This is a genomic window from Streptomyces sp. NPDC027189 (genome assembly GCF_055566975.1).
The window spans coordinates 343,937-397,784 of record NZ_JBVHRI010000008.1; the positions used below are offsets into that span (position 1 = coordinate 343,937).

Here is a 53,848-nt window from a genome sequence, read left to right on the forward strand (position 1 = left end):
TGCACGACGAAGCCCGTGGTGCCCGGGCGCTCGTCGAGGATCCGGGCGAGGGTCACGGCCATCGCGTCGTACCCGCCCTCGCAGGGGCGGTGCAGCACGCGCAGGCCCAACTCCCGGGAGCGGGACCGGAGTCCGTCGAGGGTGCGCTCGGCGAAGCCGGTGTGGCGTTCGTAGACCGCGGGCGCCTCGCCGATGACAGCGATGTCACGGTGGCCGAGGATCGCCAGATGTTCGGCGCACAGGGCTCCCGTCGCGCCGAAGTCGAGGTCGACGCAGGTCAGCCCGGAGGTGTCGGCGGGCAGCCCGATGAGCACGGACGGCTGATCCGTCTCGCGCAGCAACGGCAGCCGCTCGTCGTCGAGTTCGACGTCCATCAGGATCATCGCGTCGGCGAGCCCGCTGCCGGTGACCCGGCGTACCGCGTCGGGACCCTCCTCGCCGGTGAGCAGCAGCACGTCGTACCCATGGGTGCGGGCGTTGGTCGCCACCGCGATGGCGATCTCCATCATCACGGGTACGTACATGTCGGTACGGAGCGGAATCATCAGCGCGATGATGTTGGACCGGCTGCTCGCCAGGGCCCGGGCGCCCGCGTTCGGGTGGTAGCCGAGCTCCTGGATGCTCCGCTCGACCCGCTGCCGGGTGCCCGCGGAGATGGACCGCTTGCCGCTGAGGACATAGCTCACCGTGCTCGCCGAGACTCCGGCGTGCTGGGCGACCTCGGCGAGGGTGACCATCCAGCTCTCCAAGCTTTGTGAAGCGCTTCGACAGTGCGCGTATTGCGGATAGGGCGAGTGAGGGTGGCTCGACAGTAGCTCGGTGAAGAAGGCGTGTCCATAGGTTGTCGAAGCGCTTCGACAACTAAATTCTTGAGTGCGTCATGACCATCGCCTGAGCCATGGCAACCCTTTGACCATGCGGCGGCCACTGAGGGGCGTACACAGACCGTTCCCCGGAAGGACCCCCGATGCAACACCGTCGACCGCGCCTGTCCAAGAAGGCGAAGGCGCTCCTCGCCAGCTCGGTGGCGCTCGCGGCCGCCGCCGGCGTCACTGTCGCCCAGGCGGGCGAGGAGAGCAAGAAGTGCGGTGCCTTCGACACCGTCACGATGGGCAAGTACTACGTCAACAACAACCTCTGGGGGCAGGACGACGGCACGGGTACCCAGTGCGTCTGGGACACCTCGCGCAGCGGCGACACCATCGGCTGGGGGACGAGCTACACCTGGACGAGCAAGGCCGGCAAGGAAAACGCCGTGAAGTCGTACGCCAGTACGGTGCTCGGCTGGCACTGGGGCTGGAAGGTGGACAGGGCGGCCACCGGGCTGCCCGTCCGGGTCGGCGACCGCAAGCCGGTCAGGACCAGCTGGCAGTTCTCGGTCAGTTCCGACCCCGGCACCATGAACGTCGCGTACGACCTGTGGCTGCACGCCAAGAACAACGCGGACTGGCAGGACCAGCCCACCGACGAAGTCATGGTCTGGCTCAACCGGCAGGGCGGCGCGGGGCCTCTCGGCACCAAGTACGGCAGCGTCAGCCTCGGCGGCGCCATGTGGGACATCTACCAGGGCGACATCGGCTGGAAGGTGTACTCCTTCGTCCGCCGCACGAACACCACCAAGGCCGATCTCGACCTCGACGACTTCACTCAGGCGCTGGTCCGTCGCAAACTATTGAGCAACGACAAGTACCTCTCCGGCATCGAGTCGGGCAGCGAGGTCTTCCGTGGCTCCGGGAGGCTCGACACGAAGTCGTACGCGGTTGACATCGGTTGACATCGGCTGACAGCCGGGGGGTGCGCAATGGGCCGAACACTGCGCGAGGACTGGTGGGCACACCCTGAATCGGGTACATACGATCGAGTAGCACCGGTCGGTAACGATCGCGCCGAAGAACGGTGTACGTGCCCAAGATCCCTATTCGCGGCGAGGTGAGCCTCATGTCCGCAACACCCCACAAGCCCACAGTCACCGAACGTGAGGCCCGACAGGTCGCCGAGGCCGCGCGCGAACAAGGCTGGCGCAAGCCCAGCTTCGCCAAGGAGCTGTTCCTCGGCCGCTTCCGGCTCGATCTGATCCACCCGCACCCCCTGCCCGCCGACGAGGACGCGCAGCGTGGCGAGGAGTTCCTGGCCAAGCTGCGTGACTTCTGCGAGACGAAGATCGACTCGGCCCGCATCGAGCGCGAGGCGCAGATCCCCGACGAGGTCATCGACGGCCTCAAGGAGATCGGCGCCCTCGGCATGAAGATCGACACCAAGTACGGCGGCCTCGGTCTCACCCAGGTGTACTACAACAAGGCGCTCGCTCTGGTCGGCTCCGCGAGCCCCGCGATCGGCGCGCTGCTCTCCGCGCATCAGTCGATTGGAGTACCGCAGCCGCTGAAACTTTTCGGCACCCAGGAGCAGAAGGACACCTTCCTGCCGCGCTGTGCCCGCACCGACATCACGGCCTTCCTGCTGACCGAGCCGGACGTCGGCTCCGACCCGGCCCGGCTCGCGACGACCGCGGTACCGGACGGCGAGGACTACATCCTCGACGGAGTGAAACTCTGGACGACCAACGGAGTCGTCGCGGACCTCCTGGTCGTCATGGCGCGCGTGCCGAAGTCCGAGGGCCGCAAGGGCGGCATCACGGCGTTCGTGGTGGAGGCCGGCTCCGAGGGCGTCACCGTCGAGAATCGCAACGCCTTCATGGGCCTGCGCGGCCTGGAGAACGGCGTCACGCGCTTCCACCAGGTCCGCGTCCCGGCCGCGAACCGGATCGGCCCGGAGGGTGCGGGCCTCAAGATCGCCCTGACCACCCTCAACACCGGCCGCCTCTCGCTGCCCGCCATGTGCGTGGGCGCGGGCAAGTGGTGTCTGAAGATCGCCCGCGAGTGGTCGGCGGCGCGCGAGCAGTGGGGCAAGCCGGTGGCCTTCCACGAGGCGGTCGGCGCGAAGATCTCCTTCATCGCGGCGACGACGTTCGCGCTGGAGGCCGTCCTCGACCTGTCCTCGCAGATGGCCGACGAGGACCGCAACGACATCCGCATCGAGGCCGCCCTCGCCAAGCTGTACGGCTCCGAGATGGCCTGGCTGATGGCCGACGAACTGGTCCAGATCCGCGGCGGCCGCGGCTTCGAGACCGCCGAGTCGCTCGCCGCGCGCGGGGAGCGGGCGGTTCCCGCCGAGCAGATCCTGCGCGACCTGCGCATCAACCGCATCTTCGAGGGCTCCACGGAGATCATGCATCTGCTGATCGCCCGTGAGGCCGTCGACGCCCACCTGTCTGTCGCGGGCGACCTGATCGACCCCGACAAGTCCCTCTCGGACAAGGCGAAGGCGGGCGCGAACGCAGGTGTCTTCTACGCCAAGTGGCTGCCGAAGCTGGTGGCTGGGGCCGGCCAGCTCCCGCGCTCGTACCACGAGTTCAACCAGCAGGTGGATCTGTCCCCGCACCTGCGGTACGTGGAACGCAGTGCGCGCAAGCTCGCCCGCTCCACCTTCTACGCCATGTCCCGCTGGCAGGGCCGCATGGAGACCAAGCAGGGCTTCCTGGGCCGGGTCGTCGACATCGGCGCCGAACTCTTCGCGATGAGCGCGGCCTGCGTCCGCGCCGAACTCCTGCGCACCACCGGGGAGCACGGCCGCGAGGCCTACCAACTCGCCGACGCCTTCTGCCGCCAGTCCCGCATCCGCGTCGAGGAACTCTTCGCCCGGCTGTGGACCAACACCGACGACCTCGACCGCAAGGTGGTCAAGGGCGTCCTGTCGGGCACGTACGAATGGCTGGAGCAGGGCATCATCGACCCCTCCGGTGAAGGTCCCTGGATCGCGGACGCGACACCGGGGCCGTCGAAGAAGGAGAACGTCCACCGCCCCATTCGCTGAACTCACCCGCCCATTCGGCAACCTTTTCCACAGGAATGCACACCAGCCCCGTTCGCCATTCCCCTGCTTGCCGCACCGAAGCTGTGCGTCAACAATGAAAGGAATGGCGAACGGGGACGGCAGATGCGCCAAGGAGTCGGGGAAGAATACAGTCACGGCATTTCCGTACAGCTGACGCGTGCCCGCGGAGAGGCGTGGCGGCAGCTGAATGAGATGGATCTCGTACGGGCATTGCGCACCGTGCGCAATGAGGTGCAGCCGCTGGCGCAGAAGCTGCGCGAAGCAGCGCCGGAGACCTTCGACGGGCACCGCGACGGGCTCGCGGTCCTCCTGAACGACTGCGCGCTGTCTCTGGTCGACGAAGTGCCGAGGCCGCCCGTGGCCTCCTTCGACGCCCTGCGGATCCGGAGAATCGACCTCCGCGACATCGACGGCCTGCTGGATTCCGGACGGCCGGGTGAACGGCCCGTCATTCAGCAGCTCTTCCGCGCCGCGCTCGACGTGGTCGAGGACGCCGTACTGCGCGAAGTGATCAAAGCGAATCAACAGGGCGTCCTCATTCTCCAGCGGGCCAATCGCTGGATACGGATGCTCGTGGACGCCGTTTAGTTGTGCTCAGTTCTGGGGGAATTTCCCATGGCAGGTAAAGGTCTGGACGCCATCACCGGCAGGATCATGCGCGCCGGCGAGGGCAGGATGCTGCGCCGGCTCGAGCGCATCGCCGAACAGGTGGGCTCCCTGGAGGAGGAGTTCACGTCGCTGACCGACGAGGAACTCCAGGCGCTCACCCCGGAGTTCAAGGAGCGGTACGCGGGCGGCGAGAGCCTGGACGACCTGCTGCCGGAGGCCTTCGCCGCGATGCGCGAGGCGGCCCGGCGCACCCTGGGCATGCGCCACTTCGACGTACAGATCATGGGCGGCGCGGCGCTGCACTCCGGCAACATCGCCGAGATGCAGACCGGCGAGGGAAAGACCCTGGTCGGCACGCTTCCGGTGTATCTGAACGCCCTGACCGGCAAGGGAGTTCACCTGGTCACGGTCAACGACTACCTGGCCGAGCGGGACGCCGAGTGGATGGGGCGCGCCTACCGGTTCATGGGGCTGACGGTCGGGGTGATCAAGACGCAGTCGACCCCTGCCGAGCGGCGCGCGCAGTACGCCTGCGACATCACCTACGGCACCAACACCGAGTTCGGCTTCGACTATCTGCGCGACAACATGGCGTGGTCCCAGGACGAACTGGTGCAGCGCGGCCACCACTTCGCGATCGTCGACGAGGCCGACTCGATCCTCATCGACGAGGCGCGCACCCCGCTGATCATCTCCGGTCCGGCCGATCAGCCCACGCACTGGTACGAGGCCTTCGCCGCGTTCGCACTGCGGATGAAGGGCGTCCTCGTGCAGGAGGAGCAGTTCACCACCCAGGCGGACAAGGACCGCCTCGCCGAGCTGCGGACCCAGTACGACTACGAGTACGACCCCAAGAAGCGCACGGTGGCGATCCTGGACTCCGGAGTGGAGTTCCTCCAGGACCAGCTCGGCATCGACAGCCTCTACGAGTCCGACCACACCCCGCTCATCGGGCACCTGAACAACGCGCTGAAGGCCAAGGAGCACTTCAAGCGGGACAAGGACTACGTCGTCGTGGACGGTGAGGTGCTCATCGTCGACGAGCACACCGGCCGGATCCTCGCGGGTCGCCGCTACAACGAAGGGCTGCACCAGGCCATCGAGGCGAAGGAAGACGTGACGATCAAGGACGAGAACCAGACGCTCGCCACGATCACCCTGCAGAACTTCTTCCGTCTCTACGAGAAGCTGGCCGGCATGACCGGCACCGCCATGACCGAGGCGGCCGAGTTCCACCAGATCTACAAGCTGCACGTCGTCCCGATCCCCACGAACCGGCCGATGGTCCGCCGTGACGACCCCGACCAGATCTACCGCACCGAGGAGGCGAAGTACGCCGCGATCCTCGCCGACATCGCCGAGAAGCACGAGCAGGGCCAGCCGATCCTGGTGGGCACCACCTCCGTCGAGAAGTCCGAGGTGCTGTCCGCGCGGCTCAGGAAGCAGGGCATCCGGCACGAGGTCCTCAACGCCAAGAACCACCAGCGCGAGGCCCAGATCGTCGCGCAGGCCGGGCGCAAGGGCGCGGTCACCGTGGCCACGAACATGGCGGGCCGCGGCACCGACATCATGCTCGGCGGCAACCCGGAGGCGATGGCGCTCGCCGAGGCCGGAGAGGACGCGGATCCCGAGGAGCGTCAGGAGGTGCTCGGCCGCATCACCTCCGCGGTCGCGGCCGAGCACGACGAGGTCAAGGAACTCGGCGGCCTCTACGTCCTCGGCACCGAGCGCCACGAGTCACGCCGCATCGACAACCAGCTGCGCGGCCGCTCCGGCCGCCAGGGCGACCCCGGCGCCTCCCGCTTCTACCTCTCGCTCCAGGACGACCTGATGCGACTGTTCCGCGCCAACGTGGTCGACCGGGTGATGTCCATGGCGAACGTCCCCGACGACGTACCCATAGAGAACAAGATGGTCACCCGGGCCATCGCCTCCGCCCAGGCCCAGCTGGAGCAGCAGCACTTCGAGTCCCGCAAGGACGTCCTGAAGTTCGACGAGGTCCTCAACAGGCAGCGCACCCTCATCTACGCCGAACGCCGCCGGGTCCTCGCGGGCGAGGACCTGCGCGAACAGATCCTGCACTTCATGGACGACACCGTCCGCGCGTACATCGAGCAGGAGACCAGTGAGGGTTTCGCCGAGGAATGGGACCTGGAGCGGCTGTGGGGCGCGCTCAAGCAGCTGTACCCCGTCGGGATCACGATCGAGGAGCTGGAGGAGGAGGCCGGTGACCGCGCGAACCTCACCGCGGGCGGCCTGATCGACGAGATGACGGGCGACATCCACGCCCGGTACGAGGAGCGCGAGGCCGAGCTCGGCGCCGAGGCGCTGCGCGACCTGGAACGCCTCGTCGTCCTCTCCGTCCTCGACCGCAAATGGCGCGAGCACCTCTACGAGATGGACTACCTCCGTGACGGCATCGGCCTGCGCTGGACCCTCGGCCGGGAGCCGATCGTCGAGTACGAGCGCGAGGGCTTCGACATGTACGGCGCGATGACCGACGCGATCAAGGAGGAGTCCGTCGGCTACGTCTTCAATCTCGACGCCGCGGCTCCGGGCGCCGGGACGGGGCGCGGGCCCACCGACGGCCTGCACTTCACCGCGCCGACGCTGGACACGGCGGAGGGTGTGGTCCAGGGCGAGTTCGCCCCGACCGACGCCACCCCGTCCGTGTCGCCCCCGGACCAGCCCGGGCTGGAGCCGCGCGAGGCTCCCGTGCCACCTCGCGCGCGCACCAGGACGCGCAAACAGCGTCGGCGTAAGCGTTAGCAGTACTTGTCGCTCGGGTCCCGCGTCGTCCACGGGCACGAGTCGACCTTGGAGCCGCTCGCCTTGGTGAGCGTGGCGGTGTCGCTGGTGTTGTTCCACACGTACGCGCCACGGTTCTGGTACTACTGCGGCGAGAAAAGGGGCGCCCTGTCCTGCCGGGGACGTGTTGCGGCCACAATGGAGGGATGAGCGACAGTCCAGCCCCCCTCGCTGATCCGCATCTTGTCTTCGACCCCGTGGACGGAGTCCGGGATGTCGTGATCCTCGGCTCCACCGGCTCGATCGGCACCCAGGCCATCGACCTCGTGCTGCGCAACCCCGACCGGTTCCGGGTCACCGGGCTCTCCGCCGCCGGCGGGAGGGTCGGACTGCTCGCGGAGCAGGCCCACCGGCTGCGCGTGCGGACGGTCGCCGTCGCACGCGAGGACGTCGTACCGGCGCTGCGCGAGGCGCTGACGGCGCAGTACGGAGCGGGGGAGCCACTCCCGGAGATCCGCGCGGGCGCGGACGCCGCCACTCAACTCGCCGCATCCGACTGCCACACCGTGCTCAACGGCATCACCGGCTCCATCGGCCTCGCCCCCACCCTCGCCGCCCTGGAGGCGGGCCGCACCCTCGCGCTCGCCAACAAGGAGTCGCTCATCGTCGGCGGCCCGCTGGTGAAGGCGCTGGCCAAGCCGGGCCAGATCATCCCGGTCGACTCCGAGCACGCGGCGCTGTTCCAGGCCCTCGCCTCGGGCACCCGTGCCGGCGTACGCAAACTCGTCGTGACCGCTTCCGGGGGCCCCTTCCGGGGACGTACGAAGGCCGAACTGGCTGACGTCACCCCCGAGGACGCCCTGGCCCACCCCACCTGGGCCATGGGCCCGGTCATCACCATCAACTCCGCGACCCTGGTCAACAAGGGACTCGAAGTCATCGAGGCGCACCTCCTCTATGACATTCCCTTCGATCGCATTGAGGTGGTCGTGCACCCGCAGTCGTATGTCCACTCGATGGTGGAATTCACGGACGGATCGACGATCGCCCAGGCGACGCCCCCCGACATGCGCGGGCCGATCGCCATCGGGCTCGGCTGGCCCGAGCGGGTGCCGGACGCCGCGCCCGCTTTCGACTGGACCAAGGCGTCGAGCTGGGAGTTCTTCCCGCTCGACACCGACGCGTTCCCGTCGGTCGGACTCGCCCGGCATGTCGGGCAGCTCGCGGGTACGGCCCCGGCGGTGTTCAATGCGGCCAACGAAGAGTGTGTGGACGCGTTCCTGAAGGGCACATTGCCGTTCAACGGGATCATGGAGACCGTCACACGGGTGGTCGAGGAACACGGCACACCGCGAACGGGAACTTCCCTGACCGTCGCGGACGTCCTCGAAGCGGAGACCTGGGCGCGCGCCCGGGCCCGTGAACTGACGGCACAGACGACAACCGCGGAGGCTCGTGCATGACGACCCTGATGATGATCCTCGGCATAGTCGTCTTCGTGGTCGGCCTGCTCATCTCGATCGCGTGGCACGAGCTGGGACATCTGTCGACGGCCAAGCTCTTCGGCATCCGCGTGCCGCAGTACATGGTCGGCTTCGGCCCGACCATCTGGTCGCGGAAGAAGGGCGACACCGAGTACGGGGTGAAGGCGGTCCCGCTCGGCGGCTACATCCGCATGATCGGGATGTTCCCGCCGGGGCCCGACGGCAAAATCGAGGCACGCTCGACCTCCCCCTTCCGCGGCATGATCGAGGACGCCAGGTCGGCCGCCTTCGAGGAGCTCAAGCCTGGTGACGAGACCCGCCTCTTCTACACGCGCAAGCCGTGGAAGCGCGTGATCGTGATGTTCGCGGGCCCCTTCATGAACCTCATCCTGGCCGTGGCGATCTTCCTCGGCGTGATGATGACGTTCGGTGTGCAGACCCAGACCACCACCGTCGGCAAGGTCTCGGACTGCGTCATCCAGCAGAGCGAGAACCGGACCAAGTGCGAGAGCGGCGACCAGGCCGCGCCCGCCAAGGCCGCCGGACTCAAGGGCGGCGACAAGATCATCGCCTTCAACGGCAAGGCGGTCGACAACTGGTCCACCCTCCAGTCCGACATCCGCGCCAACCCCGGCAAGGACGTCACGATCACGGTGGAGCGCAAGGGGCAGCAGGTCGCCCTGACCGCCCACCTGATCAAGAACCAGGTCAGCAAGACCGACGGCAACGGCGGCTATGTCGAGGGCAAGTACGTGTACGCCGGCTTCCTCGGCTTCACGCCCGCCTCCGGCATCGTCCAGCAGTCCTTCGGGCAGTCCGTGAACCGCATGGGCGACATGATGCAGAACGGTGTCGAGTCGCTGGTCTCGCTGCCCGGCAAGGTCCCCGACCTGTGGAACGCGGCCTTCGGTGACGGCCCGCGCAAGGCCGACTCCCCGATGGGCGTGGTCGGCGCGGCCCGGGTCGGCGGCGAGGTGTTCACCCTCGACATCCCGCCGTCCCAGCAGGTCGCGATGATGATGCTGCTGGTCGCCGGCTTCAACCTCTCCCTCTTCCTCTTCAACATGCTCCCGCTGCTCCCGCTCGACGGCGGGCACATCGCGGGGGCGCTGTGGGAGTCGCTGCGGCGCAACACGGCGAAGGTCCTGAGGCGGCCCGACCCGGGCCCGTTCGACGTGGCGAAGCTGATGCCCGTCGCGTATGTGGTGGCCGGAATCTTCGTCTGCTTCACGATTCTGGTGCTCATCGCGGACGTGGTTAACCCGGTGAAAATCTCCTAGTAAGGCGCTGTTTGTGGCGGCCGGACACCATGGGTGTCCGGCCGCCCTCGATTGGGTGGGTTCAGGGGCGTGATGTGCTCGGGCGTGCGCCCGTGCCGTAATCTCGAAGCCTGGAGCCCACGATTCCGGGACCTTGATCCACAACTTGGGGTTGCACAGCAGATGACTGCGATTTCTCTCGGCATGCCGTCCGTTCCGACCAAGCTGGCCGAGCGTCGGAAGAGCCGCCAGATCCAGGTCGGAACCGTGGCCGTGGGCGGAGACGCACCGGTGTCGGTGCAGTCGATGACGACGACGCGTACGTCGGACATCGGCGCCACGCTCCAGCAGATCGCCGAGTTGACCGCGTCCGGCTGCCAGATCGTGCGAGTCGCGTGCCCCACGCAGGATGACGCGGACGCGCTCGCGACGATCGCCCGCAAGTCCCAGATCCCCGTCATCGCGGACATCCACTTCCAGCCGAAGTACGTCTTCGCGGCGATCAAGGCCGGTTGTGCCGCCGTCCGCGTCAACCCCGGCAACATCAAGCAGTTCGACGACCAGGTCAAGGAGATCGCGCGGGCCGCGAAGGACACCGGCACCCCGATCCGGATCGGCGTCAACGCGGGCTCCCTCGACAAGCGGCTGCTCCAGAAGTACGGCAAGGCGACGCCCGAGGCGCTCGTCGAGTCCGCTCTCTGGGAGGCGTCCCTCTTCGAGGAGCACGACTTCCGGGACATCAAGATCTCGGTGAAGCACAACGACCCGGTGGTCATGGTCAACGCCTACCGGCAGCTGGCAGCCGCCTGCGACTACCCGCTGCACCTCGGCGTGACCGAGGCCGGCCCCGCCTTCCAGGGCACGATCAAGTCGGCGGTGGCGTTCGGTGCGCTGCTCTCCGAGGGCATCGGCGACACGATCCGGGTCTCGCTGTCGGCGCCCCCCGCCGAGGAGGTCAAGGTCGGCCTCCAGATCCTGGAGTCCCTCAACCTCAAGCAGCGCGGCCTGGAGATCGTCTCCTGCCCGTCCTGCGGCCGCGCCCAGGTCGACGTCTACAAGCTGGCCGAGGAAGTCACCGCGGGTCTGACCGGCATGGAGGTCCCGCTGCGCGTCGCCGTCATGGGCTGCGTGGTGAACGGCCCCGGCGAGGCCCGCGAGGCCGACCTCGGTGTCGCCTCCGGCAACGGGAAGGGGCAGATCTTCGTCAAGGGCGAGGTCATCAAGACGGTGCCCGAGTCGAAGATCGTCGAGACCCTGATCGAGGAAGCGATGAAGATCGCTGAGCAGATGGAGGCGGAGGGTATCGCCTCCGGCGAGCCTTCGGTGTCGGTGGCCGGCTGACCCGCCTTGTGGCGCAAGGGACCCGGGTGCCCCTCCGGAGGTGGCGCCCGGGTCCCTTGCGTGCGGTGCTGCTCGGCATCTCCGGCTAAAGTACGGAGATCAGCAGACCGTGTGACTCCGCCCCAAGGGGCTTCTCGCAGTGACGCGACAGTCAAGCCCTGACCGGTGGTCGCGAACAAGCACACGGCGACGCTAGCAGGGTGTTCGACGGGCTGTCGTTGCCCGCAAGGAGTGATGGAGCCGCCCCGTTGTTGACCCAGACCACCACCAGGGTCCTCGAACCGAGTGACCTGGACGCCGCGCTCGCCGTCCTCGACCGCGAGCCGGTCGCGAACGCTTTCGTCGCCTCCCGGGTGCAGGTCGCAGGCCTCGACCCATGGCGGCTCGGCGGCGAGATGTGGGGCTGGTACGAGGACGGCATGCTGCGGTCCCTGTGCTACGCGGGCGCCAACCTGGTACCGATCGGCGCCACCCCACGAGCCGTCCGCGGCTTCGCCGACCGCGCGAGGAGGGCCGGCCGCCGCTGCTCATCGATCGTCGGCCCCGCCGAGCCCACCGCCCTGCTGTGGCGGCTGCTCGAACCGAGCTGGGGCCCCGCCCGCGAGGTCCGCCCCCACCAGCCGTTGATGGTCACCGACCGGCTCCCCACCGACATAGCCCCGGATCCGTACGTCCGCCGCATCCGCAAGGACGAGATGGAGACGATCATGCCGGCGTGTGTGGCGATGTTCACCGAGGAGGTGGGCGTCTCGCCGCTCGCCGGTGACGGCGGGCTGCTCTACCAGGCACGCGTCGCCGAACTCGTCGGCTCCGGACGGTCGTTCGCCCGCCTCGACCAGAACGGCAAGGTCGTCTTCAAGGCGGAGATCGGCGCCGCGACCACGCAGGCCTGCCAGATCCAGGGGGTCTGGGTCGCGCCCGAATACCGAGGGCAGGGCCTGGCCGCCCCCGGCATGGCCGCCGTCATGCGGTACGCCCTCACCGATATCGCCCCGGTCGTCAGCCTGTACGTCAACGACTTCAACACGGCCGCCCGGGCCACGTACCGCCGCGTGGGCTTCCAGGAGGTCGGCGCGTTCATGAGCGTGCTGTTCTAGCCCCCTCCGAAGTGCCGTTCTGACGCTCGTACCCGACCTGTAGTCTCCCCGCATGCTGCGCTTTCCCGGTCAGGGCCACCGCAACCCCGACGACGTGGTCATCGGCCCGCTGGATCTCGCCGCGCGCGTCGACGAGGCGCTCGCCGTACAGGCCCTCGCCTTCGGGCTGGGCGCCGAGGAGATCGCCGTACGACGTCAGATCGTGCTGCGCCACCTCATGTACCCGGGAGCCCGCGCGCTCGGCGCGACGACGCTCGACGGACGGCTCGTCGGGTTCGTCTACGGCATGCCCAACGACCGTGCGCACTGGTGGTCCACCGTCGTCGAGCCGTATCTGCGCGGCCAGGGCTACGACGACTGGCTCGACAACTCCTTCGTGATCACCGAACTGCACGTCCACCCGCGCTACCAGAACCACGGCATCGGCCGCCGCCTGATCACCGGCATCACGGACAGCGCCGCCGAACCCCGCTCGATCCTCTCCGCGATCGACACCGACAGCCCGGCCCGCGGCCTGTACCGCTCCCTGGGCTACGAGGACCTCGCGCGCCAGGTCCTCTTCCCCAGCGCACCCAAGCCGTACGCCGTGATGGGCGCCCCCCTGCCACTCCGCAGGCGCTGAGAGCGTGCCGCCGATCTCCCCCCACGCTCTAACCGATTTCCACCGGGATGGACCGCCCGGCTAACCTCGCTTCCATCACCCTTACGCAGCAGGAGTCAAGAATCATGGCCCAGGTCCAGCGCATGTCCCGTTTGATGGTCAAGACACTGCGTGACGACCCGGCAGACGCCGAGACGCTCAGCCACAAGCTGCTCGTCCGTGCCGGCTACGTGCGCCGGAACTCCGCGGGCATCTGGACCTGGCTGCCGCTGGGCAAGAAGGTCCTCGACAACATCTCCCGGGTCGTACGGGAGGAGATGGACGCCATCGGGGCGCAGGAAGTCCTGCTCCCGGCCCTGCTGCCCAAGGAGCCGTACGAGGCGTCGGCCCGCTGGGAGGAGTACGGCGACCTCCTCTTCCGCCTCAAGGACCGCAAGGGCGGCGAGTACCTGCTCGGCCCGACCCACGAGGAGATCTTCACCCTCGTCGTGAAGGACCAGGTCGCGTCCTACAAGGACCTGCCGGTCATGCTCTACCAGATCCAGACCAAGTACCGCGACGAGGCCCGCCCGCGCTCCGGCGTGCTGCGCGGCCGCGAGTTCCAGATGAAGGACTCGTACTCCTTCGACACCACGGACGAGGGCCTCGCCGAGTCCTACCGCCTGCACCGCGAGGCCTACCAGAAGATCTTCGCCCGTCTGGGTCTGGACTACCGCATCGTGTCGGCGGTCTCCGGCGCGATGGGCGGCTCGGCCTCCGAGGAGTTCCTCGCTCCCGCTGCCGCCGGCGAGGACACCTTCGTGGACTGTCCGGCCTGCGACTACGCGGCCAACACGGAGGCGGTCACCTTCAAGCTGACGCCCGTGGAAGCGGGGCACGGCCCCGTCGAGGAGCTCGACACCCCCGACACCCCGACCATCGAGACCCTCGCCGAGCACCTCGGCGTCCCGGCCTCCGCCACCCTCAAGAACCTGCTGGTCAAGGTCGACGGCGAGATCGTCGCCGTCGGCGTCCCGGGCGACCGCGAGGTCGACCTCGGCAAGCTGGGCGAGCACCTCGCCCCGGCCGTCGTCGAACTCGTCACCGCCGAGGACTTCGAGGGCCACGACGACCTCGTACGCGGCTATGTGGGCCCGCAGGGCCTGGAGAAGGTCCGCTACATCGCTGACCCGCGGGTGGCCCCCGGCACGGCCTGGATCACCGGCGCCAACAAGATCAACACGCATGCGAAGAACGTCGTCGCGGGCCGCGACTTCGAGGTCGACGACTACCTGGACGTCGTCGTGGTGGAAGAGGGCGACCCCTGCCCCCAGTGCGGCACCGGCCTCAAGCTGGACCGCGCCATCGAGATCGGCCACATCTTCCAGCTCGGCCGCAAGTACGCCGACACCTTCCAGCTCGACGTCCTCGGCCAGCAGGGCAAGCCGGTCCGCGTGACCATGGGCTCGTACGGCATCGGCGTCTCCCGCGCGGTGGCGGCGCTGGCCGAGCAGTCGGCGGATGAGCAGGGCCTGTGCTGGCCCAAGGAGATCGCTCCCGCCGACGTCCATGTGGTCGCCGCGGGCAAGGCCCTGCAGACCGAGCTGGCGCTCGACGTGTCGCAGCAGCTGGGCGCCGCGGGCGTACGTGTCCTGGTGGACGACCGTGCCGGCGTCTCCCCGGGCGTGAAGTTCACCGACGCCGAGCTCATCGGCGTACCGAAGATCCTGGTCGCAGGGCGTCGCTCGGCCGAGGGCGTCCTGGAGCTCAAGGACCGCAGGACCGGCGAGCGCGAGGAGCTGACCGTCGACGAGGCGATCGCCCGCCTGACGGCGTAGTCATCCGGCGACCCGAGCCGTTTAAGGACACCTCTCAGGGACTTCTTGCGAGGCGTATGGGCGCCTCACAGTTTTGTCTCAGGCTGCTCCCCGACCGTAGGACGTGACAACGCGTCATTCGGAGGGGAGCAGCCATGACAGGCAGCGAGCGGGGGGCCGCCGCGGCGGTCCGCAGAGGGGCACGGCGGCAGCGGCGGTGACGCTGGCGGCGGCGGCCGGGGTGTTCGCCCTGGTGGGTTCGATGCAGGCGGACGCGGACACGACGGCGTCGGGCAGTACGGGATCGTCGAGTTCGAGCGGCGGTACGGACTCCACGTCTTCGTCCTCGGACTCATCGTCCTCGTCGGACTCCTCGTCTTCCTCCTCGGACTCGACCTTGCAGTCGCCGTCCGACAACCCCACCTCCTCCGGAAGCGGCGGCTCGGCCGACTCCACCTCGGGGGCGTCGTGATGGCCGCCCCCGATCGGACCCTGGCCGCCGCCGAGTGGCGCGCCCTCGGCACGAGCGTCCCCCTGGTCACCACCGACCCGGCCCTGCTGGAGTCCTGCAACCTGCTGCTCGCCCGGCACCTCGCCGAGGTCGACGCGACATGCAGCCGCTTCCGCCCGGACTCCGAGCTGGCGGCCCTCGACAGTGCCGAAGGACGACCGGTCGAGGTCAGCCCACTGCTCGCCGAGGCACTGGCGGTCGCGCTGCGCGCCGCCGCGGCGACGGACGGCGTGGTCGACCCGACCGTCGGCTCGGCGATGAATGTTCTCGGCTACGACCGCGACTTCCAACTGCTCCAGGAGGACGGCCGCCCCCTACGGCTCACCGTGTGCCCGGTCCTCGCCCTCGAACTCACCGGGACGCAGGGGAGTCAGAGCCAGCCCGCGAACTCCAGCAGCAGCTCCGCGTCCCGCGGACGCCCGACCCGGCGCGCCCGGACACCCGACTCGACCGCCCGGAACAGCGTCCAGCCCCGCAGCCGTTCCTGGTCCACGTCCAGGGACTCGGCGAGCCGCTTGACGCGTCGGCGGGTGATCGACGACCCCGAGGGAGACGCGATCAGGTCCTCCACCCGGTCGCGGACCAGCCGGGCCAGGTCGAAGGCGCACTCGCCGACCACCGGGTCGGGACCCACGGCCAGCCAGGGCATGCGCTCACCGGCGAGCACCTTGCTCTGCCGGAAGGTGCCGTGCAGCAGCCGCTCCTCGGGCGGCTCGGCGAGCAGCTCCTCGCGGGCCGAGAGCGCGGCGTCGACCAAGGGGCCGATCTCCGCGTCGGCACTCGCCGTCGCCCGCATCGCCCCGGCCTGCCGACCGGTCCGCTCGGCCACGGTCTCGAAGACATGGGCGGCGGGCGGCTCGACCCACAGCCGCCGCAGCGTTCCCGCCGCCTCCAGCAGGGCCTTCGCCTCGGGCAGCGACCGCACGGACAGGTCCGGATGCAACCGCTCCAGCAGCAGCACCCCGTGCGTATCGCCGGGATTGAGGAGCCGGACCGCGCCCCGTCCGTCCCAGTGGGCGAGCGCGGCCCGCTCGCTCTCCGGACGGGCCCGCTCGGGCGCCAGCTTGAGCACGGCAGGCGTCCCGTCGGTCAGCCGGACCAGCACCACCAGGCTGCTGCGCCCACCCGGCGCCTGCACCCGCTCCACCGTCAACTCGCGTAGATCCACGGCCTGTTGGGCCAGCTCGGGCAGCTTGTCCAGCCAGTCACCGGCCCCGCCGTCCCCGTTGTGCTGCGTCTCGCCGAGCGCCCGCACGAGGCGCGGCGGCGGTTCGAAAGCCATGCGCGAGTTGTTCCCTTCCAGGTCGCGTTACGTCGGCGAGGGCGCCGACGCGGACGGGGTGGCCGCCCGCTCGGCGAGCCCAGGGAAGGCTACGCTCTCGCCACGCCAGCGCACCGCCCGCACCGCCGCCTCCCGCAGCGCCTCCGCGGCCGTGCTCCGCTGGTCGCCCGTGGAGGCGCGTACGAGGTCGGAGTACACCCCGGCGACCCGTTCCTCCAGCTCGGCCGCGAGCCGCACGGCCGTTGCGGAGTCCTTCACGGCGAACGGCAGCGCGTACGCCGCCGCCGAGGCCTCGGGCCTGCCGCCCAGATCCCCCACGGCACGCACCAGCTCGTCCCGGCGCGCCCGGTGGGCGTCGTACGCCGCCCGCGCCTCGCTCCGCCGGCTCTCGCCGATCTTGCCGCCGACGACGCCGTACCCGTAGACGACGGCGTGCTCGGCCCCGAGCGCTGCCTGCAGCGCCTTCAGCTCGGCTGCCTTGGCTTCATCGGACCGCTTGGCGCCCTTGGTGCCCTTGGTCTCTTCGATCCCGCTCACTTCGCCCCCTCCGTCAGCAAAAACGCGTGCGCGGCCCCGGCCGCCGCCACCGAGGCCAGCAGCCTGGCCAGCTCTCCCGGGACCTCCAGCAGGGCCTTCGTGCGCTCGTCCGCGAGGGTGCGCTCGGCGGAGGCGAGGTCGGCGAGGGCGTCCTTCTGGTTCGCCGGTACGGCGGGTGAGGCGCTCGGGAGCGTCGGCGCGGACGCCGAGGCGGAGGCCGAGGCCGAGGCCGACGAGGGCGCCCCCGGTCGGCCGTCGGCACCGCCGAATGCCTGTCGGTGCCGTACGACCTCCGCGCGCAGCGGGCGCAGCCGCTCCGCCAGTGCCGGATGAGCGGTGATCACGGCGGCATAGTGGCCGGCCAGCGTCTCGCTGTCGCGGGCCGCACGCGCGCGTGCCCGGTCCGCGGCCGAGGGGCTGCCGCCCGTCGTGTCGCTGGACGACTCGGGGGTGGAGCAGCCCGCGAGCACGAGGGCGCCCGCGGCCGACGCGAGCAGGGTCCTTCGGCGCGGTCCCGACGGGGTGCGCGACGGCAGGGTGAACGGCACGACAGACGTCCTCGTAGGGCTCGTACGAAAGGGAGGGCGAGATGCCCGTGATCACGGTACCCGCGCACCGGCCGATCACTCGCCAGCGGCTCTCTCACGAGGATGTCCGTCGGGTCTTTTCGCCCCCTCCGCCCCCACCCGTCCCGTACCTGGGGGCTGCGCCCCCAGACCCCTGAAGGGGCGCGGGGAACGCGCGACAAGCCCCCACCGGCCCGCAGCCGAAAGCAGGGTTGGGACGGGTAGGGGCGGCGGGGGCGAAAACCCGGCCCCACTCCCTCCCCGCTCCGATGGACGGCAACACCCCCCACGACCGGATACCCTTTGACCTGACACGCGACCTACCCACAACAGCACACGCGGCCGAGGAGTCACCCGGATGAGCACCACCCAGAGCGAGAGGCTGCGAGAACTGCTGGAACCGCTCGTCAGCTCTCAGGGACTCGACCTCGAAGAGGTCGAAGTGGACTCGGTCGGACGCAAGCGTGTGCTCCGTGTGGTCGTCGACTCCGACGAAGGCGCCGATCTGGACGCGATCGCCGATGTGAGCCGCGCGCTCTCGGCGAAGCTCGACGAGACGGACGCGATGGGCGAGGGCGAGTACACCCTCGAGGTCGGAACCCCCGGTGCCGAGCGCGAGCTCAAGGAGCACCGTCACTACGTACGCGCCACCGACCGACTGGTGAAGTTCCAGCTGGCGGAGGGCGGCGAACTGGTCGCCCGCATCCTGACGGTCGAGGACGACGGCATCGACGTCGAAGTGCCCGGCGTGAAGGGGCGCAAGCCCACCGCCAAGCGGCTCGCCTTCCAGGACATCGCCAAGGCACGCGTCCAGGTCGAGTTCAACCGTAAGAACAAGAACGAAGAGAACGCGGAGGAGGCGTAGCCGTGGACATCGACATGAGTGCCCTGCGGGGCTTGGTACGGGAGAAGGAGATCTCCTTCGACCTGCTGGTCGAGGCGATCGAGTCGGCCCTCCTCATCGCCTACCACCGCACCGAGGGAAGCCGCCGTCACGCGCGCGTGGAGCTCAACCGGGAGACCGGCCATGTGACCGTGTGGGCGAAGGAGGACCCCCAGGACCTGGAGGAGGGGCAGGAGGCGCGCGAGTTCGACGACACCCCGTCCGGGTTCGGCCGTATCGCCGCGACCACCGCCAAGCAGGTCATCCTGCAGCGTCTGAGGGACGCCGAGGACGACGCGACGCTCGGTGAGTACGCCGGGCGCGAGGGCGACATCGTCACCGGTGTGGTCCAGCAGGGCCGCGACCCGAAGAACGTGCTGGTCGACATCGGCAAGCTGGAGGCCATCCTGCCGGTGCAGGAGCAGGTCCCCGGTGAGAACTACGAGCACGGTCTGCGGCTGCGTTCGTACGTCGTTCGGGTGGCGAAGGGCGTGCGCGGTCCGTCCGTGACGCTGTCCCGCACGCACCCCAATCTGGTGAAGAAGCTCTTCGCGCTCGAAGTGCCGGAGATCGCCGACGGGTCCGTCGAGATCGCCGCCATCGCCCGCGAGGCCGGTCACCGCACGAAGATCGCTGTCCGGTCCACCCGCTCAGGCCTGAACGCCAAGGGCGCCTGCATCGGCCCCATGGGTGGCCGCGTGCGCAACGTGATGGCCGAGCTGAACGGCGAGAAGATCGACATCGTCGACTGGTCGGACGACCCGGCCGAGATGGTGGCGAACGCCCTCTCCCCGGCCCGTGTCTCCAAGGTCGAGGTCGTCGACCTCGCGGCCCGCTCCGCGCGGGTGACGGTCCCCGACTACCAGCTGTCGCTGGCGATCGGGAAAGAGGGACAGAACGCCCGTCTCGCGGCCCGGCTGACCGGCTGGCGGATCGACATCCGTCCGGACACCGAACAGCCTGCCGAGTAGGCCGGGGAATAGATCCAAGCCGCAGGTGGCTTGGATCACGACAACAACCGTTCGATTCATGCCCCAAAGGGGTGAGGTCGGTACGGGGAGGTAGACTTAAGAGTGTCTGGCCGGACGCGAGCCCGCGCATGCCCTGAACGCACCTGTGTGGGGTGCCGGGAGCGAGCGGCCAAGAAGGATCTGCTGCGGATCGTGGCGGTCGAGGGCGAATGTGTCCCCGATCATCGCGGTACGCTGCCCGGCCGGGGTGCGTATGTGCACCCCGCCCTGGTCTGTCTCGACCTGGCGGTCCGCCGCCGGGCGTTCTTGCGGGCGCTGCGTGCCCCGGGGACGCTCGACACAAAGGCGTTGCGCCACTACGTCGAGCAGGCAACACCGTAAGACGCGTCGCACGGAACCCCCGTGCGGCCCTGGTACCCCGCGAGTTGGAAGTAGGTCGAGATTGCGATGAGCACTCGATGAGCACGCGATGAGTACGCCCATGAAGTAGCGACGGTCCGGACGCAACCCGGACCTAAAAGGAGCGAAGTGGCTAAGGTCCGGGTATACGAACTCGCCAAGGAGTTCGGGGTTGAGAGCAAGGTCGTCATGGCCAAGCTCCAAGAGCTCGGTGAATTCGTCCGTTCGGCGTCCTCGACGATCGAGGCGCCCGTTGTACGCAAACTGACTGACGCCCTCCAGCAGGGCAACGGAGGCGGCAAGCCCGCCCCCGCTCGCAAGGCTGCCCCGGCCAAGCCGGCAGCCCCCTCTCCCGCGCAGGCCGCCCGTCCGGCTGCCCCGCGCCCGCCGGCCCCGAAGCCGGCCGCGGCCGAGAAGCCCGCGGCTGCGCCGGTCACTCCGGCTGCTCCGGGCCCGCGTCCGACCCCGGGTCCCAAGCCCGCCCCGAAGCCCGCTCCGGCGGCTCCGGCTCCGGTCGCGGCCGAGTTCACCGCGCCCCCGTCGGCTCCCGCGGCTCCCGCCGCAGGTCCCCGTCCGGGCGCACCGCGTCCCGGTGGCCAGGCCCCGCGTCCCGGTTCCCGTCCCTCCGGTCCCGGCCAGGGCCGTGGCGACCGTCCCGAGCGCGGCGACCGTCAGGGCGCCCCGCGTCCCGGCGGCCAGGCCCCGCGTCCCGGCGCTCGTCCGGCCGGCCCGCGTCCGGGCAACAACCCGTTCACCTCTGGTGGCTCCACCGGCATGGCGCGCCCGCAGGCGCCCCGTCCGGGCGGTGCACGTCCCGGCCCCGGCGGACACGGCGGCGCCGGCGCCCCGGGCGGTCCGCGCCCGCAGGGCGCGGGTCAGGGTGGTCCCCGTCCGCAGGGCGGTCCCGGTGGCGCTCCGCGTCCCCAGGGCGGTCCGGGCGGTGCCCGTCCCACTCCAGGCGGCATGCCCCGTCCGCAGGCTCCGCGTCCCGGCGGCGCCCCCGGCGGTAACCGTCCGAACCCGGGCATGATGCCGCAGCGTCCCGCTGCCGGCCCGCGTCCCGGCGGCGGTGGCCCCGGTGGCCGCGGTCCCGGTGGCGGCGGTCGTCCCGGTGGTCCCGGTGGCGGCGGTCGTCCGGGTGGCGGCGGCGGTTTCGCCGGTCGTCCCGGTGGTCCCGGCGGCGGTGGCGGCGGTTTCGCCGGTCGTCCCGGTGGTCCCGGTGGCGGTGGCGGCGGTTTCGCCGGTCGTCCCGGTGGTCCCGGTGGCGGTGGCGGCGGTGGCCGTCCCGGCTTCGGCGGTCGTCCGGGTGGTCCCGGTGGCCGTGGTGGCACGCAGGGCGCCTTCGGTCGTCCCGGCGGTCCCGCGCGTCGTGGTCGCAAGTCGAAGCGGCAGAGGCGCCAGGAGTACGAGGCCATGCAGGCCCCGTCGGTCGGCGGTGTCATGCTGCCTCGCGGCAACGGACAGACCGTCCGCCTGTCGCGCGGTGCGTCCCTCACCGACTTCGCGGAGAAGATCAACGCCAACCCGGCGTCGCTCGTCGCCGTGATGATGAACCTCGGCGAGATGGTCACTGCCACGCAGTCCGTCTCCGACGAGACCCTCCAGCTGCTCGCCGGCGAGATGAACTACGTCGTCGAGATCGTCAGCCCGGAGGAGGAGGACCGCGAGCTGCTCGAGTCCTTCGACATCGAGTTCGGCGAGGACGAGGGTGGCGAGGAGTTCCTCGTCGCGCGTCCGCCGGTCGTGACCGTCATGGGTCACGTCGACCACGGTAAGACCCGACTGCTGGACACCATCCGCAAGACGAACGTCGTCGCGGGCGAGGCCGGCGGTATTACGCAGCACATCGGTGCGTACCAGGTCGCCACCGAGGTCAACGACGAGCAGCGCAGGATCACCTTCATCGACACCCCGGGTCACGAGGCGTTCACCGCCATGCGTGCCCGTGGTGCGAAGTCGACCGACATCGCGATCCTCGTGGTGGCGGCCAACGACGGTGTGATGCCTCAGACGATCGAGGCGCTGAACCACGCCAAGGCGGCCGACGTGCCGATCGTGGTCGCGGTCAACAAGATCGATGTCGAGGGTGCCGACCCGACGAAGGTGCGCGGTCAGCTCACCGAGTTCGGTCTGGTGGCCGAGGAGTACGGCGGCGACACGATGTTCGTCGACATCTCCGCCAAGCAGGGTCTGAACATCGACCAGCTGCTCGAGGCCGTGGTCCTGACCGCGGACGCCTCGCTCGACCTGCGGGCCAACCCGGAGCAGGACGCGCAGGGCATCGCGATCGAGTCCCACCTCGACCGTGGCCGCGGCGCCGTCGCGACCGTCCTGGTCCAGCGAGGCACCCTGCGGGTCGGCGACACCATGGTGGTCGGCGACGCGTACGGCCGTGTCCGCGCGATGCTCGACGACAAGGGCGAGAACGTGGAAGAGGCGGGTCCCTCGACCCCGGTCCTCGTCCTCGGTCTCACCAACGTCCCGGGCGCCGGCGACAACTTCCTGGTTGTCGACGAGGACCGCACGGCGCGTCAGATCGCCGAGAAGCGCGCGGCGCGCGAGCGCAACGCCAACTTCGCCCGCCGGGGTGTCCGGTTCTCCCTGGAGAACCTCGACGAGGCCCTCAAGGCCGGTCTGGTGCAGGAACTCAACCTCATCATCAAGGGCGACGCGTCCGGTTCGGTGGAGGCTCTCGAGTCCTCGCTGCTCCAGCTCGACGTCGGCGACGAGGTCGACATCCGCGTCCTGCACCGCGGCGTGGGTGCGGTCACCGAGTCGGACATCGACCTGGCGACCGGCTCCGACGCGATCGTCATCGGCTTCAACGTCCGCGCTGCGGGCCGCGCGGCGCAGATGGCGGAGCGCGAGGGCGTCGACGTCCGGTACTACTCGGTGATCTACCAGGCCATCGAGGAGATCGAGGCGGCCCTCAAGGGCATGCTCAAGCCGGAGTACGAGGAGGTCGAGCTCGGCACGGCGGAGATCCGCGAGGTCTTCAAGTCGTCCAAGCTGGGCAACATCGCCGGTGTCCTGGTCCGCTCGGGCGAGGTCAAGCGCAACACCAAGGCGCGCCTCGTCCGCGACGGCAAGGTCATCGCGGAGAACCTCACCATCTCCGGTCTGCGTCGCTTCAAGGACGACGTCACCGAGATCCGCGAAGGCTTCGAGGGTGGTATCAACCTCGGAAACTTCAACGACATCAAGGTCGACGACGTCATCGCGACGTACGAGATGCGCGAGAAGCCGCGGGCGTAAAGCGGTTGTGTGAGCTGGCCGGCGGTGAGCAGTCACCGCCGGCCAGCTTGCCGTTTGCACCGGTAGTCCTTTGACCACAGGCCGGTGGGGGGCTGGTCGCGCAGTTCCCCGCGCCCCTCACGGGGCCCTCCTGGCGGTGCAGGCCCGCGCCTCCAGCGGGAGCGAAAAACCCCGTCGAGCACCCCACCCGTTCGATGTACGGTTCTGATGTCCCTGCCAAGTGCCTTGGCAGGCCATCTATCCCGTACCGGCGGGACATCCGGTTACACATGTATGTGGGGACGCTGTCCTTCGACCTGCTCCTCGGCGACGTTCGCTCGCTCAAGGAGAAACGCTCTCTCGTCCGGCCGATCGTCGCCGAACTTCAGCGGAAGTACGCGGTGAGCGTGGCGGAGACGGGCAACCAGGACCTTCACCGCAGGGCCGAGATCGGCCTCGCGGTGGTCTCCGGAGACACCGAGCACCTCACCGGCGTACTGGACCGGTGTGAACGGCTCGTCGCGGCACGACCGGAGGTGGAGCTGCTGTCGGTACGGCGCAGACTCCACACAGACGAAGATTGACGAAACACGCAAGGCGAAGAAGGAGACGGACCAGTGGCCGACAACGCGCGGGCTAAGAGGCTGGCGGACCTCATCCGAGAGGTGGTGGCCCAGAAGCTGCTGCGCGGGATCAAGGACCCGCGGCTCGGCACACACGTCACCATCACGGACACCCGGGTTACCGGGGACCTCCGGGAGGCGACCGTCTTCTACACGGTGTACGGGGACGACGAGGAGCGCGCGGCGGCTGCCGCGGGCCTGGAGAGCGCCAAGGGCGTGCTCCGCTCGGCGGTCGGCGCGGCGGCGGGCGTGAAGTTCACGCCGACGCTGACCTTCGTCGCGGACGCCCTGCCCGACACCGCCAAGACCATCGACGACCTGCTCGACAAGGCGCGGGCCTCCGACGCCAAGGTGCGCGAGGTCTCGGCGAGCGCCACCTTCGCCGGTGACGCGGACCCGTACAAGAAGCCGGGCGAGGACGACGAGGACGACGCCGCGGAATGACCCAGAAGCACACGACGCCCGACGGGCTTGTCATTGTCGACAAGCCGTCGGGCTTCACTTCGCACGACGTGGTCGCCAAGATGCGCGGGATCGCCAGGACCCGCCGCGTCGGACACGCCGGCACCCTCGACCCGATGGCGACGGGCGTGCTCGTCCTCGGCGTCGAGAAGGCGACAAAGCTCCTCGGGCACCTCGCGCTCACCGAGAAGGAGTACCTGGGGACCATCAGGCTCGGGCAGAACACGCTGACCGACGACGCCGAGGGCGACATCACGTCGTCCACGGACGCGTCCGGCGTCAAGCGCGACGCCATCGACGCCGGGATCGCCAAGCTGACCGGCACCATCATGCAGGTGCCGTCCAAGGTCAGCGCCATCAAGATCGACGGCGTGCGCTCGTACAAGCGGGCGCGCGAGGGCGAGGACTTCGAGATCCCGGCCCGTCCGGTGACCATCTCGTCGTTCGCGGTGTACGACATCCGTGACGCCGTCGCCGAGGACGGCACACCGGTGCTCGACCTGGTCGTCTCCGTGGTCTGTTCCTCCGGGACGTACATCCGGGCGCTCGCCCGGGACCTGGGCGCGGACCTCGGCGTCGGCGGTCATCTCACCGCGCTGCGCCGTACCCGCGTCGGCCCGTACAAGCTCGACTCCGCGCGCACGCTCGACCAGCTCCAGGAGGAGCTGACCGTGATGCCGATCGCGGAGGCCGCCGCGGCCGCGTTCCCGCGCTGGGACGTGGACGCCAGGCGGGCCCGGTTGCTGCTCAACGGCGTACGCCTGGAGATGCCCGAGGAGTACGCGGGCAAAGGTGCCGTGGCCGTCTTCGACGGCGAGGGGCGGTTCCTGGCGCTGGTGGAGGAGCAGAAGGGCAAGGCGAAGAGTCTGGCGGTGTTCGGCTGACGCCGAACGCCTCCGGTTTCGCATCGCTCCGTCCGTGGAGCGGCGATCACGGGTTCTCGTGCCCGCCGCTCCACGGTCCCCCCTCGGTTCCCCCACCCAAGGGTGTATCCATCCGCCCTCGCCTATTCACCCCTTCGGGCAGGCGCTCGGAGTGAACCGAGGGAGCGGAAGGGGGCGCGTTCGCCACGCGATCTGTCCCGCTGATCACCTCGCGCCTACCGTCGGAAAGAGGAGTACGGCGGGGAGGTTCGAGCATGGCGGGACGGGGCCCGCGGACCGGGGGCCGACAGGCGACCGACGATACCCGGGACACACGGGACGAGGCACTGGTACGCATTTGCGACCTGGCGGGGCGCCCTCGCGGCACGGGTTTCGTCGCCGACCACCACGGCACGGTGATCACCAGCCACGAGGCCGTCGACGGCCTGGCCCGCCTGGTCCTGCACGCCGCCGGCGACCGCACCTGCGTGGTGACCGCCGACGCCGTCACGCCGCTGCCCGACGCCGATCTGGCTCTCGTACGTACCGAAGGTCTCGGTCTCGACCCGCTCCCCGTCACCGTGCGGGACCGCATCGCGACCGGCACGTACGTCCGGATCGCCGCGGGCGGCTGGCGCGAGGCGCGCGTGCTCGGCACGTCCGCCGTGACGTACACCGCCACCGACCGCTTCCATCTCCTGGGCGACGCCCTGGAGTTGGCGATCGGCACCGCGGGCGCGGATGCGCTCCGGCTGGGCGGCGGCGCGGCCGGGGGGCCGGTCCTGGACGCCTCGACCGGGGCGGTGCTGGGGGTCCTCGGCACCGCGCTGCTCCCTCAGGCCCTCGGCCGCGTTCGAGCGGGAGAGCCCCCCATTCGGCACCGGGCAGCGGGGTTCGCCGTCCCCCTGAGAGGTGTGCCAGGGCCACTTCTCGAGCTGCTGGCCCGCAACGCGGCGACCGTGCCCGCGTACGAGGCCGATCTCAATCTGGCGGGCGTACTGGAGCTCACCGCGACCTCGGTGGGTTCGGACGGGCCGGAGGCGGCGACGTCACCGGGGTCCGGCGGCGCGCCCCGCGGACCGGTCGAACGGACCGATGCCGTCAGGGAGTTCGCCGCCTTCGAGGCCGGCCCGGCCGCCGTCCTCGGGCTCGTCGGACCGCCCGGCAGCGGCCGTACGACGGAACTGGCGGCCCTCGCCGGCCGCCGCACCCGGGGCGCGGAACCGGCGCCCACCCTGTGGCTGCGCGGCGCCGACCTCCTCGCCACGGACACCTCGGTGGCGGACGCGGCGACTCGGGCGCTGGAGCGGGCGGGACGGATCGTGGCGGCCTCACGGGATGCGGGCGCCGCCGTGGGGGAGGGGCGGGCCGCAGGGTCCGTGCCCTCCGATGTGCTGCCGCCGGGCAGGTACGACGGTGAACTCGGCGACATCGGGCCGGAGCGCCTGGCCCGGCTGGCTCGGGACGCGGGACGGCCGCTGCTGCTGCTCCTCGACGGCCCCGAGGAGATGCCGCCCACGCTCGCCCACCGGCTGCCCGAGTGGACCGCCGGGACGGTCGCATGGCTGCGGGAGACCGGGGCGCGGCTCGTCGTCGGGTGCCGGGCCGAGTACTGGGAGCAGGCGGGGGCCGAGTTTCCGGGGGAGATGCTGCACGGGGCCGAGGCCGGCACGGACTCGTCGATTCCGGCCTGCGTGTGGCTGGGGGACCTCACCGAGGGGGAGGCACGGCGGGCCCGGTCGCGCGCCGGGATCCCCGAGGACGCGCTGGTGGCGGCCCACGCGCGGCACCCCCTGACACTGCGGCTGCTCTCCGAGGTGCGGGCCGCGCTGCCGGACGCCCCCGCCGGGCGGCTCGACCGGGACGACGTCTTCGCCGCGTACCTGGACCTGATGTGCCTGCGCATCGCGGTCCGGCTCGCCGCGGCGAACGGGCTGCGAGGCATCGCCGTACGGCGGCTCGCCGCCCAGGTCTCCGGCCAGGTGCACGAGGCCGCGCGGCGCTGTCTGGGCCCTGGGCAGGGCGAGCTGGACCGCGCGTCCTTCGAAGCCGTCTTCCCGTGGGGCCCCGCCCCGCGACGCCGTCTCTCCAGCACCAGCGGCTGGGCCTCCGCCGTCCTCACCGAGGGCCTCCTCGCCCCCGCCGGCAACGGCTACCGCTTCGCCCACGAGGAACTCGCCGACTGGATCCAGGGCACGCACCTCGACCTGGACGCGGCACTGCACGCCTTGGTCCACCGGGGGCGGGCGGCCGCGCCGGGGCAGGGGCCTGGGCGGGTCGGAGGGGCGTCGGCCCGGCCGCGGGGGGCCGACGGTACACCGTCCACGGGTGCGGCAGGTGCTCCTTCGCCGGCAGCGGGCGGGGCGGCCCCGGGTACGGCCGCCTCGCGTCGTCTGCGGTCCCGTTCCGCGCCCACGTCCTCCCCGGCCCACACCCTCCCCGTCCCCCGGCACCGCATCGGCCCCGTGGTCGAGACCCTGCTCCTCCTGGCCCGTCAACGGGGCACCGCCGAGCTGGCCCTCCGTCTGGAGGACCTGGTCGATGCCGTGGACGACCTGCTGCCGGAGGCGTCGGGCCCGCTCAGCGACCCCGCCTGGTGGGCCACCCACCTCTGCGCGGACGTCCTGCGGCGCGTGCCAGACGCGACGCCCTACGTCGCTGTGCTGCGGCTGCTCGCCGAGCGGATCGTCAGGTGGCGGGAGCAAGGCAGGGGCGTACCAGGGGAGTTCGGGCCCTCCTTCTGGGAGATGCTGCCCCTGCCGGAGAGCGAACGGCTCGACCTGCTGAGGCGCCTGGTGATCGCGGACGAGGCGCGGCCTGAGGCGGACGTGGTGCGCGAGACCGGGCGCGCCGGTTCGCCCCGGGTCCCCGAGCCCCGTACGCCGGACGGGTCTGCGACCTCGGGCGCGGACCCACTCCGTACCGGAGCGGGGGACGCACTCCGTACCGGAGCGGGGGACGCACTCCGTACCGGAGCGGCGGACCCACTTCTTACCGGAGTGGCGGACCAGCTCCGCATGGGAGCGGCGGACCAGCTTCGGTCCGAGGTTACGAACCCGCTCCGTACCGGAGCGGCGGACCAGTTCCGTATGGGAGCGGCGGACCAGCTCCCTACCGGAGCGAGGGACCACCTCCGTGCAGGAGAGCGCCCTGCCGGTCCCTCATCCGCCCCCCGCTACCTGGACGCCGTGGCCCGTCTCCTCGTCGCCGACCCCGTGGCCGTACAGCTCCACCTCACTCGCTGGTTCGACGACGAGCGCCCCCTCCCCGCGACCCCGCACGCGACCGTGGCCACAGCCGCGCAGGCGTTGCTGTACGCACATCGGCGGCGGGCGCTCGACGACCTGGCCGAGGCGCTGGTCGGAGTTGCGCACCGGCGCGGCGACGAGCTGCTCGCCGTGCTCGCCGAGGAGGAGACGTCGGCCGTGTGCCGGGCGGTCGACCGGTGGGCGCACGACGAGCGGCCGGCGCGGCGGGTGGCGGCGGTGGCGTACGGGTTGCGGGCGGCACCGTTCGTGCGGACCTTGGCCGACCGCGAGCTGCTGCGTTACGCGGCGCTCGCCCTGCTGGCCCGCCCCGCCGACTGCACGCTGCACGGCGGAGCGCTCGGTCTGCTCGTACGGGATCCGTGGACGCGAGCCCGGTACCTGCCACAGGCTCTGGAGCGCTTCACGTCCGGTGACCCGCAGCTGCCTCCGAGCGCCCTGGTCGCCGCGCTCACGACTCACCCGGACCCGGTGCTGGCCGCCTTCCGGACCCGGCTGCGGCAGCCCGGCCCCGACACGAGTCGGGTGCTGCGCACCCTCGCCGATGTCACCACGCCCGCACTCGCCCGCCACGTCGCCACGATGGTGAGAGAGGTCGTGGAGCTGCGCCCCGAGGCCGCCGCCCACGTGGCCGCGTATGTGGATCGCCGCCTCGAATACGGCCCTACCGCACGCGCTGTGCTCTTTCCGCTGGTCAGCGGACTGCTGGAGGGCTGCCCCGTACCGGTGCGGGCGGCGCTCGCGGCCGTCCTGGCGGCGCCGGGCAGCCGTGCGTCGCGCGCGCTGCGGCGCGAGCTGCTGGATCTGCTGCTCGCGCACGAGCGGGACCCTGCCGTCCTCGACACCCTCCTCAGGGCCGCCGCGGACGGCGCGGTGCGCAGGGGTGAGGAGCCGACCCGCGAGCTGGTGCACCGCACGGGCCTCCTCCTCGTCCGCACCCCGGCCGGCGCCACCGGCTTCGACCGCGGTCTCGTCGAGCTGGCCCGCCACGTGCCGGGCTTCGCCATCCTGGTGGCCCGCTGGCTGACCGGCGCCCCCGAGGAGTGGGCCGCAGTGGTGGGTCCGAGCACCCGGCGCATGATCGAGAACCTGGCCGGGGTGCGGGTACCCGCCTGACTCCGCGCCCCGGCCGCTGCGGGATGCGTCACAGCTCGATGCCGATGCAAGCCGAGCGCACGCGGCATGGCACCCTTAGAGCTGCGAATGAGGCAATCACGGACACGGGTTCGACAAGGAGCGGTCACAGTGCAGCGCTGGCGTGGCTTGGAGGACATCCCCGAGGACTGGGGGCGCAGCGTCGTCACCATCGGTTCCTACGACGGGGTGCACCGCGGGCACCAGCTGATCATCCGGCATGCCGTGGATCGCGCCCGCGAGCTGGGTGTGCCCTCCGTGGTCGTCACCTTCGACCCGCACCCCAGCGAGGTCGTGCGCCCCGGCAGCCACCCCCCGCTGCTCGCCCCGCACCACCGACGCGCCGAACTGATGGCCGACCTGGGCGTGGACGCGCTGCTCATCCTCCCTTTCACCACCGAGTTCTCGAAACTGTCGCCCGCCGACTTCGTGGTCAAGGTCCTCGTCGACAAGCTGCATGCCAAGGCCGTGGTCGAAGGCCCCAACTTCCGCTTCGGTCACAAGGCCGCGGGCAATGTCGACTTCCTGCGCGAGCAGGGCGAGACGTACGACTTCGAGGTCGAGGTCGTCGATCTGTATGTGACGGGTGAGGCGGGCGGCGGCGAGCCCTTCTCCTCGACCCTCACCCGGCGGCTCGTCGCCGAGGGCGATGTCGAGGGCGCGCGCGAGATCCTCGGGCGCCCGCACCGCGTCGAGGGCATCGTCGTACGCGGCGCCCAGCGCGGCCGCGAGCTCGGCTTCCCGACGGCGAACGTCGAGACGCTCCCGCACACCGCCATCCCCGCGGACGGCGTCTACGCCGGCTGGCTGCACGTCGAGGGCGAGGCCATGCCCGCCGCGATCTCCGTCGGCACGAACCCGCAGTTCGACGGCACCGACCGCACCGTCGAGGCGTATGCCATCGACCGCGTCGGCCTCGACCTGTACGGCCTGCACGTCGCCGTCGACTTCCTCGCCTACGTCCGGGGCATGGCCAAGTTCGACTCCATCGAGGCGCTGCTGGAGGCCATCGCGGACGACGTGAAGCGGTCGCGCGAGCTGATCGAGGCGTACGACGGGGAGTAGTCCTCCTCCGTGGATGGGGGCGCCCGGTGCTGGTGACAGCATCGGGCGCCCCTCTCACATGGTGACCCGCGCCCTCGCCCAGTGGCACGCCACCTGCGTCCCGCCGCCCCCGCCGAGCACCTCCAAGTCCTGGCTCCGGCACGCGTGCGCGACGCCCGCCCGCTCCGCCTCCCCGCTCGCGAGGATCTGGCAGCGGGCGTGGAAGCGGCAACCGGTCGGGATGCGGGACGGGTCCGGGGGTTCGCCGGTCAGGACGACCGGATCGCCCGGAGCCTCGGGGAGAACGGACAACAGGGCCTGGGTGTACGGGTGTCGGGGTGCCGTCAGAACCTGTTCGACCTCGCCCGTCTCCACGATCCGGCCGAGGTACATCACCGCGACGCGGTCGGCGATGTTCCAGGCCAGGCCCAGGTCGTGGGTCACCACCAGTGCGGACAGGCCGAGTTCGGCGCGCAGCCGCAGGAGCAGGGCGAGGATCTCGCCGCGTACCGATGCGTCGAGGGAGGCCACCGGCTCGTCGGCGACGATGAGTTCGGGTTCCAGGACCAGGGCGCCCGCGATGACGACGCGCTGGCGCTGGCCTCCGGACAGCTCGTGCGGATAGCGGAGGAAGAAGCGCTCCGGGGGGCGCAGCCCCGCCCGGGACAAGGCCTCCGCCACCGCCGCCCGCTCGTCGCCGCCGTACCCGTGGATACGCAGGCCCTCGGCCACCGCGTCGTACACCGTGTGCCGGGGGTTGAGCGAGCCACTGGGGTCCTGGAGGACCAGCTGGACGCGCTTGCGGTACGCCTTCAGGGCGCGTGAGGAGTAGTCGAGCGGCTTGCCGTCGAAGGTGACGCGGCCGCCGGTCGGTGGGACGAGTCCGAGGAGGGAGCGGGCGAGTGTCGTCTTGCCGCAGCCCGACTCGCCGACCAGCGCGACGATCTCGCCGGGCCGGATGTCGAGGTCGACGCCGTCGACGGCACGGGCCCGGGCGGCGCCGTGGCGGCCGGGGAAGGTGACGTGCAGCCCCTCGGCGCTCAGGAGCGGCGGTGTCCCCTCGGCGCCGAGAAGCGGTGGTGTCGTCATACGGTGCTCCTCGCGTCCGGGACCGGGGCCCCTACGTGCACACAGGCCGCCCACCGTTCCGCTCCCGCGTCGTGCAGCGCCTGGTCCTCGGTCACGCACGACTCCAGCGCCACCGGACACCGGGGGTGGAACGTGCAGCCGGACGGCAGCGCCGACGGATCCGGCGGGTCGCCCGGCAGCCCGCGCGGCGCGAACCGCGACGCCGTGTCGCCGATGCGCGGGAAGGCGGCCGACAGGGCCTTGCCGTAAGGGTGTTGGGCATCCTCGTACACCTGCTGGGCGGGACCCTCCTCGACGACGCGGCCCGCGTACATCACCGCGAGCCGGTCGCAGGTGTCGGCCAGTACCGCGAGGTCGTGGCTGATCATGATCAGGCCCAACTCCTGCTCGGTGACGAGCTGTTCGATCAGCCGGAGGATCTGCGCCTGGATCATCACGTCGAGCGCTGTGGTCGGTTCGTCGGCGATGACCAGCCGCGGGTCGCAGGCCAGCGCCATGGCGATCATGACGCGTTGGCGCTGCCCGCCGGAGAGTTCGTGCGGGTAGGCGTCCGCACGGGCGGCGGGCAGGCCGACGTGTTCGAGCAGCTCGCCGGTCTTCTTCTTCGCGCCCGCCGGGGTCGCCTTCCTGTGCAGCAGGATCGGCTCGGCGATCTGGTCGCCGATGCGGTGTACGGCGTTCAGTGAGTGCATCGCGCCCTGGAAGACGATCGAGGCGCCGGCCCAGCGCACCGCCCGCACGCGCCCCCACTTCATCCTGAGCACGTCCTCGCCGTCGAGCAGGATCTCCCCGCTCGTGCGCGTGCCCGCGGGCAGCAGCCGCAGCAGCGCGAGCGCCAGCGTGGACTTGCCGCAGCCGGACTCGCCGGCGATGCCGAGCTTCTGGCCGGCGTCGAGCGAGAGGTCCACGCCGCGCACGGCGGCTGCCCCGCCCGCGTACGTCACTTCGAGGTTCCTGACCTCCAGGAGCGTCAACGTGCCACCCCCAGCTTGGGGTTGAGAACCGACTCGACCGCGCGCCCGCACAACGTGAACGCCAGCGCGACCACCGCGATCGCGACTCCCGGCGGCACCAGATACCACCACTTGCCCGCGCTGACCGCACCCGCCTCCCGCGCGTCCTGGAGCAGCCCGCCCCATGACACCACCGTCGGGTCGCCCAGCCCGAGGAACGCGAGCGTCGCCTCGGCGAGGATCGCGGAGGAGATGATCAGGGTCGTCTGGGCCAGCACCAGCGGCATGACGTTGGGCAGGACGTGGCGGGACATGATGTGCCAGTGCCCGCCGCCGAGCGCCTTGGCCCGCTCGATGTACGGCCGCGACTCGACCGCGAGGGTCTGCGCCCGCACCAGCCGGGCCGTCGTCGGCCAGGTCGTGACGCCGATCGCCAGGATGATCGTGCCGAGCGACCGGGTCATCACGGTCGCCAGCGCGATCGCGAGGACCAGGGTCGGCATGACCAGGAACCAGTCCGTGATCCGCATCATCACGGTCGCGTACCAGCCGCGGAAGTGCCCGGCGGTGATCCCGATGAGCGCGCCGATCGCGACGGATAGCACGGCCGCGAGCAGTCCGACCAGCAGCGAGACCCGGGCACCCCACACCACGAGCCCGAGCAGATTGCGCCCGAACTGGTCGGTGCCCAGCGGGAATTCGGCGCTCGGACTCTCCATGGGATCACCCGGCGCGTTGGTCACGCTCTGCACGTCGGAGCCGACGGTCAGCGGCGCGGTCAGCGCGATGAGCGCGAAGAGGCCGAGGGCGGCGAGCCCGAAGACGCCGGCCCGGTGGGTGCGGTACTGCTTCCAGAAGCGGGCGGCGGAATGGCGGCGGCGCTGCCGGGCGAGAGCGCGGGGGCTCTTCGCCGTCGCCGGCGCGGCCTGCTCGGCCGCCGTGGATTCGGTTGTCATCGGCCCGTCCGACTCGGTCGTGGTCATCGGCCCACCCGGGGGTCCAGCAGCGGATAGATCAGATCGGCCAGCGTGTTCATCACGATCACCGCCGCCGCAAAGACGAAGAACAGCCCCTGCACCAGCGGCAGATCGGGCACGCTCAGCGCCTGGTAGAAGAGCCCGCCGAGGCCCGGCCAGGAGAAGACGGTCTCGACGAGGATCACCCCGGCGACCGTCCGGCCGAGGTTGATGAAGATCAGCGTGACCGTCGGCAGCAGCGCGTTCGGCACGGCATGCCGACGGCGTACGAGATCGTCCCGCAGGCCCTTCGCCCGGGCCGTCGTCAGATAGTCGCTGCCCATCTCGTCCAGCAGCGCCGAGCGCGTGACGAGCAGCGTCTGCCCGTACTCGACCGCGACCAGGGTGACCACCGGGAGGACGAGGTGGTGGGCGACATCCATGACGTACGCGAAGCCCTCCTTGCCCCCCGACTCCATGCCGCCGGTCGGGAAGAGACCGGGGACCGGCCCCATGCCCACCGAGAAGACGATGATGAGCAGCAGCCCGAGCCAGAACGACGGAATCGAGTAAAGGGTCAGCGCCAGACCGGTGTTGAGCCGGTCGCTCAGCCCGCCGTTGCGCCAGGCGGAGCGCGTGCCGATGAAGATGCCGAGCGCGGTGTAGAGGACGAACGCCGTGCCGGTGAGGAGAAGCGTGTTCGGCAGGGCCTCGGTGATCTTGTCGATGACGGGGGCGCGGAACTGGTACGAGGTGCCGAGGTCGCCGGTGAGCGCCTTGCCGCAGTAGTCCGTGAACTGCTCCCACATCGGCAGGTCCAGCCCGAACTCCTTGCGGTAGTTGGCGAGTTGCTCGGCGGACACCTGACGGCCGCCCGTCATGTACTTGACCGGGTCGCCGGGGATGAGACGGAAGAGGAAGAAACTGGTGACGAGGACGGCGAGCAGTGAGACGGCCGCACCGCCCAACTTGCCCGCCACGTACCGCAGATACGCGGTACGGGTGCGCGCCCGTGGCCCGCGGACCGGCGGTCCGGCCTCCGCCGGACCGCCGGTCGCCTCGACCAGCGAGGGTGTTGCCTCAGCGGTCATGAACTACTCATTCGCTCGTACGTCCATGGGGTGCCCCTGGTCTTCAGGCTCGGGGCCGATGCGTGCGCTACTCACGGTCCTCGGCCGTCGAGCGTCGGCGCATCGCGAAGAACACCCCGACGCCCGCGAGGACGACGACGCCCGCGACGATGCCGATGATGACGCCCGACGAGCTCGAACTGTCGGAGGACTCACCGGAGGACCCCGCCGGAACCGCCGACCACCAGCTCCAGTACCCGTCCTGCCCGTAGATGTTGCCCGCGGCCTTCGGCATCGTCTCGATCGACTTGATCTGGTCGGTGCGATAGGCCTCGACCGCGTTCGGGTACGCCATGACGTTCATGTACCCGGTGTCGTACAGCCGCGACTCCATCTGCTTGACGATGTCCGCCCTCTTGGCCGTGTCGTACTCGGCGAGCTGCTGGTCGTACAGCTCGTCGTACTTCTTGTCGCAGACGAAGTTGTCGGTCGCCCCGGTGTCCTTGGGGGTGGCGGGCAGTGCCGCGCAGGTGTGGATGGACAGGACGAAGTCGGGGTCCGGGTTGACGGACCAGCCGTCGAACGCGAGGTCGTACTTGCCCGCCAGCCACGGGTCGGTCACGTTGTCCAGGCAGTTGAGCGTGACACCGATGCCGAGCTTGCCGAACCACTCCTTCAGGTACTGTCCGACCGCCTTGTCGTTCGGGTCGGTGGCATGGCACAGGATCCGGTAGTTGATCGGCTTGCCGTTCTTCTCGACGCGCTTGCCGTCGCCGTTCTTCTTGTAGCCCGCCCGGTCGAGGAGTTGGGCCGCCTTGGCAGGGTCGTACGACAGCTGCTGGCTCGCCGACGGCTTCCAGAAGTACGGCGAGAAGCGCGGCGGGATGTAGCCCTCGCCCTCGACGGCGTGCCCCTGGAAGACCTTGTCGACGAGGGTCTCGCGGTCGATCGCCATGAAGAGCGCCTGGCGCACCTTCTGGTCGAGCAGCGACTCGGCGCCGTCACCGAAATGCTTGCCGTCCTTGGCCTGGGCACCGGGGTTGGTGGCCAGGGCGTAGAAGCGGCGGCCGGGGGCGTCGTTGACCTTGATGTTGTGCTGGCTCTTGAGAGCGGCCGACTGAGCGGGCGTCAGGCCGGAGACGAAGGACACCTCGCCCTTCTGCAGGGCCGCGACCGCCGCGTCACCGTCCTTGTAGTACTTGAAGACCAGCTCGTCGAACTTCGGAGCCCCCCGCCAGAAGCTCTTGTTGGGCTTCAGGCGTACGTAGCTGTCCGCCTTGTAGTCGGTCAGAATGAACGGCCCATTGCCGACGATGGGGAAGTTCTTGTCGTTGTTGAACTTCGAGAAGTCGCCGACCTTCTCCCAGACGTGCTTGGGCACGATCGGCACGTCGAGGGCGGCCATCGTGGCCTGCGGCTTCTTCAGCTCGATGACGAGCTTGGTGGCGCTGGGGGCCGTGACCTTCTTGAAGTTGGTGACGAAGCTGCCGTTGGCGGTGGCGGCGCCCTCGTCGGTCATCATCTTGTTGAACGTCCACGCCGCGTCCTCGGCGGTGGCCTGCTGACCGTCCGACCACTTGGAGTTGGAGCGGATCGTGTAGGTCCAGGTCAGCTTGTCGGCGGAGGGCTCCCACTTGGTGGCGAGGCCCGGGATCGCGTGGTTGTCCGCCGGGTCGTAGTTGGTCAAGTACTCGTACATGAGCCGGTGAATGCTCGTACTGACCAGCCGCGTCGCCAGGAACGGGCTCAGCGAGTCGACGCTCTGCGCGACCGCGACGGTGAGGACCTTCTTGCTCTCCTTGGCCTGGGCCTGCTCGGGAGCCGGGTTGAGCGGGGTCGCGAGACCGGCGGTGAGGGTGAGCGCGGCGGCGCCGGCGACGGCGATCAGCCGGGGGAGCCGGGTCCCGGTCCTGAGACGGAGGCGCGGGCGCCTTCTGGCGTGTTGATCTTGTGTGTTCATGGGTCGGTGACCTCGCGTCATCGCTCGCACGGGGATGGCTTGTTGAACTACTTGATCGGGTGACTGGTGACGCCGGCGGGATTGATCTGTGTGTCTATCAGCGGCGGTCTGCACGCGTCAACGGCGCGTGAACCCCATGTGGCCTGCGGAAATAACGAGTTGACGCGTATTTTTCGCTCATTGGTTCAGACCGGTGAAGCCCCCCAGGTGATGGCCTGACGGCTCGAAACGCCCATGGATACGCCAAGGGCCCGCACCGTACGGAGACGGTGCGGGCCCGGGCGGTAATCGGCTCCTCGGAAGGGGCCGATCGGGTTACTGCTGAGGGGGTGCCGGCGGGGGCGGGGTCTGGCCCTGGTTCGGCTGATACGGCTGGCCCGGCTGGAACGGCTGTCCGGGCTCGGGCTGCGCCTGCGGAGGCTGCTGGGGGTATGCCTGCCCGGGCTGCGCGTAGGGCTGGCCCGGCTGGGGGTAGGGCTGTCCGGGCTGGGCGTGCGGCTGCCCGGGCTGCGGCTGCTGCGGGGCCTGCCCCGGAGCGGGATGGCCGGGGACCGGCTGCTGCCCGGGGACCGGTTGTCCCGGAACGTACTGACCCGGCATCGGCGGGGCGGCCACCGGCGGCGGGTTGCCGTCGTTGGTCCACAGCCCGTGCGACTGCTGGTGCCGTGCGATGTCCTCGGCCACCATCGCGGAGAGGTTGAAGTACGCCTCCCGCACCTTGGGCCGCATCATGTCGAGGTCGACCTCGGCACCGGCCGCCAGGTGCTCGTCGAACGGCACGACCACGACACCGCGGCAGCGCGTCTCGAAGTGGCTGACGATGTCCTCCACCTTGATCATCTTGCCGGTCTCGCGCACTCCGGAGATGACGGTTATGGAGCGCGAGACCAGATCCGCGTACCCGTGCGCCGACAGCCAGTCCAGCGTCGTACTGGCGCTGCTCGCACCGTCGACCGACGGCGTCGAGATGATGATGAGCTGGTCGGCGAGGTCGAGCACACCGCGCATGGCGCTGTACAGCAGACCCGTACCCGAGTCGGTCAGGATGATCGGGTACTGCTTGCCCAGGACATCGATAGCGCGCCGGTAGTCCTCGTCGTTGAAGGTGGTGGACACCGCCGGATCGACGTCGTTGGCGATGATCTCCAGCCCCGACGGGGCCTGGGAGGTGAACCGCCGGATGTCCATGTACGAGTTGAGGTACGGGATCGCCTGGACGAGGTCACGGATGGTGGCCCCGGTCTCGCGGCGCACTCGGCGGCCGAGCGTGCCCGCGTCCGGGTTGGCGTCGATCGCGAGGATCTTGTCCTGCCGCTCACTGGCGAGCGTGGCGCCGAGCGCGGTGGTCGTGGTCGTCTTGCCCACGCCACCCTTGAGGCTGATCACGGCGATTCGGTAGCACGAGAGCACCGGTGTCCGGATCAGCTCCAGCTTCCGCTGCCGCTCGGCCTCCTCCTTCTTTCCGCCGAGCTTGAACCGCGACGACGCGGCAGCCGGGCGACCGCTCTTGGCCTTCTGCTTCTTGTTGTTGAGCAGCCGGTCGGAGGAGAGCTCGACCGCCGCGGTGTATCCGAGCGGGGCGGCACCGGGGTTGGTGGGCTGCCGCTGGTCATGCTGCACGGGCTGCGGCCAGGCGGCTCCGGCCCGGGGGTCGACGGGCGCGGCCCGCTGCTGCTCGGGCTGCGGCTGAGCCTGCTGGGGGTACGGCGGGGCCACCTGCGCCGAGGGGAGCGGCGGCTGCGCCGGGGTGGGCGCGGCCGACTGCGTGGGGGCCGGGGGCGGCTGGGGGAGGTCGTAACCAGGCTGCGGTACGGGGGCGTTGGGCGCCTGCGGCGCCGGGGGCGGGAATCCGTACCCCTGCTGCGGGGCGGGGGCCTGCGGAGCCACGGGGTTCGCCGGCGGCGTCGTGGGCTGGGGGAATCCGTAACCCGGGCCCTGGGCGGGCGGGTTGGCCGGAGCCGGGGCGCCGGGCTGCGGGAATCCGTAGCTGCCTTGCGGCGTGGGGTTCGGCGTCGGGGTGCTGGGCTGGGGGAAGCCGTAGCTGCCTTGCGGTGCAGGTGCCGGAGCCTCGGCGGCCGGAGCGGGGGCGGGCGTCGGAGCGAGGGCAGGGGCGCCGGGCTGGGGGAATCCGTAGCTGCCTTGCGGCGTGGGGTTCGTCGCCGGGGTGCCCGGTTGCGGGAACCCGTAACTCCCCTGCTGCGCAGGTGCCGGAGCCTCGGCGGCCGGAGCGGGGGCAGGCGCGCCGGGCTGTGGGAATCCGTAGCTGCCTTGCGGCGTGGGGTTCGGCGTCGGGGTGCCCGGTTGCGGGAACCCGTAACTCCCCTGCTGCGCTGGCGCCGGAAGCGCCGCATGCGGAGCCTGCGGCGGGGCCGGAACGGGGTTCTCGGCGGCGGGCGGGGGCACCGGCACGGGTCCCTGCGCCGGACCCGCGGAGACAGGGGCGCTGGGGGAGGCGGGCCACGCCGGAGCCGGAGGCTGGGGTGCGGGAGGCTGGAAGGGCTGGCCGGGCTGTGGTGCCGCCGGCTGGAACGGCTGGCCCGGCGCCGGTGCGGGCGGCTGAGCCTGCGGCGGCACTTGCGGCTGCGCGGGCTCGGCCGACATCGGCTGCGTGGACGCCGGCCACTGGGCCGCGGGAGCGGGCGCCGCGGGCTGATACGCGGGCGGCAACGGCGGCAGCCCACCCTGCGGCAGCGGCGGCGGAGCCCAGGCCGGGGGTGCGTCCTGCACGGCCTCGGGTGCGTCCGGCCCGGCCATGGGCACGGCGTCCTGGGGCTCGCCCTCTTGGGGCACGGCGTCCTGAGGCTCGCTGTCCCGGGGTTCGGCATCCTCCGGCTCGGCGGTCGGCGAAGGCACCGCATGGCTGGATTCGGCCTGCGGCGGCACCGCATCACTGACATCGTCCCGCGGCTCGGCGCCGCTGACCGCGTCGGCCGCGTCGGCCGCGTCCGCGGCATCCATCGCATCCGCAGCACCGCCGTCGTCCGCGCGCCGCAGCTCCACGACGTCGGCGACGCTCTCCTCGTCGGAGGCATCGCTCGGCCCCTCAGCGGAATCCGCACCGGGGGAGGCCACTTCGGCCTCGGCCGCGGCTGCTTCCGCCTCGACGTCTGCGTCGTCGCCGTTCGAGGAAGCCTCCAGCGACTGGTACAGGGCCACGGGATCAGGCGCGGGCACGGGAGTAGGCGCGGCCACGGCTTCGGTCTCGACCGGGGCCTCGGGCTCGGCATAGGCATCGGCCTCGGCCCCGCGCGCGGCCTCGACTTCGGCTTCCGCCGATGTCTCCGCCGTTGTCTCCGTCTCCGTCTCCGTCTCCGCCTCCGCGTCCTCCGACGCCGCAGCCGCCCGCTCCGCGATCTCACGCTTCAGCGGGACAGAGGAGATCCGCATGGTCGCGCCACTCTCCAAGTCCCCGTTCTCCGGCTCCGCCTCGTCAGCAGCGGCGGCCGGCGCGACGGGCGCGACAGGAGGGACCGGCGCGGCCGGAGGAGCGGAAGGAGTCCACTGGGCCTGAAACCCACCCACGGGAAAGCTCGGCACAGCCGTCGGGCTCCCGGCGTCCGCGGCAGGAGCCTCCGGCTTCGCGACCTCCGGCTCGAACCCACTACCAACCGGCAGCCTGGGCACCGCAACCGGACTCCCCACCGGCGGCGCGGCAGGCGCATCCGAAGCCGAAGCGCCCGCAGGCTCTGAAGCCGTCGAGGCGGTCGAGGCCTCCGAAGTCCCCGAAACCGCCCCGGATTCCGAGTCCGGCTCCCCCGAACTCCCCGACGCGTTCTGCGTGTACCAGGCAGGCGGCGCGTAGTCGATGGTGAACTCGCCCGTCGTCTCGACGGCGGACTCCGCGTCGGACTGGTCATCGCCGGGTGTGGCCCAGCCCCCGCGGATCCCGTCCCGATCGCTGTTCACAATTCCTCCTGGTGTGGTCGAGCACCCTCAAGCCGTGCCGGGGCGACCGTTTTCTTGTCGTCCGTAGACGCCCGTAGTCGTCCGAAGTCGTTCGAGGTCGTCCGAATTGACCCGGCTCCCCCTGGGACGCGGGCGGCCCGTTCCCGGGTTCTGGCGTCGCGCCCGGTCCCAGCCTAATCACCATGACTGTCACTCCGGCAGGCCTGTCCACCCCACCGTGGCTGCCCGCTACGTCACACCCTGCCCAGAAGTGGCGTACGCACGCTCACTATTGAGCCCCAAAGCGGACAAACGAAGCCATCAAGACAGTCGCGTTGCCCCCGGCATGTACACGATCAAGGGCCATGCATAGTAGAGGGCTCCTCCGAGACCGACCGGCTCTCACCGAAAGGACCCGAGCGCGTGAGCTTCGGCCCGCCCCCATCCCCGTACACCCAATCCGCGTTGGCGGCGGACAGCGAGCGAAGAAAGCGCCGCACGAAACTGTTCGGCGTCGTGGCCGCCGTACTCGTCGTGGTGCTGTGCGCGGGCGGGTGGCTTCTGATGTACGCAACCGGTGACGAAACCCCGGCGAACAACAAGCCGGTGGCCGCCCCGCAGGCCCCGGACGAGATCAGGGAGACGGTCGAGAAGCTGCCGAGCACGCCCGAGGGCGAACTCGTCATCGACTTCGACGAGGAGAAGTTCAAGGACGACGAGACCCGGTACGCGCCCGGCACCTGGGCGACCGACACGATCTTCGCCAAGGGCATCAAGAACACCATCACGGGGTTCAAGTTCGGTGTGGACGAGGCGGCTTGGAGCATCAAGCTGGACGGCCACATCTGCGCGACGACCAAGCACGTCACCGCGGACGGCCGGACCGCCGTCGTCGTCCAGCCGTACAAGCGCAAGGGCACCAAGGACGCGGGCATCTGTGACGAGGTGGTGTTCTTCGACCTCGACACCGGCAAGAAGCTGTGGACCGCGACGATGCCCGACGCGAAGACCGCGTATGTGACGAACACGAATCTGAGCATGACGCGCGGCACGGTCGCGGTGGCGTGGGGCAACGGCTCCGTGGCCTACGACATGAGCCATGGCAAGCAGCTCTGGAAGAGCACCGACGTCTCCACGTGCGAGGACGTCGGCTTCGCGGGCGGCCGCAACCTGCTCGTCCTGCTCCGGTGCGGAGAGGAGTCCACGCACGCCTACCGGGTGCAGAAGATCGACCCTCGCACGGGCAAGCCGCAGTGGACGTACAAGCTCAAGGACGGCATCTCCGGCGTCTACATGCCCTCCTCCGACCCGCCGGTGCTGGCCGTGGGAGCGGGGGACTACGGCGTGACCGACCTGATCACCCTCGACGACCAGGGCCGGCACAGCGCCACGATCTCCATGCGGGGCGGGCGCTTCGACCCCATGTGCGGTGACTCGTTCGACGGAACGCAGTACTTCGGCGTGATGGAGAACTGCTACGCGATGGTCGTGGGGAACGGCCAGATCTTCGTCGCGAGCAAGGCGGACGGCGACATCGACCAGGCGGAGAACTGGATCGTGGGCTTCGACGCCAAGACGGGCAAGACCCTGCGGAAGTTCGACGGACGGCCGATGCAGCCGCTGTGGCCCGTGAAGATGAGCGGGGACAAGCTCCTGGTCTACCGGCCGAGTTCCGACAACATCGGCCCCGCCGCCATCGTGAGCATCGACCCCGCCACCGGCAAGGAGACACCGTTCCTCTTCTTCAACCTGCCGGACGACGCCTCACGCATGGAAACCCCCGAGTGGTCCGACATCCTCGTCGAGCACGGCCGGGCGTTCTTCTCCCCCCGTCAGCTCTCGGCACCCGCCTCGTCCCCCGACGATCCGGTGACGGCCGCGGTGGGCATCGCCCCCGTGCACTGAGACGCATCGCCCCGTGCACTGAGACGCTGAGGGCCGACGTGGAAAGGTCCGCGTCGGCCCCTGCCGTTCCTACTCTGCCGCTACTCCGTCGCGAGCCCGCCATTGTGCGGCGCCGGCTCCAGATCGAACTCCCCGTCCCGGGCCCCGAGCACGAAGGCCCGCCACTCGGCCTCCGTGTACCTGAGGACCGTGTCCGGGTCGAGGGAAGAACGCATGGCCACCGCGCCCTCGGGCAGATACGCGATCTCGACCCGCTCTTCGTGCTGCTCCGTGCCCGGCGCGCTGTGCCATTCGACGCCCGAGATGTCGAGGGCGTAGAGCTCGTCCTTCTCCCGCTCCTTGCGCGCCTTGACGTCCTTCTCCGCTTCCTCGGCCATGTTCCGGCGGCCCCTTCCCCACGTGCGAATGACCTGTGCGGTCACCCTAGTGGCCTGGTCCGCGCCGTTCGGCAGGTTCGGGGACCCGGACGGACGCGTCCGTCCAGGCTGGTACCCTGTGTGACGGCCGTTTGTGTACGCACCCCCGGAGCTGACCGCTCTGGAGGCCGCGCCCAGCGGATCCCCGCCTCCCGAGTAACGGAAGCTCCCCTGAGATGTGGACCAGGGGCACTCGGTGGCACACATGAGACTACGAGGAGTACGCGTGTCGCTCGACGCCGCTACGAAGAAGCAGATCATCAGCGAGTTCGGTACCAAGGAGGGCGACACCGGCTCCCCCGAGGTCCAGGTTGCCATGCTCTCGCGCCGGATCTCGGACCTGACCGAGCACCTCAAGACCCACAAGCACGACCACCACTCCCGCCGTGGTCTGCTGATCCTGGTCGGTCAGCGTCGCCGCCTGCTGCAGTACCTGGCCAAGAAGGACATCCAGCGCTTCCGTGCGCTGGTCGACCGCCTGGGCATCCGCCGCGGTGCGGCGGGCGCCAAGTAAGACGCCGTGAAGGGAGCGGTTCCCACTATCCGGGGGAGCCGCTCCTTTTGCTGTACGTGCCGCTGTACGTCTCTGTACGTGCGGAGTGTCACTGACGCTTTGTAGTGTGGTAGCACAACGCAATACGCAGGACACAGCACGTACGACAGAGCGTGATGACGCCGTACCCGCCGGGTGGGGCCCATCACGTCAATGAACGAGGAGAAGCGCACCTCGCCGCCGCCGGTCCTCGGTAGTGGCCCCCGGGGGATTGCGAGCCCCGGGTGCTTCGATCGAAGACCGGCCCGCACCAGAAGGAGCGCTCTCCGCCACCGTCCCCCTGCCACACGGGCAGGACGGGACGAAGACGAGGAGATATCGCTAGTGGAGAACGAGACCCACTACGCCGAGGCCGTTATCGACAACGGATCCTTCGGCACCCGCACCATCCGCTTCGAGACGGGCCGCCTGGCCAAGCAGGCCGCCGGCTCCGCCGTGGCGTACCTGGACGACGACACCATGGTGCTGTCGGCCACCAGCGCTTCCAAGAAGCCCAAGGACCAGCTCGACTTCTTCCCCCTCACGGTGGACGTCGAGGAGCGGATGTACGCCGCCGGCAAGATCCCCGGCAGCTTCTTCCGCCGCGAGGGCCGTCCCTCCGAGGACGCCGTCCTCACCTGTCGTCTGATCGACCGCCCGCTGCGCCCGTCCTTCAAGAAGGGCCTGCGCAACGAGATCCAGGTCGTCGCCACGATCATGGCGCTCAACCCCGACCACCTGTACGACGTCGTGGCGATCAACGCCGCCTCCGCGTCCACGCAGCTGGCCGGTCTGCCCTTCTCCGGCCCGGTCGGCGGCGTCCGCGTCGCGCTGATCAACGGCCAGTGGGTCGCGTTCCCGACGCACACCGAGCTCGAGGACGCCGTCTTCGACATGGTGGTCGCCGGTCGCGTCCTGGAGGACGGCGACGTCGCGATCATGATGGTCGAGGCCGAGGCCACCGACAAGACCATCCAGCTGGTCAAGGGCGGCGCCGAGGCGCCGACCGAGGAGGTTGTCGCCGCCGGTCTCGAGGCCGCGAAGCCCTTCATCAAGGTCCTGTGCAAGGCGCAGTCGGACCTCGCCGCGAAGGCCGCCAAGCCGACCGCCGAGTTCCCGATCTTCCTCGACTACGAGGACGACGTCCTGGAGGCCCTGACCGCCGCGGTCAAGAGCGAGCTCGCCCAGGCGCTCACCATCGCCGGCAAGCAGGACCGCGAGGCCGAGCTGGACCGCGTCAAGGAGATCGCCGCCGAGAAGCTGCTCCCGCAGTTCGAGGGCCGCGAGAAGGAGATCTCCGCCGCGTACCGTGCGCTGACCAAGAAGCTGGTCCGCGAGCGCGTCATCAAGGACAAGGTCCGCATCGACGGCCGCGGCGTCACGGACATCCGTACGCTCGCCGCCGAGGTCGAGGCCATCCCGCGCGTGCACGGCTCGGCGCTGTTCGAGCGTGGCGAGACCCAGATCCTGGGCGTCACCACCCTCAACATGCTCCGCATGGAGCAGCAGCTGGACACCCTCTCCCCGGTGACCCGCAAGCGCTACATGCACAACTACAACTTCCCGCCCTACTCCGTCGGTGAGACCGGCCGCGTCGGTTCCCCGAAGCGCCGCGAGATCGGCCACGGCGCGCTCGCCGAGCGCGCGATCGTGCCGGTCCTGCCGACCCGCGAGGAGTTCCCCTACGCGATCCGTCAGGTGTCCGAGGCCCTCGGCTCCAACGGTTCGACGTCCATGGGCTCGGTCTGCGCCTCCACCATGTCGCTGCTGAACGCCGGTGTGCCGCTGAAGGCCCCCGTCGCCGGTATCGCCATGGGCCTGATCTCCCAGGAGATCGACGGCCAGACGCACTACGTCGCCCTCACCGACATCCTCGGTGCGGAGGACGCCTTCGGCGACATGGACTTCAAGGTCGCCGGCACCAAGGAGTTCGTGACCGCCCTCCAGCTCGACACCAAGCTGGACGGCATCCCGGCCTCCGTCCTGGCCGCGGCCCTCAAGCAGGCCCGCGACGCCCGCCTCCACATCCTCGACGTGATGATGGAAGCGATCGACACGCCGGACGAGATGTCCCCGAACGCCCCGCGGATCATCACCGTCAAGATCCCCGTGGACAAGATCGGTGAGGTCATCGGCCCCAAGGGCAAGATGATCAACCAGATCCAGGAGGACACCGGCGCCGAGATCACGATCGAGGACGACGGCACCATCTACATCGGTGCCGCCGACGGCCCGGCCGCCGAGGCCGCCCGCGCCACGATCAACGGCATCGCCAACCCGACCATGCCGGAGGTCGGCGAGCGCTACCTGGGCACCGTCGTGAAGACGACGACCTTCGGGGCGTTCGTGTCGCTGCTCCCGGGCAAGGACGGTCTGCTGCACATCTCGCAGATCCGCAAGCTCGCCGGCGGCAAGCGCGTGGAGAACGTCGAGGACGTCGTCGGCGTGGGCCAGAAGGTCCAGGTCGAGATCGCCGAGATCGACTCCCGCGGCAAGCTCTCCCTGATCCCGGTCATCGAGGGTGAAGAGAACGACGAGAAGAAGGACGACACCGACAAGTGACGTCTAGTAGCTCCACGGCGACGGCCCGCACCTCCTCGGAGGCGCGGGCCGTCGCCCGTACCCAAACCCTCATCAAGGGCCAGAACGGCATCGGTACGGTCCGTAAGACCACCCTCCCCGGTGGCCTGCGCATCGTCACCGAGACCCTGCCCTCCGTACGCTCCGCCACTTTCGGTATCTGGGCGCACGTCGGCTCCCGCGACGAGACACCGGCGCTGAACGGCGCCACGCACTACCTGGAGCACCTGCTTTTCAAGGGCACGTCGCGGCGTAGCGCGCTGGACATCTCCTCGGCGATCGACGCGGTCGGCGGCGAGATGAACGCGTTCACGGCGAAGGAGTACACGTGCTACTACGCGCGCGTGCTCGACACCGACCTGCCGCTGGCCATCGACGTCGTCTGCGACATGCTGACCGGCTCGCTCATCGTCGAAGAGGACGTGAACGTCGAGCGCGGCGCGATCCTCGAAGAGATCGCGATGACCGAGGACGACCCGGGCGACTGTGTGCACGACCTGTTCGCGCACACGATGCTCGGTGACACCCCGCTCGGCCGCCCGGTCCTCGGCACGGTCGACACCGTCAATGCCCTCACCGCGGACCGCATCCGCCGCTTCTACAAGAAGCACTACGACCCGACGCACCTGGTCGTGGCCTGCGCGGGTAACGTCGACCACAACAAGGTCGTACGCCAGGTCCGCGCCGCCTTCGAGAAGGCGGGCGCCCTGCGCGGCCCCGACGCCATCCCGCTCGCCCCGCGCGACGGTCGGCGCGCCATCCGCACCGCGGGCCGCGTAGAGCTCCTCGGCCGCAAGACGGAGCAGGCCCACGTCGTCCTCGGCATGCCGGGCCTGGCCCGCACCGACGACCGCCGCTGGGCGCTGGGCGTCCTGAACACCGCCCTCGGCGGCGGCATGTCCTCCCGCCTCTTCCAGGAGGTCCGCGAGAAGCGCGGCCTGGCCTACAGCGTGTACTCGTACACCTCGGGCTTCGCCGACTGCGGCCTCTTCGGCGTGTACGCGGGCTGCCGCCCGAGCCAGGTCCACGACGTGCTCAAGCTCTGCCGAGACGAGCTCGACCAGGTCGCCGAGCACGGTCTGTCGGATGACGAGATCGGGCGCGCCATCGGCCAGCTCCAGGGCTCCACCGTCCTCGGCCTGGAGGACACCGGCGCACTGATGAACCGCATCGGCAAGAGCGAGCTGTGCTGGGGCGAGCAGATGTCCGTCGACGACATGCTGGCCCGGATAGCCTCGGTCACCCCGGACGAGGTCCGCTCGGTCGCCCGCGACATCCTGGGACAGCGGCCCTCGCTGTCGGTCATCGGCCCGCTCAAGGACAAGCAGGCGTCCCGTCTGCACGACGCGGTCGCGTAAGTCCTGTCTGCAAGGTCTCTGCAAGGTCTCTGTAAGGAACGAAGCAATGAGCAAGCTGCGCGTGGCGGTCCTCGGTGCCAAGGGCCGAATCGGATCCGAGGCGGTACGAGCCGTCGACGTCGCCGAGGACATGGAGCTGGTGGCCGCGCTCGGCCGGGGCGACACGCTGGAGACGCTGGTCGAGGCCGGCGCCCAGGTCGTCGTCGAACTGACCACACCCGGCTCGGTCATGGGCAACCTCGACTTCTGCGTACGGCACGGCATCCACGCCGTGGTCGGCACGACGGGCTGGACCGACGAGCGCCTCGCGCAGCTCAACACGTCACTGGCCGCCTCGCCCGAGACGGGCGTGCTCATCGCCCCGAACTTCTCCATCGGCGCCGTACTGACGATGAAGTTCGCCGAAGTGGCCGCGCCGTACTTCGAGTCCGTCGAGGTCGTCGAGCTGCATCACCCGAACAAGGTGGACGCCCCCAGCGGCACCGCCACGCGCACCGCCCAGCTCATCGCCGCGGCCCGGGCGCGCGCGGGCAGTGCCCCGCAGCCCGACGCCACGGTGACCGCCCTGGACGGCGCCCGCGGCGCGAACGTCGACGGTGTCCCGGTGCACGCGGTCCGCCTGCGCGGGCTGCTGGCCCACCAGGAGGTGCTGCTCGGCGGCGAGGGCGAGACCCTCACCATCCGCCACGACTCCCTCCACCACAGCAGCTTCATGCCGGGCATCCTGCTGGGCGTGCGGCGTGTGGTGACCACGCCGGGCCTCACCTTCGGCCTGGAAAACTTCCTGGACCTCGGCTGAGCCGAGGGACGTACAACAGATAGCCGGCAGACATGCGCGCGAAGATCACTTACGCCGTCACGGCCGCCGCCCTGGTCGTCTATTTCGTCCTGGTCGGCAGCCGCGGCGTGCTGCTCATCCAGAACGGCACCCTGATCACCGTCACCTTCGGTGTCGCGGTGCTGATCCTGCCGGTCATCGGCGTCTGGTTCCTCTGGAAGAACACCCAGTTCGTCCGGAAGGCCAATCGCCTTGCCGCCGAGCTGGACGCCGAAGGCGGCCTGCCCGTCGACGAGTTGAGACGTACCGCCGGTGGCCGCATCGACCGTGATTCGGCCGACGAGGTCTTCGCCAAGCGCAAGGCCGAGACCGAGGACGCGCCGGACGACTGGCGAAGCTGGTTCCGCCTCGCGATCGCTTATCACGACGCCCGCGACACCCCGCGCGCCCGCAAGGCGATGCAGCGAGCCATCGCCCTGCGCGAGGGCAGGTCCCTGGAGGCCTGAGAGCCGTATGCGGCTCCATGGCACGGCACAGGAGAAGGGCCGGTCCGCGCGCTGCGGACCGGCCCTTCTCGTCCCGCCGTGGTAGGTGTACGGGGTCTCAGCCCCGCCGATACTCGTCCGCCCACACCTCGATGGCGTCCGCCGCGCGGTCGAAGGCCTCCGTACGCCCCAGGAAATCGGCGTTGTGCGTGGTCAGCAGCGGCGGCACATCCTCGGGCGCACGACTCCTGCGTACGAGGACCAGCGCCTGCCCCTGAACAGTGCGCGGCAGCCCGAGCCAGCGCACCGGCTGCTGCACCGTCCGCACCGTGACGACCCGCTCCCACGGCGTCGTGCTGGTGAGGAAGAAGCCCACCCGCCGCAGCCCTCGCGCGCTCACCCACACGCCCACGCGCAGCAGCCGCAGCGCGCAGAGTATGGCGACCGCGGCCCCGGCCAGACAGGCCGCGGCAGCGTTCAGGGTTCCGGCGACGGCGATGGCCACCGCGGCGACGAGCACATACGAAGCGAGCAGCAGGACGAGCGCGGCCGCGCCCACCCGGCACGGCCCGGGTCGGTAGGGACGCCGCCAGCGGTCACGGTCGTCGTAGGGCAGCGCGAAATCGTCCGCCGCCTCGTCAAAGGCGCGGTCCGCCGTCAGGAAGGGCAGGGGCACGACTGATCCTCACTCAATCCACTCACGGGCTGTGCCCGGTGAGGTTATCGAGCCGGGTGCGTGCTCACCACCCGTGGGGGGCCATGGGGGTGCCCCTACACCATTGGGGCAGCGGGGGAGAGTCAGCGGCCGTCGGACGCCTCGGAATGCTGCGTCGTCGCAGGTGACTGGTCCTGTGACAGGGCGGGCATGCCGAGTACCAGGGAGCCGGCGAGCCCCGCGACCACCGTGAGGCCTATGAGCCACCGACCGGCTATCTGTCCGGCGGACGCGCGCTCGCGGGGTGGGGGAGTGACATTGCTGCGGAACTTGTCGGCTTCGGCGATGAAGGCGAACGGAACAGGCTCGCGCCGACGGAACATGGGGTTGCTTCTCCTCTGGACACTCGGAGGGGAGCAGGGGTCTGCTGCCCGGCGACCGGCGACTCGAACGAAGTCGCCGTCACCAATACAGACGAGCGAATGCCCCAAGAGGTGCCCAGAATCACCGAATTCGCAGAAGTTCGCCGATGAATGTCGCGGCAAGGCACCGAACGCCCCGTTGTCAGTGCCGGGCCGTAGAGTGGGCGCCGCCCGAGCCTGTGATGGGAAGGACCCTCCGAACCGTGACCGACACCCCCGCCGACGACCTCAAGCCCAGCTTCCGCAGCGATGTCACCGTCGAGCTGATCAAGCACACCGCGTCCGACGCCGACGTGCTGTTCGCCGCCCGTGTCTCCACCGCCGGGGAGCAGTCCCTGGACGAGCTGAAGAAGGACCCGGAGCGTTCCAAGGGCCTGATCAACTACCTCATGCGGGACCGGCACGGCAGCCCCTTCGAGCACAACTCGATGACGTTCTTCGTCAGCGCCCCGATCTTCGTCTTCCGCGAGTTCATGCGGCACCGCGTGGGCTGGTCGTACAACGAGGAATCGGGCCGGTACCGGGAGCTCCAGCCCGTCTTCTACGTCCCGGACGAGTCCCGCAAGCTGGTCCAGGAGGGCCGCCCCGGCAAGTACGTCTTCGTCGAGGGCACCCAGGCTCAGCAGGAGCTCACGGGCCGTGTGATGGAGGACTCCTACCGACAGGCGTACGAGGCGTACCAGGAAATGCTCGCGGCCGGCGTAGCCCGTGAGGTGGCCCGTGCCGTCCTCCCGGTCGGCCTCTTCTCGTCGATGTACGCGACGTGCAATGCCCGCTCGCTGATGCATTTCCTCGGCCTGCGCACCCAGCACAAGCTGGCCAAGGTCCCGTCGTTCCCGCAGCGCGAGATCGAGATGGTCGGGGAGAAGATGGAGGCGGAGTGGGCCAGGCTAATGCCGCTCACCTACGCGGCCTTCAACGCCAACGGGCGCGTGGCGCCGTAGCGAGCTTCCGCACGCCATCCGGCACAGATGTACGGATCAGCCGGGCGAAGTGTCCGTATTGCGGCATTTCGAGAAGTTCATCTAGCCTGATCAAACGGACCCGGCACTGCTTGAACCCCCGAGCAAGCAGTGCCGGGCTCCACTTTTGTCACGACTTGTCGCCTGCCCCAAGGGCAGACCCCGCCTTGAGCAGCGAGTAGCGTGTTACCCATGGCTCCGACCTCCACTCCGCAGACCCCCTTCGGGCGGGTCCTCACCGCCATGGTCACGCCCTTCACGGCGGACGGCGCACTCGACCTCGACGGCGCTCAGCGGCTCGCCACCCACCTGGTGGACGCAGGCAACGACGGCCTGATCATCAACGGCACCACCGGCGAGTCCCCGACCACCAGCGACGCGGAGAAATCGGATCTCGTACGAGCCGTACTGGAGGCGGTCGGCGACCGCGCCCACATCGTCGCCGGCGTGGGCACGAACGACACCCACCACAGCATCGAGCTCGCCCGCGCCGCCGAGAAGACCGGCGCGCACGGCCTGCTCACCGTGACGCCGTACTACAACAAGCCCCCGCAGGAGGGCCTGTACCGGCACTTCACGGCCATCGCCGACGCGACCGAACTGCCGGTGATGCTCTACGACATCCCCGGCCGCAGCGGCGTACCGATCAACACCGAAACCCTGGTGCGCCTGGCCGAGCACCCGCGTATCGTCGCCAACAAGGACGCCAAGGGAGACCTGGGCCGCGCCAGCTGGGCCATCGCCCGCTCCGGCCTCGCCTGGTACTCCGGCGACGACATGCTGAACCTGCCGCTGCTCTCCGTGGGCGCGGTCGGCTTCGTCTCCGTCGTGGGCCATGTCGTCACCCCGGAGCTGCGCGCCATGCTCGACGCGTACGTCTCGGGCGACGTGCAGAAGGCCACCGAGATCCACCAGAAGCTGCTCCCCGTCTTCACCGGCATGTTCCGCACCCAGGGCGTCATGACGACCAAGGCCGCACTCGCCCTCCAGGGCCTGCCCGCCGGACCCTTGCGCGCTCCGATGGTCGAGCTGTCGCCCGAGGAGACCGCTCAGCTCAAGATCGATCTTGCCGCAGGCGGGGTAGAGCTCTGACCACAGACTTCACAACTGAATACGTACGACCACGCAGGCCATCGGGCCTGCACCCCACACAGACAACTGCTACTGCACGAACGTCACGCGCGCCACGTGCCTTGCCAGGTACGTGGCGCGCGTGGTGAGGAGAGTCTTTTGAGTCATCCGCATCCTGAACTCGGCCCGCCGCCGAAGCTCCCCGAGGGCGGCCTGCGGGTCACCCCGCTCGGCGGCCTCGGTGAAATCGGCCGGAACATGACGGTCTTCGAATACGGCGGCCGCCTCCTGATCGTCGACTGCGGAGTGCTCTTCCCTGAGGAGGAGCAGCCCGGAATCGACCTGATCCTGCCGGACTTCACGTCCATCAGGGACCGCCTCGACGACATCGAGGGCATCGTCCTCACCCATGGCCACGAGGACCACATCGGCGGCGTCCCCTTCCTCCTGCGCGAGAAGCCGGACATCCCGCTGATCGGCTCCAAGCTGACCCTCGCCCTCATCGAGGCGAAGCTCCAGGAGCACCGCATCCGTCCCTACACGCTCGAAGTGGCAGAGGGCCACCGTGAGCGCATCGGCCCCTTCGACTGCGAGTTCGTCGCGGTCAACCACTCCATCCCGGACGCGCTGGCGGTCGCCATTCGCACCCCCGCGGGCATGGCGGTGCACACCGGCGACTTCAAGATGGACCAGCTCCCGCTGGACCGCCGTCTCACGGACCTGCACGCCTTCGCACGGCTGAGCGAGGAGGGCATCGACCTCCTTCTCTCGGACTCCACGAACGCCGAGGTTCCGGGCTTTGTGCCGCCCGAGCGTGACATCTCGAACGTGCTGCGCCAGGTCTTCGCCGGCGCCCACAAGCGGATCATCGTGGCGAGCTTCGCCAGCCACGTCCACCGCATCCAGCAGATCCTGGACGCGGCGCACGAGTACGGCCGCCGGGTCGCCTTCGTCGGCCGCTCGATGGTCCGCAACATGGGTATCGCCCGGGATCTCGGCTACCTGAAGGTCCCGCCGGGCCTGGTGGTTGACGTCAAGACACTGGACGACCTCCCGGACCACGAGATCGTGCTCGTGTGCACGGGCTCCCAGGGCGAGCCGATGGCCGCACTGTCGAGGATGGCAAACCGGGACCACCAGATCCGGATCGTCCAGGGCGACACGGTGATCCTGGCGTCGTCCCTGATCCCCGGCAACGAGAACGCGGTCTACCGCGTCATCAACGGACTGACCCGCTGGGGCGCCAACGTCGTCCACAAGGGCAACGCCAAGGTGCACGTCTCCGGCCACGCCTCCGCGGGCGAGCTGCTGTACTTCTACAACATCTGCAAGCCGCGGAACCTGATGCCGGTCCACGGTGAATGGCGCCACCTGCGTGCCAATGCGGAGCTCGGCGCCCTCACCGGCGTCCCGCACGACCGCATCGTGATCGCCGAGGATGGCGTCGTCGTCGACCTCGTCGAGGGCAAGGCCAAGATCTCCGGCAAGGTCCAGGCCGGATACGTGTACGTCGACGGCCTCTCGGTCGGCGATGTCGGCGAGCCCGCGCTCAAGGACCGCAAGATCCTCGGCGACGAGGGCATCATCTCGGTCTTCGTCGTGGTGGACTCCAGCACCGGCAAGATCACGGGTGGCCCGCACGTACACGCCCGTGGCTCCGGCATTGACGACTCCGCCTTCGCCGACGTCATCCCGAGGGTCACGGAGGTCCTGGAGCGTTCGGCCCAGGACGGTGTGGTCGAGCCCCACCAACTGCAGCAACTCATCCGGCGCACGCTGGGCAAGTGGGTGTCGGACAACTACCGTCGACGCCCGATGATCCTCCCGGTCGTCGTCGAGGTCTGACCCCTCGCACGCGCCAACCCGGAGCGGGGCGCCTCGATTTGCATCGAGGCGCCCCGCTCCAGTACGTTTACGGCTCCGCCTGAACGGGAACCCGGCACAACTGTGTGCCAGGACACCCCGAGCGGGACGGAAATTCCGACTCAGAATCTCTGATAAAGTCGGAGCCGCCGGAAAGGGAAACGCGGAAGCGGAAACCTGGAAAGCACCGAGGAAATCGGACCGGAAAACGATCTGATAGAGTCGGAAACGCAAGACCGAAGGGAAGCGCCCGGAGGAAAGCCTGAGAGAGTCTCTCGGGTGAGTACAAAGGAAGCGTCCGTTCCTT

Annotated in this window: 42 protein-coding genes and 3 pseudogenes (1 of these 45 only partly in view); 30 read left to right on the plus strand and 15 right to left on the minus strand. The window is 70.0% G+C overall.

Annotated features, from left to right (window positions below; all coding sequences use genetic code 11):
* Positions 1 to 737, minus strand: the 5' portion of a protein-coding gene (locus ACZ4RZ_RS22300; RefSeq protein WP_467746900.1) for a LacI family DNA-binding transcriptional regulator. It extends 274 nt beyond the left edge of the window; the window shows 737 of its 1,011 coding nt (coding positions 1-737); its start codon is at positions 735 to 737; its stop codon lies off the left edge, out of view.
* A gap of 230 nt (positions 738 to 967) precedes the next feature.
* Between ACZ4RZ_RS22300 and ACZ4RZ_RS22305 the strand changes: the two genes are divergently transcribed.
* The 4 genes from ACZ4RZ_RS22305 (at position 968) to secA (ending at position 7,269) form a co-directional block, all read left to right on the plus strand.
* The gene (locus tag ACZ4RZ_RS22305; RefSeq protein ID WP_467746902.1) at positions 968 to 1,774 is read left to right on the plus strand and encodes a GH12 family glycosyl hydrolase domain-containing protein; all 807 of its coding nucleotides are present in this window, start codon (positions 968 to 970) and stop codon (positions 1,772 to 1,774) included.
* 164 nt (positions 1,775 to 1,938) lie between these two features.
* Positions 1,939 to 3,870 carry an acyl-CoA dehydrogenase family protein gene (locus ACZ4RZ_RS22310; protein ID WP_467746904.1) on the plus strand — a complete coding sequence of 644 codons (1,932 nt, stop codon included), beginning with the start codon at positions 1,939 to 1,941 and terminating at the stop codon, positions 3,868 to 3,870.
* 231 nt (positions 3,871 to 4,101) lie between these two features.
* Positions 4,102 to 4,479: a hypothetical protein gene (locus ACZ4RZ_RS22315; protein ID WP_467746905.1), complete on the plus strand. Its 378-nt coding sequence runs from the start codon at positions 4,102 to 4,104 to the stop codon at positions 4,477 to 4,479.
* Positions 4,480 to 4,506: 27 nt separating this feature from the next.
* Positions 4,507 to 7,269 (plus strand): preprotein translocase subunit SecA, encoded by a 2,763-nt coding sequence (gene secA, locus ACZ4RZ_RS22320; protein ID WP_467746907.1) that lies wholly within the window; start codon positions 4,507 to 4,509, stop codon positions 7,267 to 7,269.
* Here secA and ACZ4RZ_RS22325 read toward each other — a convergent pair.
* Positions 7,266 to 7,391, minus strand: a pseudogene (locus ACZ4RZ_RS22325) (lamin tail domain-containing protein); the annotation flags it as partial. The gene secA and the pseudogene ACZ4RZ_RS22325 sit on opposite strands and share 4 nt — an antisense overlap.
* A 63-nt stretch (positions 7,392 to 7,454) precedes the next feature.
* Here ACZ4RZ_RS22325 and dxr point away from each other — a divergent pair.
* The 7 genes and pseudogenes from dxr to ACZ4RZ_RS22360 form a co-directional block, all read left to right on the plus strand.
* Positions 7,455 to 8,711: a 1-deoxy-D-xylulose-5-phosphate reductoisomerase gene (gene dxr, locus ACZ4RZ_RS22330; RefSeq protein WP_467746909.1), complete on the plus strand. Its 1,257-nt coding sequence runs from the start codon at positions 7,455 to 7,457 to the stop codon at positions 8,709 to 8,711.
* Positions 8,708 to 10,012, plus strand: a complete 1,305-nt coding sequence (locus ACZ4RZ_RS22335; protein ID WP_467746911.1) for a M50 family metallopeptidase — start codon at positions 8,708 to 8,710, stop codon at positions 10,010 to 10,012. Before dxr ends, ACZ4RZ_RS22335 begins: the two co-directional genes overlap by 4 nt.
* Before the next feature lie 162 nt (positions 10,013 to 10,174).
* Positions 10,175 to 11,332 (plus strand): flavodoxin-dependent (E)-4-hydroxy-3-methylbut-2-enyl-diphosphate synthase, encoded by a 1,158-nt coding sequence (ispG, locus tag ACZ4RZ_RS22340; protein WP_467746913.1) that lies wholly within the window; start codon positions 10,175 to 10,177, stop codon positions 11,330 to 11,332.
* A 248-nt stretch (positions 11,333 to 11,580) separates the two neighbouring features.
* Positions 11,581 to 12,429, plus strand: coding sequence for a GNAT family N-acetyltransferase (locus ACZ4RZ_RS22345; protein ID WP_467746915.1), 849 nt, complete (start codon positions 11,581 to 11,583; stop codon positions 12,427 to 12,429).
* Between the two features lie 52 nt (positions 12,430 to 12,481).
* Positions 12,482 to 13,051: a GNAT family N-acetyltransferase gene (locus ACZ4RZ_RS22350; RefSeq protein WP_467746917.1), complete on the plus strand. Its 570-nt coding sequence runs from the start codon at positions 12,482 to 12,484 to the stop codon at positions 13,049 to 13,051.
* Positions 13,052 to 13,155: 104 nt separating this feature from the next.
* Entirely contained in the window at positions 13,156 to 14,847 is a 1,692-nt protein-coding gene (locus ACZ4RZ_RS22355) for a proline--tRNA ligase (protein WP_467746919.1), read from the plus strand.
* A gap of 450 nt (positions 14,848 to 15,297) precedes the next feature.
* Positions 15,298 to 15,561: pseudogene (locus ACZ4RZ_RS22360) on the plus strand (FAD:protein FMN transferase); the annotation flags it as partial.
* 146 nt (positions 15,562 to 15,707) lie between these two features.
* Here ACZ4RZ_RS22360 and ACZ4RZ_RS22365 read toward each other — a convergent pair.
* Genes ACZ4RZ_RS22365 through ACZ4RZ_RS22375 form a run of 3 tightly spaced genes read right to left on the minus strand, consistent with a single transcriptional unit; the run spans position 15,708 to position 17,704 of the window.
* On the minus strand, positions 15,708 to 16,619 hold the full coding sequence (locus ACZ4RZ_RS22365; RefSeq protein WP_467746921.1) for an aminoglycoside phosphotransferase family protein: 912 nt from the start codon (positions 16,617 to 16,619) through the stop codon (positions 15,708 to 15,710).
* A gap of 27 nt (positions 16,620 to 16,646) precedes the next feature.
* Positions 16,647 to 17,147: a ferritin-like domain-containing protein gene (locus ACZ4RZ_RS22370; protein WP_467746979.1), complete on the minus strand. Its 501-nt coding sequence runs from the start codon at positions 17,145 to 17,147 to the stop codon at positions 16,647 to 16,649.
* 5 nt (positions 17,148 to 17,152) lie between these two features.
* On the minus strand, positions 17,153 to 17,704 hold the full coding sequence (locus tag ACZ4RZ_RS22375; RefSeq protein WP_467746923.1) for a hypothetical protein: 552 nt from the start codon (positions 17,702 to 17,704) through the stop codon (positions 17,153 to 17,155).
* 376 nt (positions 17,705 to 18,080) lie between these two features.
* On the opposite strand from ACZ4RZ_RS22375, the gene rimP reads away from it, so the two are divergent.
* The 9 genes from rimP to ACZ4RZ_RS22420 all read left to right on the plus strand — a co-directional run bounded on the left by rimP (position 18,081) and on the right by ACZ4RZ_RS22420 (position 30,622).
* Entirely contained in the window at positions 18,081 to 18,587 is a 507-nt protein-coding gene (gene rimP / locus ACZ4RZ_RS22380) for a ribosome maturation factor RimP (RefSeq protein ID WP_467746925.1), read from the plus strand.
* Positions 18,588 to 18,589: 2 nt separating this feature from the next.
* Positions 18,590 to 19,576 (plus strand): transcription termination factor NusA, encoded by a 987-nt coding sequence (nusA, locus tag ACZ4RZ_RS22385; RefSeq protein WP_467746927.1) that lies wholly within the window; start codon positions 18,590 to 18,592, stop codon positions 19,574 to 19,576.
* 102 nt (positions 19,577 to 19,678) lie between these two features.
* Complete coding sequence (locus ACZ4RZ_RS22390; protein ID WP_189189073.1) at positions 19,679 to 19,957, plus strand: YlxR family protein; 279 nt, start codon at positions 19,679 to 19,681, stop codon at positions 19,955 to 19,957.
* A 147-nt stretch (positions 19,958 to 20,104) separates the two neighbouring features.
* Entirely contained in the window at positions 20,105 to 23,230 is a 3,126-nt protein-coding gene (infB, locus tag ACZ4RZ_RS22395; RefSeq protein ID WP_467746929.1) for a translation initiation factor IF-2, read from the plus strand.
* A 269-nt stretch (positions 23,231 to 23,499) separates the two neighbouring features.
* A complete protein-coding gene (locus ACZ4RZ_RS22400; RefSeq protein ID WP_467746931.1) occupies positions 23,500 to 23,793 on the plus strand; it encodes a DUF503 domain-containing protein in 294 nt (97 codons plus the stop codon).
* 33 nt (positions 23,794 to 23,826) lie between these two features.
* A complete protein-coding gene (gene rbfA, locus ACZ4RZ_RS22405; protein WP_467746933.1) occupies positions 23,827 to 24,276 on the plus strand; it encodes a 30S ribosome-binding factor RbfA in 450 nt (149 codons plus the stop codon).
* Complete coding sequence (truB, locus tag ACZ4RZ_RS22410) at positions 24,273 to 25,178, plus strand: tRNA pseudouridine(55) synthase TruB (RefSeq protein ID WP_467746935.1); 906 nt, start codon at positions 24,273 to 24,275, stop codon at positions 25,176 to 25,178. Before rbfA ends, truB begins: the two co-directional genes overlap by 4 nt.
* A 254-nt stretch (positions 25,179 to 25,432) precedes the next feature.
* Positions 25,433 to 29,539: a trypsin-like peptidase domain-containing protein gene (locus ACZ4RZ_RS22415; protein WP_467746937.1), complete on the plus strand. Its 4,107-nt coding sequence runs from the start codon at positions 25,433 to 25,435 to the stop codon at positions 29,537 to 29,539.
* Between the two features lie 129 nt (positions 29,540 to 29,668).
* A complete protein-coding gene (locus ACZ4RZ_RS22420; RefSeq protein ID WP_467746939.1) occupies positions 29,669 to 30,622 on the plus strand; it encodes a bifunctional riboflavin kinase/FAD synthetase in 954 nt (317 codons plus the stop codon).
* 54 nt (positions 30,623 to 30,676) lie between these two features.
* On the opposite strand, the gene ACZ4RZ_RS22425 is transcribed toward ACZ4RZ_RS22420, so the two are convergent.
* From ACZ4RZ_RS22425 to ACZ4RZ_RS22450, 6 genes are all read right to left on the minus strand, one after another.
* Positions 30,677 to 31,690, minus strand: a complete 1,014-nt coding sequence (locus ACZ4RZ_RS22425) for an ABC transporter ATP-binding protein (RefSeq protein WP_467746941.1) — start codon at positions 31,688 to 31,690, stop codon at positions 30,677 to 30,679.
* Positions 31,687 to 32,664 (minus strand): ABC transporter ATP-binding protein, encoded by a 978-nt coding sequence (locus ACZ4RZ_RS22430; protein ID WP_467746943.1) that lies wholly within the window; start codon positions 32,662 to 32,664, stop codon positions 31,687 to 31,689. The genes ACZ4RZ_RS22425 and ACZ4RZ_RS22430 overlap by 4 nt, the downstream gene beginning before the upstream one ends.
* The gene (locus ACZ4RZ_RS22435; RefSeq protein ID WP_467746981.1) at positions 32,661 to 33,599 is read right to left on the minus strand and encodes an ABC transporter permease; all 939 of its coding nucleotides are present in this window, start codon (positions 33,597 to 33,599) and stop codon (positions 32,661 to 32,663) included. The genes ACZ4RZ_RS22430 and ACZ4RZ_RS22435 overlap by 4 nt, the downstream gene beginning before the upstream one ends.
* A gap of 23 nt (positions 33,600 to 33,622) precedes the next feature.
* Entirely contained in the window at positions 33,623 to 34,690 is a 1,068-nt protein-coding gene (locus ACZ4RZ_RS22440; protein ID WP_467746945.1) for an ABC transporter permease, read from the minus strand.
* A 67-nt stretch (positions 34,691 to 34,757) separates the two neighbouring features.
* On the minus strand, positions 34,758 to 36,629 hold the full coding sequence (locus tag ACZ4RZ_RS22445) for an ABC transporter substrate-binding protein (protein ID WP_467746947.1): 1,872 nt from the start codon (positions 36,627 to 36,629) through the stop codon (positions 34,758 to 34,760).
* Between the two features lie 315 nt (positions 36,630 to 36,944).
* Positions 36,945 to 40,016, minus strand: a complete 3,072-nt coding sequence (locus ACZ4RZ_RS22450) for a MinD/ParA family ATP-binding protein (protein WP_467746982.1) — start codon at positions 40,014 to 40,016, stop codon at positions 36,945 to 36,947.
* Here ACZ4RZ_RS22450 and ACZ4RZ_RS22455 point away from each other — a divergent pair.
* On the plus strand, positions 40,015 to 40,140 hold the full coding sequence (locus ACZ4RZ_RS22455) for a hypothetical protein (RefSeq protein ID WP_467746984.1): 126 nt from the start codon (positions 40,015 to 40,017) through the stop codon (positions 40,138 to 40,140). The genes ACZ4RZ_RS22450 and ACZ4RZ_RS22455 overlap by 2 nt on opposite strands.
* 314 nt (positions 40,141 to 40,454) lie before the next feature.
* Here ACZ4RZ_RS22455 and ACZ4RZ_RS22460 read toward each other — a convergent pair.
* Positions 40,455 to 40,535, minus strand: a pseudogene (locus tag ACZ4RZ_RS22460) (SCO5717 family growth-regulating ATPase); the annotation flags it as partial.
* Between the two features lie 402 nt (positions 40,536 to 40,937).
* On the opposite strand from ACZ4RZ_RS22460, the gene ACZ4RZ_RS22465 reads away from it, so the two are divergent.
* Positions 40,938 to 42,419, plus strand: a complete 1,482-nt coding sequence (locus tag ACZ4RZ_RS22465; protein WP_467746949.1) for an outer membrane protein assembly factor BamB family protein — start codon at positions 40,938 to 40,940, stop codon at positions 42,417 to 42,419.
* 80 nt (positions 42,420 to 42,499) lie between these two features.
* Here the strand turns inward: ACZ4RZ_RS22465 and ACZ4RZ_RS22470 are convergent, their stop codons facing one another.
* Positions 42,500 to 42,796, minus strand: coding sequence for a DUF397 domain-containing protein (locus tag ACZ4RZ_RS22470; RefSeq protein ID WP_467746951.1), 297 nt, complete (start codon positions 42,794 to 42,796; stop codon positions 42,500 to 42,502).
* 265 nt (positions 42,797 to 43,061) lie between these two features.
* Here ACZ4RZ_RS22470 and rpsO point away from each other — a divergent pair, with 265 nt between their 5' ends.
* The 5 genes from rpsO to ACZ4RZ_RS22495 all read left to right on the plus strand — a co-directional run bounded on the left by rpsO (position 43,062) and on the right by ACZ4RZ_RS22495 (position 48,589).
* Positions 43,062 to 43,349 carry a 30S ribosomal protein S15 gene (gene rpsO / locus ACZ4RZ_RS22475; protein ID WP_030041128.1) on the plus strand — a complete coding sequence of 96 codons (288 nt, stop codon included), beginning with the start codon at positions 43,062 to 43,064 and terminating at the stop codon, positions 43,347 to 43,349.
* Positions 43,350 to 43,712: 363 nt separating this feature from the next.
* Complete coding sequence (locus ACZ4RZ_RS22480) at positions 43,713 to 45,929, plus strand: polyribonucleotide nucleotidyltransferase (protein ID WP_467746953.1); 2,217 nt, start codon at positions 43,713 to 43,715, stop codon at positions 45,927 to 45,929.
* Positions 45,926 to 47,305: a M16 family metallopeptidase gene (locus ACZ4RZ_RS22485; protein WP_467746955.1), complete on the plus strand. Its 1,380-nt coding sequence runs from the start codon at positions 45,926 to 45,928 to the stop codon at positions 47,303 to 47,305. The genes ACZ4RZ_RS22480 and ACZ4RZ_RS22485 overlap by 4 nt, the downstream gene beginning before the upstream one ends.
* 46 nt (positions 47,306 to 47,351) lie before the next feature.
* Positions 47,352 to 48,104: a 4-hydroxy-tetrahydrodipicolinate reductase gene (dapB, locus tag ACZ4RZ_RS22490; RefSeq protein ID WP_467746957.1), complete on the plus strand. Its 753-nt coding sequence runs from the start codon at positions 47,352 to 47,354 to the stop codon at positions 48,102 to 48,104.
* Between the two features lie 32 nt (positions 48,105 to 48,136).
* Positions 48,137 to 48,589: a hypothetical protein gene (locus ACZ4RZ_RS22495; RefSeq protein ID WP_467746958.1), complete on the plus strand. Its 453-nt coding sequence runs from the start codon at positions 48,137 to 48,139 to the stop codon at positions 48,587 to 48,589.
* A gap of 97 nt (positions 48,590 to 48,686) precedes the next feature.
* On the opposite strand, the gene ACZ4RZ_RS22500 is transcribed toward ACZ4RZ_RS22495, so the two are convergent.
* Positions 48,687 to 49,244, minus strand: coding sequence for a hypothetical protein (locus ACZ4RZ_RS22500; RefSeq protein WP_467746959.1), 558 nt, complete (start codon positions 49,242 to 49,244; stop codon positions 48,687 to 48,689).
* A 122-nt stretch (positions 49,245 to 49,366) separates the two neighbouring features.
* Positions 49,367 to 49,606 (minus strand): hypothetical protein, encoded by a 240-nt coding sequence (locus ACZ4RZ_RS22505; RefSeq protein WP_467746961.1) that lies wholly within the window; start codon positions 49,604 to 49,606, stop codon positions 49,367 to 49,369.
* Positions 49,607 to 49,848: 242 nt separating this feature from the next.
* Here ACZ4RZ_RS22505 and thyX point away from each other — a divergent pair, with 242 nt between their 5' ends.
* The 3 genes from thyX to ACZ4RZ_RS22520 all read left to right on the plus strand — a co-directional run bounded on the left by thyX (position 49,849) and on the right by ACZ4RZ_RS22520 (position 53,523).
* Entirely contained in the window at positions 49,849 to 50,589 is a 741-nt protein-coding gene (thyX, locus tag ACZ4RZ_RS22510; RefSeq protein WP_467746962.1) for an FAD-dependent thymidylate synthase, read from the plus strand.
* Between the two features lie 210 nt (positions 50,590 to 50,799).
* Positions 50,800 to 51,699 carry a 4-hydroxy-tetrahydrodipicolinate synthase gene (gene dapA / locus ACZ4RZ_RS22515; protein ID WP_467746963.1) on the plus strand — a complete coding sequence of 300 codons (900 nt, stop codon included), beginning with the start codon at positions 50,800 to 50,802 and terminating at the stop codon, positions 51,697 to 51,699.
* A 138-nt stretch (positions 51,700 to 51,837) separates the two neighbouring features.
* Positions 51,838 to 53,523: a ribonuclease J gene (locus tag ACZ4RZ_RS22520; protein WP_467746964.1), complete on the plus strand. Its 1,686-nt coding sequence runs from the start codon at positions 51,838 to 51,840 to the stop codon at positions 53,521 to 53,523.
* Positions 53,524 to 53,848 lie beyond the last annotated feature (325 nt).

Coding starts and splice junctions, on each gene's coding strand:
- ACZ4RZ_RS22350 (WP_467746917.1), top strand. CDS start 12,482: ATGCTGCGCTTTCCCGGTCAGGGCCACCGCAACCCCGACGACGTGGTC.
- ACZ4RZ_RS22440 (WP_467746945.1), bottom strand. CDS start 34,690: ATGACCGCTGAGGCAACACCCTCGCTGGTCGAGGCGACCGGCGGTCCG.
- ispG (WP_467746913.1), top strand. CDS start 10,175: ATGACTGCGATTTCTCTCGGCATGCCGTCCGTTCCGACCAAGCTGGCC.
- dapB (WP_467746957.1), top strand. CDS start 47,352: ATGAGCAAGCTGCGCGTGGCGGTCCTCGGTGCCAAGGGCCGAATCGGA.
- secA (WP_467746907.1), top strand. CDS start 4,507: ATGGCAGGTAAAGGTCTGGACGCCATCACCGGCAGGATCATGCGCGCC.
- dapA (WP_467746963.1), top strand. CDS start 50,800: ATGGCTCCGACCTCCACTCCGCAGACCCCCTTCGGGCGGGTCCTCACC.
- ACZ4RZ_RS22365 (WP_467746921.1), bottom strand. CDS start 16,619: ATGGCTTTCGAACCGCCGCCGCGCCTCGTGCGGGCGCTCGGCGAGACG.
- rimP (WP_467746925.1), top strand. CDS start 18,081: ATGAGCACCACCCAGAGCGAGAGGCTGCGAGAACTGCTGGAACCGCTC.
- ACZ4RZ_RS22470 (WP_467746951.1), bottom strand. CDS start 42,796: ATGGCCGAGGAAGCGGAGAAGGACGTCAAGGCGCGCAAGGAGCGGGAG.
- ACZ4RZ_RS22400 (WP_467746931.1), top strand. CDS start 23,500: ATGTATGTGGGGACGCTGTCCTTCGACCTGCTCCTCGGCGACGTTCGC.
- truB (WP_467746935.1), top strand. CDS start 24,273: ATGACCCAGAAGCACACGACGCCCGACGGGCTTGTCATTGTCGACAAG.
- ACZ4RZ_RS22455 (WP_467746984.1), top strand. CDS start 40,015: ATGGTCGCGCCACTCTCCAAGTCCCCGTTCTCCGGCTCCGCCTCGTCA.
- dxr (WP_467746909.1), top strand. CDS start 7,455: ATGAGCGACAGTCCAGCCCCCCTCGCTGATCCGCATCTTGTCTTCGAC.
- ACZ4RZ_RS22505 (WP_467746961.1), bottom strand. CDS start 49,606: ATGTTCCGTCGGCGCGAGCCTGTTCCGTTCGCCTTCATCGCCGAAGCC.
- ACZ4RZ_RS22305 (WP_467746902.1), top strand. CDS start 968: ATGCAACACCGTCGACCGCGCCTGTCCAAGAAGGCGAAGGCGCTCCTC.
- ACZ4RZ_RS22355 (WP_467746919.1), top strand. CDS start 13,156: ATGGCCCAGGTCCAGCGCATGTCCCGTTTGATGGTCAAGACACTGCGT.
- ACZ4RZ_RS22415 (WP_467746937.1), top strand. CDS start 25,433: ATGGCGGGACGGGGCCCGCGGACCGGGGGCCGACAGGCGACCGACGAT.
- ACZ4RZ_RS22425 (WP_467746941.1), bottom strand. CDS start 31,690: ATGACGACACCACCGCTTCTCGGCGCCGAGGGGACACCGCCGCTCCTG.
- ACZ4RZ_RS22335 (WP_467746911.1), top strand. CDS start 8,708: ATGACGACCCTGATGATGATCCTCGGCATAGTCGTCTTCGTGGTCGGC.
- ACZ4RZ_RS22310 (WP_467746904.1), top strand. CDS start 1,939: ATGTCCGCAACACCCCACAAGCCCACAGTCACCGAACGTGAGGCCCGA.
- ACZ4RZ_RS22435 (WP_467746981.1), bottom strand. CDS start 33,599: ATGACAACCGAATCCACGGCGGCCGAGCAGGCCGCGCCGGCGACGGCG.
- ACZ4RZ_RS22495 (WP_467746958.1), top strand. CDS start 48,137: ATGCGCGCGAAGATCACTTACGCCGTCACGGCCGCCGCCCTGGTCGTC.
- ACZ4RZ_RS22445 (WP_467746947.1), bottom strand. CDS start 36,629: ATGAACACACAAGATCAACACGCCAGAAGGCGCCCGCGCCTCCGTCTC.
- ACZ4RZ_RS22450 (WP_467746982.1), bottom strand. CDS start 40,016: ATGCGGATCTCCTCTGTCCCGCTGAAGCGTGAGATCGCGGAGCGGGCG.